Here is a 55558-nt window from a genome sequence, read left to right as displayed (position 1 = left end):
ATGCGCTCGGTGCTCAACGGCGTGCAGGTGGGCGACACGGACGCGGGCCCGGAGATGCACTTCTCCTTCTTCGACCTCATCCAGCACCTGTGCAAGACGCGCAGCTACACGGCGGGCACCATCCTGGGCAGCGGCACGGTGTCCAACGCGGACCGCGCGCGGGGCATCTCGTGTCTGGCCGAGCAGCGGATGATCGAGACGATCGAGGAGGGCAAGCCGAGGACGCCCTTCATGAAGCCCGGGGACACCATCGACATCGAGATGTCGGGTGAGGACGGGCAGAGCGTGTTCGGGCGAATCTCCCAGAAGGTGGTGAAGGTCCCATGAAGGGCCTTCGGCTGCACAACTACTGGCGCAGCTCCGCGTCGTGGCGGGTGCGCCTGACGTTGCACCTCAAGGGCCTGCCCTTCGAGTACGTGGCGGTGCACCTGCTGAAGGACGGTGGGCAGCAGAACTCGGACGCGTACCGGGCGGTCAATCCGATGCGCACGGTGCCCACGCTGGAGTGGACGGAGGCGGACGGCACGGAGCGCAGGTTGTCGCAGTCGCTCGCCATCGTGGAGTTGCTGCAGGAGCGCTTCCCCACGCCGTCGCTGTTCCCGGAGGACAGCTACCTGCGGGCGCGGACGAGGATGATGGCGGAGTACGTGAACTCCGGCATGCAGCCGTTGCAGAACCTGGCGGTGTTGCAGCGCATCAAGAGCGAGCTGAAGGGCGACGACAAGGCGTGGGGCGCGTATTGGAACGCCCGGGGCCTGGAGGCGCTGGAGACGATGGTGCAGCCCACGGCGGGACGCTTCTGCGTGGGGGACACCGTGTCGCTGGCGGACGTGTGCCTGGTGCCGCAGCTGTATGGCGCGCGTCGGTTCGCGTTGGACTTGTCTCCGTACCCGACGCTGCTGCGCATCGAGGCCGCGTGCGCGGAGCATCCCGCCTTCCAGGCGGCGCACCCGGACCGTCAGCCGGACGCGGCGCCGGCCTGAGGCGTGGTCGAGGAGCGCCCCGCCGTGGATGGGGCGCTCCGAGCATTCAGGGTGTCGGCGCGAAGGTCGTGTCGATGCGCAGCGCCCGAGAGAGCGTGAGCGTCACGGGCGTCTTCGCGGCGATTTCGAGCAGGCGCGCCTTCTGCTCCTCGGTGATGGCGGGGCCAACCGAGAGCACTCGCTCCACGCGCTCCACATCGTTCTCGCGCAACAGCTTGAGCTTCACGGTGAAGGGGCTCAGCTCCCAGCCCTTGCGCGCCGCGTACATCTTCAACGTGATGGCGGTGCACGCGCCCAGGGAGCCCACCAGCAACTGGTAGGGCGCGGGGCCCTGGTCCGCGCCGCCCAGCGCCGCGGGCTCGTCCGCCTGGAAGTGGTGCTTGCCGGTGCGAATCGACTGCGTGTAGCCGGCCTGGCTCTCGACGACGGCCGCCGCGAGCAGCGTGGAGTCATGGGTGGTCATGAGGGCCATGAATCCAGGGCGCGGCCCGGGTGACAAGCGTCCACCCGTCCCACATGCGTCGAGCCACACGGATGTTTCGAGCCACCCTCCCTCTTCCGGGGGTAGCGTCCTCGGTGGATGTCACCCCTGGAGCCCCAGAGCCCCTCCGTGCCGGACCGCGCCGCCGCGCTGCGCGAGCTGGCGTTGCTCTTCCTTCGCCTGGGCACCACGGCCTTCGGTGGCCCCGCCGCGCACATCGCCCTGATGGAGGACGAGGTCGTTCGCCGTCGGCGCTGGCTCACGCGCGAGGAGTTCGTGGACCTGCTCGGCGCGGCCAACCTCATCCCCGGCCCCAACTCCACCGAGCTGGCCATCCACATCGGCCACCGTCGCGCCGGCTGGCCCGGCCTGCTGGTCGCGGGCACGTGCTTCATCCTCCCCGCGTTCCTCATCGTTCTCGGCGTCGCGTGGGGCTACGCACGCTTCGGCGCGCTGCCGGACGTGGGCGCGCTGCTCTACGGCGTCAAGGCGGTCATCATCGCCGTGGTCGCTCAGGCCCTGTGGGGACTCATGCGCACCGTGGTGAAGGGCCCACTCGCGGCCGTCGTGGGAATCGCCGCCGCCACCGCGGCCTTCCTCGGCGTCGATGAGCTGCTGCTGTTGCTGCTGTCGGGACTCGCCGTGTTCGGCTGGCGCGCGGCGACACGTCGCGGAGGAGCCTCGGGGCCTTCGACGGGAATGCTCGTCACGCCGTGGAGCACGCTGCTCCCGCTGGGCGCCGCGTCGGCGGCGGTGCCCTTCACGCAGCAGGGCCTGTTCCTCTTCTTCCTGAAGGTGGGCTCGGTGCTCTACGGCAGCGGGTACGTGCTGCTGGCGTTCCTTCGCTCGGACCTGGTGCAGCGGCTGGGCTGGCTGACCGAGGCGCAGTTGCTCGACGCGGTGGCGGTGGGACAGGTGACGCCCGGCCCCGTGTTCACCACGGCCACGTTCATCGGCTACGTGCTCGGCGGGCCCGTGGGCGCCACCGTGGCCACGGTGGGCATCTTCCTGCCCGCCTTCGTCTTCGTCGCGCTCAGCGGCCCCCTGGTGCCCCGGCTGCGCGAGTCCTGGGTGGCGGGGGCCTTCCTGGACGGCGTCAACGTGGCCTCACTCGCGCTGATGGCCGTGGTGACGTGGCAGCTCGGCCGCGCGGCCCTGGTCGATGTGTGGACCGTGGGGCTCGCCGTCGTGTCGGCCGTGATGCTCATCCGCTTCCGCGTCAACTCCGCCTGGCTGGTGCTCGGTGGAGGCGCGGTGGGGTGGCTGGTTCAAACCACTAGCGGGGCGTGAGCTTCGCCTCGCAGCGGGAGACCTCGACACCGGAAAGGTCCGAGCGCCGGTCGATGCACGTCAGCCGCAGGTGCTCGCCCTCACGCGTCGCCTCGCAGTGACGGTTGCCGTCCACCGCCGTCCCACCCGCGTCGGGCCGCACCACGCCGCCATCCGCGTCCACGTGGAGGGTGTGCGCCCGGTCATGCAACGACCAGTCACCCCGCTTCAAATCCACCTTGGCGCTGGCGCCGCCGTACTCGGGGAAGCCCAGGGGCTCGTTTCCCACGGCCGTCAGGTCGCACGAATCCTCGGGGACCCTCAACTGGAAGGAGCCGTTGCCGCCGCAGGTGTTCTCGGTCACGTCGAAGGTGACCTCCTGCGCGTCCTTCTCACAGTCGGGCGCGGAGTCCGCGATGAGCAGGACACCGGTGGCGGCGAGCACGGCGACGGAGGCGAGGTTCCTCAGCAACGGCATCATGATGGAACTCCTGGGGATGAGAGGGGCACGGCCCGCGCCTGGGACAGCAGCGAGGCGCGGCCGTACAGCACGGCGAGGACGACGAAGGGCAGGGTGAGCAGGTCCGAGACATCCGCCACCGCGCGGAAGCCACTGAGCCCCAACGGCGCGCCGATGGGACGCAGCCACTTACAGAACAAGTCCGCGAACGGCTGGGACACCTTGAGCGCGGTGAACAGCCCCGTCGTCACCAGCGCGCCCACGCCCAGCCTCACGCGCAGACTCCAGCGCGTGACGAGCACCAGCAGCGCGGACACATAGAGCGGCAGGAAGAAGCAGATGGCCACGTCCGACAACTTCCCGGTGAGCGTGTTGTGGAAGGTCGGCTTGAGGACGCGGTCGTTCACCGCCATCAGCACCACGGCGGCCAGCGGCATGGGCGCGAGGAACTCCGACATCGACGGCAGGGGCTTCGTCCCCCACGCGCGCCAGCTCACCGCAGCGCCTCCGAGCCCATCAGCGCCTTGAGGAGGATGGCGTCGGTCAGCATCTCCACCGGCGCGCGGTCATCCGTGAGCGGCTGCGCCGAGGCCACCGGCTGCAGCTCCCCCACCACGCGCGTCGCCAGGGGCCGCAGCGACAGCGGCAGCGAGGATGTCCGCGAGCTCAACCGCTCCCCCATGCCCTCCGGGCCCGCGAACAACAGCGTGTTGCTGTGGTTGCGCGCATCCGCCGCGAGCACCTGCGGGAACACCGTCGCCAGCGTCCCACCCACCGCGCGCACCACCGCGCGCTCATCGCGGAAGCGGCCCACGTTGAAGCAGGCCACGCCGCCCGGCTCCAGGTGCGCGGCCACTTCTTGAGCGAACTCGCGCGTCGTCAGGTGGAAGGGCACGTACGGGAAGCGGAACGCGTCCACGATGATGGCGTCGTAGCGCCGCGTGTCCCGGCGCAGGAACGTGCGCGCGTCCGCGATGTGCACCTCCACCTCCGTCCCCAGGCCGAAGTGCTGGCGCGCCAGCTTCACCACCATCGCGTCCAGCTCCACGCCCACCACGTAGGCCCCCGGGTACGTCTCCCGCAGCCCGCGCGCGCTCGTGCCCGCGCCCAGCCCCAACACCAGCACGCGCGGCGTCCGAGGCTCCGCGCGCGCCATCGCCGGCGTCAGCAGGTAGTGCGCGAACACCTCGTCTCTCACCGGCTGGCCCGGCACCCACGTGCTCTGCACCGCGAAGCCCTCGTCGAAGACCAGGCTGCGCGTGCCGCTCGGTGACTCCAGCACCTGGAGGAAGGCGTGTGGCGACTCGGCCACCTCGAGCGCCTGCGGATGTCGGGGCAGCGCGTGTGTCCCCAGCACCAGCGCCGCCGCGGGCACCCCCACCGCCAGCGCGCGCCACCGCCACCCCAGCCCCCACGTCGCCGTCAGCCCGAGCATCCCCGCGAAGCACGCCATGGCCCGCGCCGTGCCCAACCACGGCAGCACCACGAAGGCCGCGAGCAACGTCCCGACGATGCTGCCCAGCGTGGACGCCGACGACAGCCTCCCCGCGTGCGCCCCCGCCGATGTCACGCCCCCCAGCCCCACGCGCACCAGGAACGGCCCCACCGCGCCCAGCGCGAGCAGCGGCGGAATCGCCACCAGCACCACCAGCGCCACCCGCCCCATGGCCTCCATCGGCCTGCCCGTCATCACCGCCGTCGTGGCCCCCGGCAGCAGCACCCTCGCGAGGAAGGGCAGCGCCGTGAGCAGCAGCGCCGCCACGCCGAGCGCCACCCGGAGTGGCTCCAGCCTCGCGGCCCGGTCCGCCACCCTGCCGCCCAGGTGCGCCCCCAGCGCCAGCCCGCCCAGCACCAGGGAGATGAGCGCCGCCCACACCGGGGTGCTGCTCCCGAAGTAGGGCGCCACCAGTCGCGAGGCCGCCATCTCCGACGCCATCACCGTGGCGCCAGAGAGGAAGGACAACCAGGTCAGCGAGGAGGGCTTCATGGGCGGGGGCGCCAACAGCAAGCCCCGTTCCATATTCAACAGCCCGTAAGTCCGGGCCCCACGGGCAGACACACCGCGAGGCCCGCGACACCCCCGTCAGCGAGCCGTGGCCCGACTGACAGGATTGTCGTGCTCACCCCTTGAAGGGCAGGGCGGCCACCTTCACCGTCGCGGGGCCCTGAGCCAGGGTCAGCTCGGTGCCGGGCTCCAGCGAGTCGCGGTGCACGTACCCCAGGGCCACCCGCTGCCCACCCTGCGCGGGCGAGCGCACCACGCTGGTGAGCCAGCCCACCTTCTTCTCACCGCGGCGCAGCTCCGTGCCCGGCGCCGCCTCCACGTCGCCCAGCAAGAGCCCCGTCAGCTTGCGGTTCATGTGCCCGCGGAAGGTGGCCCGGGCGATGACCTCCTGCCCGATGTAGCACCCCTTGTTGTAGGAGATGGCGGACGGGCCCAGGTCCGCCTCCAGGGGGATGGTGGTGTCCACCATGTCCTGCCCGTAACGGGGCACCCCGGCCTCCACCCTCAAGAGCTCCAGCGTCTCGAAGCCCAGGGGCTTGAGGCCCAGGTCGGCGCCCGCCTGGCTCAAGGCCCGCCACACCGCCTCCAGGCCCGCGCGTGGCACCCACACGTCCACCCCGTGCGGCTCCAGCCGGGTGTTGCCCACCAGCAGGACGTCCTGCCCGGCCAGCGTCCCCGGGCGGGTGGCGTGGTGGGGCAGGGGGGCGAAGTCGGTGCCCAGTACGGCCGTGAGGAGCGCGCCCGTCCGGGGCCCGAGCAGCCGCAAGAGCCCGTGGTCGGCCGTGGCCTCATGCAGCTCGGCGTCCTCGGAGATGAGGTATTTCTCCAGGAACTCCCGGACCTTGGCGCCGGTGCCGGGCTCCACGTCCACGAGCAGGTCCGCCTCCCGCTTGAGGATGCGGGCGTCCGCCACCATGGCCCCCTTCACGTTCACCAGGGCGGCGTAGGCTGCGGTCCCGACGGGGAGGTTGTTCACCTCCTGTGTCACCATTCCATGTAGGAAGGTGACCCGGTCCTCCCCGGTGATTCGGAGGACCTCACGATAGGAGGCATCGTGCAGGGCCACGGCCTCACGGGCGGCCTGGTAGGCGTCCTCGGCGTTCCCGTAGTCGGCCACGACCTCCCGGCCGCCGACCTCGATGAAGCGGCCCCGCGCTTCTTCGTGAAGAAAATGCAGCGACAGCGGTTCCATGTCCGTCGCTATATAGAGGCGAAGGAGCGAATGCCACGATGGATGTGAAGCACCTGTCGTCCTTCCAGGACTTCTCCCCGGAGAAGCTCCGGAAGCACAACGTCTTTCAATCCGAGCGCTTCTTCCTGGATGTCTACTGCCTGGCGCCCGGGCAGGCCCAGAAGCCGCACCACCATGTGACCTCCGACAAGGTCTACGTCGTCCTCGAGGGCACCTGCCGCTTCCGCGTGGGTGCCGAGGAGGAGGTCCACACCGTGGGCGCGGCCGTGTTCGCCCCCGCGGGCGCCGAGCATGGGGTCACCAACGAAGGCCCCGCTCCCGCCCGACTGCTCGTCCTGATGACCCCGCCCCCGGAGCATGCATGAGTTCGAAGTCCTCCTCCCCCAAGGCCCCCGCCACCCCCGCGCCCTCCAAGGCCGCCGTGGCGCTGCTGGTGCTGGGCGTGGCCGCGAGTGCCCTGTCCATCTTCCAGTGGAGCCAGCTGCTCACGCTGCGCGCCGGCGGCGCCACCGTGTGCGGCGTGTCCGACACGGTGAACTGCGAGACGGTGTGGAACTCGCCTTTCGCCACCCGGTTGCATGAGCTGTTCGGCATCCCCGTCGCCGGCCTGGGGCTGGTGTGGGGGCTGACGGTGGTGGCGCTGTCGGCGGTGTTCCTGGCGCGCGAGCGCTCGGGCAAGTCGGTGGCCCCGGCGTCGCAGGGGCTGAAGCTGACGGCGCTGGCGGGCGTGGCGTCGGTGTTCGTGTTCGCCTTCGCCAGCTACCAGACGGGCGTGGTGTGCCCCACGTGCCTGGGCACGTACGCGCTGGTGGCGCTCATCGCGGGCGTGGCCTTCAAGGGCCTGCCGAGCGTGGCGGGCGAGTGGGGCCCGGCGCTGGGCTGGACGGTGGGCGCCACGGTGCTGGTGTTCGTGGCGGTGGCCCTGCCGGGTCGCTCGCTGTCGACGCCCGCGCCCAAGGCGGGGGCGCTGTTGCCTCCCGCGCCCACGGAGGCGTCGGTGAACGCCACGACGGGGGCGGCGAGCGCGAACAGCTCGCCCGCGTCGCTGGAGGCGTACCTGAAGGGGCTGCCGATGGACCAGCAGCAGTTCATCTCCAACGCGCTGGCGATGTACCGCCGGGACACGCCGAAGCCCGCCGCGGCGCCGGCGCGGCGCCTGTATGGCCCGGCCACCGCGCCGGTGAAGATCGTCGAGTGGACCGACAGCAAGTGCCCCCACTGCAAGTCGTTGGTGGAGGAGCTGGCGGTGCTCAAGAAGCGCGTGCCGGAGGGCAAGCTGTCCCTGGAGGCGCGGCAGTTCCCGCTGGACGGCGCGTGCAACCCGGCGATGCAGCGGCGCGGGCCGGACGCCCCCACGGTTCGGTGCGTGGCGGCGAAGGCGCAGATCTGCCTGGAGGGCGCGTCGGACTTCTGGGAGCTGCGCGAGAAGCTCTTCGCGGCGCAGGCGATGCTGGACACGGAGCGGGTGATGGAGATCGCCTCGTCCGGTTCGATGTCCCGCTCTCAGCTGGAGTCGTGCCTGGCGAGCGCGGACACGGCGGCGAAGCTGCAGGAGGACACGTCGTACGCGCTGCGCTACCACTTCACCGGCACGCCGCTGGTGGTGGTGAACGGCCGTCAGGCGATGCCGTCGGCGCCGTTCCTGTACGCGCTGGTGATGGCGGAGGGCAACCCGAGCGCGCCCGCGTTCGACGTGCTGCCGCCGCCGCGCGCCATGCCGATGGACGACCACGCGGGCCACAACCACTGAGTCCCGGACGCCATGGGCAAGCGTGACAAGAAGGACGCGCCCGCCGCGCCCCCGGCTCCGTTCCACAACCCCTTCGCCGCGCTGGCGGCGAAGCGGGAGGAGCTGCCGGTGGGGACGGTGGCGCCCGTGGCCGCGCCCCCGAGCAAGTCCGAGCCGAAGGGCCCGGCGCGCGCGGTGGTGCGCATGGAGCGCAAGGGCCGCGGTGGGAAGGAGGTCACCGTGGTGGAGCACCTGGAGCTGCCCGCGCCCCAGCGCGAGGTGTGGCTCAAGGCGCTGAAGAACTCGCTGGGCTGCGGCGGCGTGGTGGAGGACGACACGCTGGTGCTCCAGGGCGACCAGCGCGAGCGGCTCCCCGCGCTGCTTGAGGCGCGCGGCGTGCGCAAGGTGACGGTGGGCTGACGAGGCGGGCCCTTCGCTTCGCGGCTCGGTGGACGTCGTCCCCTGGCCACGAAAAAGCCCGGGCGCCTTCGACAGGCGGCCCGGGCTCGGGGTGCCACGGCTTCGTGACGACTACAGCGCGGCGATGATGGCGTCGGTGAACTCGCGCGTGGTGGCGCCGCCGCCCAAATCACCCGTGCGGACCTTGGCCTCGGTGTAGACCTTGTGGATGGCGTTCTCCATCCGGCGGGCCTCGTCGCGCATGTCCAGGTAGTCCAGCATCATCACGGCGGACATCATCAGCGCCGTGGGGTTCGCGATGCCCTTGCCCGCGATGTCCGGGGCCGTGCCGTGCACCGCCTCGAAGACCGCCGTGCGCTCGCCGATGTTCGCGCCGGGCACCACGCCCAGGCCGCCCACCAGACCCGCGCACAGGTCGCTCACGATGTCGCCGTACAGGTTCTCCAGCACCATCACGTCGAAGCGCGTCGGGTCCTTCACCAACTGCATGCAGAGGTTGTCGATGATGACTTCCTCGTAGTGGATCTCCGGGAACTCACGGCCCACCTTGCGGCAGCAGTCCAGGAACAGGCCGTCCGACAGCTTCATGATGTTGGCCTTGTGGACGGCCGTCACCTTCTTGCGGCCGTGCTTGCGCGCGTACTCGAACGCGAACTTCGCGATGCGCGTGGAGGCCTTCTCGGTGATGATCTTCAGCGCCTCGACGACGCCCGGGACGATGATGTGCTCCAGGCCCGAGTAGAGGCTCTCCGTGTTCTCGCGCACCACCACCAGGTCCACGTTCTCGTAGCGCGTCTTCACGTTCGGCACGCTCTTGACGGGCCGCAGCGACGAGTACAGGTCCAGGCGCTTGCGCAGGCCGACGTTCGCGGAGGGAAGTCCGCCGCCCACCACCGTGCCCGTGGGGCCCTTGAGCGCCACGCCGCTGCGCAGCACCGCCTCCACCGACTCGTGGGGCAGGTTGGTGCCGTACTTCGCCACCACCTCCGTGCCCGCGTCCTTGTACTCGAACTCGAGGGGAACCTTGAGCGCCTCGAGGACGCGAATGGTGGCCGCCATCACCTCGGGGCCGATGCCGTCGCCATTGAGGACCGTAACAGTGCGCGTGTTCGCCATGGGTGCGGATTCACAGCACAAATCCCCCGCTCCCGGAAGAACGAAAACTTCCAGCCGGACAGGTCGGCACATGGGGGCCATGAGCATGCCGAACCCTTCGGGGCCACCCGGCCTGCGAGCGAGGGCCGGGGCCTCAGTGCTCGGACGCCGCGTCCGGGCGACGGGGGGCCCTGCGGGTCGGCCGGTGCCTGCGGCGGATGGCGTAGGGCCGGTAGAAGGACTCCCACAGCGCGGCGCGTCGTCCTCGGGGCCGGGTGCGCAGCTCGCCCAGGGGCGCCCGGATGAAGAACGAGGAGATGAACAGGTAGGCGGCGCCGATGGTGATGAGCGCCAGCACCGCCATGACCAGGAACCCGGGTATCCACGCCACGTGGGCCCGGGCGACGAACTCGCCGAAGTCCTCGGGCGGCTTCGGGTGGCTGTAGACCTTGAAGAACCAGGTCATGAGCAGGACCAGCAGGATGGGCCCGTAGGTGCGGTTGAGCCGCGTGGAGATGGCCGACATCAGCGACAGCTGGATTTGCGGCCGGGACATCTCCACCGCCAGCTCGCGCAGGGCGTCCGGGTCCACCGGCTCGCGGCGCAACATGGGGGCCCACCAGCCGTCCTCCAACAGGCGCACCCGCCGGTTCCACAGGTCGTAGTAGCGGTAGCGGCGCGCCTCGACGAGCAGGAAGGACACCACCATCCAGATGCCGACGAGGAAGGTAACGTGGGAGCTCTGCGGCGTGGCGAAGCCGAGCGAGATGACGGCGGCCGTCGTCGTCAGCGCCCAGTTGGTGGTGGTGTCCAGGCGCGTGCGCCAGGTGTCGGAGCGGCTCAGCTCGCCCCGGAAGAGCTGCGCCATGGCCTGCTGCGACAGCCATGGCGACTCCAGGAGGTCGTTCTTGATGGGCTCGTTGAGGGGCATCCGTTCCTGGAAGGTGGGCTGACGCGCCAGCGGGTGCAACGGCTCGCCCGGACGCCAGGGGGCGATCCGCGCGCCTTCCGCGAACGGCCCGTCGAGGGGCAGCCGACCGGGCGTGTCTGGACGGCGTCGGGGACGGGCAGGCGGGCGGGCGCCTGGGTGGCCATGGCGGGCGGCCATGCACACCTTGGCTTTTCAACGTGGCCCGTCTCGACCCCATCGAAGCCTTGTCGGAGCTGCTCCAGGGAGAGCAGGAGCGTGTGACGCGCCTGTGGGCGAAGCGTCTGCGCGCGGAGGTGTACGAGGTGGAGATTCCGGGCCGCGACTTGCGCGCTCCCCTGCGGCGACTGGTGGGGGAGATGGCGCGGCTGCTCAAGGACCGGGGCGAGGACGCGGTGCGGCTGTGGCCGGAGGTGGCGCGCTCGCACGGCGCGGACCGGTACACGCAGAACTTCGAGTCCGAGGACCTCACCCGCGAGTTCAAGTCGCTGGAGGAGGTGCTGCTGCACGTCTACGCGCGCCACCACGGTGGGCTGATTGAGCCCGAGGTGGCGGGCCTCATCGCGGAGCTGGTGTGGGAGGGGGACGCGGCGGCGCAGGCGTCGTACGCGCGGATTCTAAAGACGGAGGAGGTGCGCTTCCGGGAAGCGGCGGTGATGGAGTCGGTGCTCAACCACGTGGACGTGGGCATCCTCCTGGCGGAGGTGGACGGCACGGTGTCCTTCGCCACGCCGCCGGTGAGCCGGCTGATGGGCGTGCCGATGCGCGCGGTGGTGGGCGGGCGCGCGGTGAACACGCTCGCGCCGGTGCTGACGCAGGTGAACGCGCGGCACGCCTCGGGTGAGCCCTTCAAGGTCGCGGACATGCCCTTCGTGCGCGCGCTGAAGGAGCAGGGCCCGGTGCGCGGGGTGATGATGGTGGTGGAGCGCCCCGGCGGTGGCGAGGTGACGCTGGAGATGAGCGCCACGCCCGTGTGGGAGGAGGAGGGCGAACTCGCGGGCGCCATCCAGACCTTCACGGACCGCACGGAGTCGGCGAACAAGACCAAGGCGCTGGAGAGCGCGTACGGGGAGCTTCGCCGGCTGCAGGGGCGGCTGTTGCAGCGCACGCGTCAGCAGGCGCTGGGGCAGCTGGCGGGTGGCGCGGCGCACGCGCTCAACAACTTCCTCAACGTGCTGCGGCTGCGAATCACGCTGTTGCAGCGCGAGTACAAGCCCGAGCACCTGGACGCGCTCGACAAGACGGTGCAGCAGATTGGCGAGCTGGTGGCGCGGCTGCAGGAGTTCAATGTCCAGCGCACCGAGGAGCGTCCCGTCGACGTGAAGGTGGACCAGACGGTGCGCGAGTCGCTGGAGCTGGCGCGCGGCGAGCTGGAGCAGCGCGAGCACCCGGTGTACGTGGAGCTGGACCTTCACGACCCGGGGGCGGTGCGCGCGGACGCGGCCTTCTTCCGCGAGCTGGTGGTGAACCTGCTGCTCGCGGCGCGGGACAGGATGGAGGAGGGCGGGCACCTGAAGGTGACGACGCGCGAGGAGGGCCCCGCGTGGCTCTCGCTGCGCATCCAGGACCAGGGCCCGTCGTATGCGTCGGAGGAGCTGTCGCACCTGTTCGACCCGCTGCGCAGGGACCCGGGGGCGCCGCAGCTGTCCTTGTACCTGGCCGTGGCGCGGGCGCAGGTGCAGCGCTGGGGCGGCGAGCTGACGGCGGAGAACGTGTCTTCGGGGAGCGGCGCGACGTTCGTGGTGCGGCTGCCCCGGGTGCGCGTGCAGTCGCCGAACGAGCCCACGCCGCCTCCGGAGAGCGTGACGCGGCCCCCGGTGTCGGCGCCCCGGCGCTTCCAGCAGACGCGCCGCGTGCTGGTGGTGGACGATGATTTGGACAACGCGCGGATGATGGCCGAGGTGCTGGGGGAGGAGGGCTACGAGGTTCAGGTGGCCCACGACCCCACCGTGGCGTTGGGCATGTGGGACCGGCGCCGCTACGACGCGGCCCTGCTGGACGCGGTGATGCCGGAGATGAGCGGCTGGGAGCTGGCGCGCGAGCTGCGCGAGAAGTCGCCCCAGGCGCTGCTCGCCATCGTCACGGGCATGGATGTGCGCGGACAGAACCGGGCGAATCTGGCCCTGGTGGACGCGGTGTTCCGCAAGCCCATCGACGTGGGCGCGCTGGATGACTTCCTCGCGCAGACGGACGGTGGGGAGGATGAGGAGGACACGTCGCCGGACGAGGAGGCTCCCGCCAGTCCGGGGCCGGATTCACAGCACTAGCGTGCTGCTGTGACTGTTCCGCGGTGGAGCACCGACAGGGGCCGCCGTCAGCCCTCCACCGCGGCCTTCACCTCGCGCCGTCATGCGCCAAGCCAGGACGGGCATGGTGCCCGCAGGACCCTCTACCCACCATCCAACATCAGGGCATGTGAGTGTTTCCTGTTGGGTTGTTTGTCCATTCCGTCGGTGGGTATTCCCTGACGCCGTGGGGTGCTTGTCTGGCGTTGGGTTTGCGGGCGCGGTGCGGGGTGGTTCTTGAATCGGGCCCGGGCGTCTAGAGTCGCGGGCGTGAGCTTCTTGCTGGAAGTGGAGCGCATCCGCCGCAAGGTGGAGGCGGGTGAGGTCCTGAGTGACGCGGAGCTGGAGGTGCTGCGCGCGCGGGTGAGGGATGAGGACGGGCCGACGCCGCGCCTGGCGGTGGCGCATGCCCTCATCAACGCGGGCGCGGAGCGTGAGGCCCTGCCGCTCCTGGAGGCCCTGCGGCGGGACTTTCCCCAGCACGTCCCGGTGCAGTTGGGGCTCGCCCGGGCGCTCCTGGGGTTGGAGCGGCACGGAGACGCGGAGGCGCTGCTGCGACAGGTGCGCGCGCGGGAGCCGGACGACCCGGAGGTCCTCAAGGTGCTGGCCGTGCTGGCCCTGCGCAGGGGCGAGATGGACAAGGTCCAGGCCTACGTGAAGGACGCGCTGGCGAGGGATCCGTTCGACGCGGAGGCGCGGCTGTTGAAGGAGGAACTGGAGGCCGCGGACCTACCTCCGCCGCCGGTGCCCCAGGAGCAGGTGCTCCGGCCGGAGTTCACCGCCGCGCTGGCGGGGGCGCTCACCCGGGCGCGCGTGGCGTTCCGTCGACAGGGCAAGGACCTGCTGGTGAAGCTGGCCTCGGGCGGAGTGGGGCGCGTGGACCTGGGCTCGCTGTACGCGGCCTATCAGGAGGCGCCGGGCACGCAGGGGCTGGCGGCCTATGTCGAGGCGCTGGCGGCGCGGCTGGGCGGACTGGACTCGGGGCTCGGGGCGTCGGATGCGGCGTCGCTGGAGGCGAGGCTTCGGCCCGTGCTTCGTCCGGCGGACTTCGCGGCGAAGGCGGTGGGGGCGCTGCACCGTGAGGGGCCCGCGGGGCTCTCGGTCTTCTATGTGCTGGAGGACGCGGACTTCGTGCGCTACCTGCCGGAGTCGGCGCTGAAGGACTCGGGCCTGACGGTGGAGGCGGTGGACGCGGCGGCGTGGAGGAACCTGGAGCCCGCGCCCGTGAAGCCCGTCATCATCGACCGGGGCGAGGTGCGGCTGGCGGAGGGCTTCTCGGGCCTGTGGGCGGTGGCTGGCGGGGATGGGCTCGACGGCGCACGGATGCTCACGGCGGGGCAGCGACGGTTGCTCATGGAGCAGGTGGGCGAAGGCGCGCTGTACGTGTCCCTGGTGCGGCGCGAGATGACGCTCGTCGCCAGGGCCTCGGATGCTTCGGCCCGAGGTGTGCTCGCGGAGCTCTTGCCGACCTCCGAGGGAATCGCGGGGCTGTTCCTGCTGTCGGAAACGGGGCTCACCCTGGCTCCCGATGCCGAACGAGCCTGAGATGTGGTTCAGCCCGCCGAGCCAGAGGCCGGCAACCGCTCCACGAACAACACCTCGCGGTAGCCCACGGTGACGAGCAGCGCGCGCAGGGCCCGCTCGGCGGAGTCACGTGCCCGCTGCTGCAGCCGCGTGTCCGCGCGCACCTCCCGCTCGAATGCGAGCCGCGCCTTCTCCAGCAACTGCGCCGTCTGCTCGCTGTCCAGGTTGGAGTCGATGACCTCCGTCTCCCCGGGCCGCAGCGCCACGCGCACGTCGATGGGCGGCATCACCACGTACACCTTCGTCCCCGCCACGTGCAGGTTCGACGGACCGAAGCGCTGGAAGTCGAACCCCAGGTACGCATCCGCGAACACGATGGCGCGGCCGTGCGGATTCTGGATGGCGTGCCGCGCCCAGTTCATCACGTCCTTCCACAGCGCATCCGTCACCTGCGGCTCGGGCGTGAAGGACACCTTCTTGTAGAGCGCGACCTCCAGCGTCTCCAGCCGCGCCACCTCGCGCATCTGGCTCACCACGGACGCGGTGTCCGGCGGAGCGGGGATGCGGGGCCTGAGCAGCCAGCCGGCCCCCAGGGCTCCGGCCGCGATGCCCAGCAGGACGGCGAGGATTCGCGTGAGGTGCGTCATCATGGCCCCCGAGTTTATCCCCTTCCGCGCCGCCCGCGTCTGGGGCACCGTGCGCCCAGGTGGAGTCGGCACGCTGCTGGAAGGAGCACGTGTGGAGTTGTCGGTCCAGGAAGTGGAGGCGCTGGGCGCGCGGGGGTATTTCACGCGCCCGGCTTTCCTCGGGGATGAAGCAGCCCTCGCGGCGCGGGCAGAAGCGCTGGCGAGGGCGGAATCCGGAGTACTTCATGCCGCGGGCATCCGGAGAGGCGCGGACCGGACGCTCGACACCCGCGTGAGGGGAGACCTCATCGGCTGGGTGACGCCTGAGCCCGACTCGGCGCTCGGCGCCCTCTGGCGACAGTTCGAGCAGCTCGGCCAGGCGCTCTCGGCGGGCGCGTACCTGGGCCTGGGACGCTTCGACCTCCAGCTCGCCTGCTATCCCGGCGGCGGAGCGCACTACTCACGCCACTTCGACGCCTTCCCCGGCAAGTCCAACCGCAGGGCCACGGCCATCTGGTACGCCAACCCGGACTGGCGCGCCGAGCACGGAGGCCTGCTCCGCCTGCACCCCGAGGGAGAATCCCCCGTGGACGTGCCGCCGAGGCTCGACACCCTGGTCGTCTTCCTGAGCGAGCGCATCGAGCACGAGGTGCTACCCACCCACGCCCACCGCCTGGCGCTCACCGCCTGGTTCTACGGTCGCGACGCGGGCTGACTCACAACGGCGGCGCGAGCAGCACGACGGAGTAGCCCACCGCCGTGCGTGTGCCCGGGTTCTCGTACGAGTGCTTCTGGTCTCCCCGGAAGACGACCACGTCCCCGGGCTTGAGCAGGAAGCGCTCGCCGCTGGCCACCAGCACCAGCTCGCCCGACTCACAGGCCAGGTACTCCCGGGTGCCCGGCGTGTGGGGCACGCCCGTGATTCGCACGCCCGAGGGCAGCTCCACCCGGTCGAACTCCATGCCCGGCAGCGGGTCCGGCAGCAGCTTGCGAAGCTGCCCCGCGCCCCGCACCCGCGTCGTCAGGCTGTCGCGCGGATAGTGCCGCGCGCTGGCCCGAGGCTTGGCCACCAACTCCTCCAGGGACACCTGGAGCGCGGAGGCCACGCGGTGCAGCACGGACAGGGTGGGGTTGGACGTCCCTGATTCCAGATTCGCCCACGTGGCCCGGGGCACTCCGGCGAGCTTCGACAGCTGGGCCTGCGTGGCGCCTCGCGTCTCGCGCAGCGTCCGGATGTTGCGGGCGAGCCGGCTCGGCAGGTCCTCTTCTTCCAGGGGCATGGGATGGCAATCTGCCAAAGGATTGGCGTGGACGCCATTTCATCAACGTCCCTTGGCTATCCCTCCCGGCAAGGAGGACATCCGAATGGACTTGAAGGGAAAGGCAGTCCTGGTGACGGGCGCGAGCCAGGGGCTGGGCAAGGCCCTGATGGGCCACTTCGCGCGTCGGGGCGCGCGGGTGGTGGGCGTGGCCCGGCACGCGCAACCGATGGAGGCCGTGGCCGAGGCCCTGCGCGCAGAGGGACTTGAGGCGCACGGGCTCGCCTACGACGTGGGCGACAAGGAGTCCATCTACCGGCTGGTGGGCGTGGCGGCGTCGCTGGTGGGGCCCGTGGACGTGCTGGTGCACAACGCGAGCACGCTGGGGCCCACGCCGCTGCCGCTGCTGCTCGACACCGCGTGCGAGGACCTGCAGCGCGTGCTCGAGGTCAACCTGGTGGGACCCTTCCGGCTCTCCAAGGCGGTGGTGGGCAACATGGTGGTGCGCGGGGGCGGGCTGGTGGTGACCATCACCTCCGACGCGGCGGTGGCGTCCTATCCGCGCTGGGGCGCCTACAGCGTCTCCAAGAGCGCGCTGGAGCACCTGGGCCGCATCTGGGCCGCGGAGCTGGAGGGCACAGGGGTGCACTTCCTCAGCGTGGACCCGGGCGAGATGGACACGCGCATGCACGCCGACGCGATACCGGACGCGGACCGCTCCACGCTCGCCCGGCCCGAGGACGTGGCCGCCCGAATCGTCACGCTCGTGGAGCGCCCGCTTCCCCCCAGCGGCTCCCGACTGGAAGCCGCGCGCCTGGAGGCCGCATGAAGCCCGCGCGCTGGCCTGGAGACCACCCGGAGGAAGGGCGGCTGTTGCACGTGGAGCCCCGAGCTCGCCGCTTCCAGGACGCCCACCTGAGGGAGCTGCCCTCGCTCCTGCGCGAGAAGGACCTGCTGGTGGTGAACGACGCGGCCACGTTCCCCGCCTCGCTGCAGGGGCGCACGGCGGCCGCGGAGCGCATCGAGCTGCGCCTGCTGTCGCACGAACCGGACGGCACGTGGCTCGCCGTGCTCTTCGGCGCGGGGGATTGGCGCAAGCGCACCGAGGACCGCCCCTCGCCGCCCGTGCTCGAAGCCGGGGCGCGCTTCACCGTCGTGGGCCTTTCCGCGCGGGTGGTGGAGGTGCTGCCGCCCTCGCCGCGCCTGTTGCGCGTGGCCTTCGAGGACGACGGCGCCGACCTCTGGTCCGCGCTCTACCAGGGCGGCCGCCCCGTGCAGTACGCGCACACCCTGGCGCCCCTGTCCCTGTGGCACGTGCAGACGGGCTACGGCGCCAGGCCCTGGGCCGTGGAGGCGCCCTCGGCGGGACTGCCCCTCACCTGGAACCTGCTGCTCGCCCTGCGCCGTCGCGGCGTGCGGCTCGCGTCACTCACCCACGCGGCGGGCCTGTCCTCCACCGGGGACGCGGTGCTGGACGCGGCGCTGCCCCGGCCCGAGCGCTCGGACATCCCCGCCGTCACGGTGGCCCAGGTGGAGGCCACGCGCGCGGAGGGAGGCCGTGTCGTCGCGGTGGGCACCACGGTGGTGCGCGCGCTGGAGGGCAGGGCGGCGATGAATGGCGGAAGGCTCGTGGCGGGGGAGTCGGTGACGGACCTCCTCCTCGGGCCGGGCTTCGTGCCGCGCGTGGTGGACGGCCTGCTCACGGGCATGCACGAGCCGGGCACCAGCCACCACGCGCTGCTCCAGGCCTTCGCTCCACTGTCCCTGCTCGGAGACGTGGCCGCGCACGCGGAGGCGAAGGGCTACCTGGGGCACGAGTTCGGGGACTCGTGCCTCATCCTGGACACGTGAGGGCCCACGGCTCACTGGAGCTGCGAGGGCTCCAGCTCCACCTTCACCCAGCCGGGCTTGCGCAGGTCGAAGTTGCGGTAGGCGTCCAGCGCGCTGGCCATGGGCTCCACGTGCGAGAGGATGGCCGTGGGGTCCACCTCGCCGGTGCGCACCAGCTCCAGCAGCCGGGGGATGTACTTGCGGTGGTTGCAGTTGCCCATGCGCAGGGTGAGGTTCTTGTTCATCGCCGCGCCGATGGGGAACGTGCGCACCTGCTGCGGGTAGACGCCGATGATGGACAGGGTGCCCGCCTTGGCCAGGCCCTCCACTGCCCACTGGAGCACCTGCGCGGGCGCGTCGCCGGGCACCCAGTTGTCGCCGTCCGGGTTCGTCTTGGGCGCGGCCTCCTTCACCTCGCGCTTGTGCTCCGCCTTCTGCGCGTGGGCCTCCTTCGCCGCGGGGCCCGCGTGCGCGTGCACCGCGTCCACGCCCACCGCGTCGATGGCCCGGTCCACGCCGATGCCGTTCGTCAGGCGCAAGAGCGTCGCCACCGGCTCCTCTTCATCGAAGTTGATGACCTCCGCGCCCTGCGCCCGCGCCAGGTCCAGCCGGTCCTCGTGGCAGTCGATGGCGAAGACGCGGCCGGCGCCGAGGAGCTTCGCGCTGACGATGGCGAACAACCCCACCGGGCCGCAGCCGAACACCGCCACGGTGTCGCCCGGCTTGATTTCCGCCAGCTCCGCGCCGAAGTAGCCCGTCGGGAAGATGTCGGAGACGAGGATGGCCTGCTCGTCGGTGACGCCGTCCGGAATCCGCACCAGCCCCGCGTTGGCGAAGGGCACGCGCACCTTCTCCGCCTGCATGCCGTGGAAGGGGCCCGTCGGCGCGGGGCCTCCGAAGAAGGCCGTGCCCGCGGCGGCGCCGTTGGGGTTCGCGTCGTTGCACTGCGAATGGTAGCCCGCGCGGCAGTACACGCAGTTGCCGCAGGCGATGGTGGACGGGATGACCACGCGGTCGCCCACGTTGAAGTTGCGCACGTCGTCGCCGAGCGCCTCGATGTAGCCCACGCCCTCGTGGCCCAGGATGGTGCCCGGCTTCATCCCCGGCATCGTCCCGCGAATCATGTGCAGGTCCGTGCCACAGATGGCGCTCGCCGACAGCTTGACGATGGCGTCCGTGGGCTTCTCCAGCCGGGGCTCCTCCACGTCGTCGAGCCGGATGTCCCCAATCCCATGGAATACGATGGCCTTCATCGGACTGCTCCTTCCCCCGCCGGGGGCCCGTGTCTGGAAAGACGAAAGGGCCCGCCCGCGGACGGACCCACACGCCTTGCAGCGTGGGCATCCGTCCGGGTGGGAGCAAAGCGCGCACAGCCTCCTCTTCCGGCCAGCAGCCGGGGGGCCGTGCGTCAGCGTCCCGCGGTGTGGTGCACGTGGAAGGTGAGCTTGCGGCCGAAGACGCGGCGGAAGGGCACCACCTCGCGCTCCGCGTTCCACAGCTCCAGGTCCACCGGCTGACGCGCGTGCAGGTGCAGCGCCACGCCGTCACGGCCGTTGGTGGCGCGGAAGTCCTTGATGGGCTGGTGGTGGCTGTGGTCCAGCGAGTTGGCCACGCGCAGCAGGGTGGCGAGCTTGCGCACGGTGCGGGCCTCGGTGGGCGTCAGCCCCGCCATGCCCGAGTGCGCCAGCTCCGGAGGGCTCCTGCGGTGGTAGCGCGCCACACGGGCCACCAGCTCCCGCTCGCGGTCCGACAGGCCCGGGATGTCCGCGTGCCGGATGAGGTAGTACGTGTGCTTGTGGTGCCGCTCGTAGTTCACCGCGTGGCCGATGTCGTGCAGCAGCGCGGCCGTCTCCAGATACGGGCGCACCGACAGCGGCAGCTGGTGCAGGGCGGCCAGGTCGTCGAAGAGCCTCAGCGCCAGCCGCGTCACCTGCTTCGCGTGCTTCTCGTCGAAGAAGAAGCGCTGGCCCATGGCGATGGCCGCGTCGGACAGGCTGTGGTCATCCGGCGGGTGGTGCGCCTCCTGGCGGTAGAGCAGGTCCACCAGGATGCCGTCGCGCAGGCCTCGGTTGACGACGCTGACCGACTCGATGCCCAGGTACTTCGCCACGCCCTCGAGGATGACGGCGCCGGAGACGATGATGTCCGCGCGCTTGGGGTCGAAGCGCTTCCTGCGCCGCTCCACCGGCATCTGCGCCAGCGCCTCCACCGTCTGCGTGAGCTGGCGCACGGTGGCGTTGCCGCTGTTCTCCGCCGAGGCGAAGGACACCACCGCGTTGATGGTGCCCGACGAGCCGAGCGCCACTCGGGGCAGGTGCGGCAGCTTGGGCGGCAGCGTCTTGCCCAGCACCTCCGACACGAAGCCGCGCATCAGGCGCAGCTGCTTCGTCGTCACCGTGCGCGACGCGTCGAACACCTCCGTGAGCCGCACCGAGCCCAGCCCCAGGCTCCACAGGTTGTCGGGCCGCTCGCCCACGGCGGTGGCCACCTCCGTGCTGCCCCCGCCGATGTCGATGAGCAGCGAGCGGGTGCCCGGCGGCTTGCGGTGCAGCACGCCCAGGCAGATGAGGCGCGCCTCCTCCTTGCCGCTGACGACCTCCAGGTTGAGCCCCGACTCCTCGCGCACGCGGCGGACGATGTCCGGGGCGTTGCGCGCCTCGCGCAGGGCGCTGGTGGCCACCGCGCGCACCTGCGCCTTGTGACGGCGGCACAGCGCTGAGTACCGGCGCAGCGTGGAGAGCAGCCGCTGGGCGGTGGCCTCCGGCATGGTGCCCGTGGCGAAGACGCCCTCACCGGGACGGATGGGATCTCGCTCCTGGTGCAGCGTCTCGAGCGCCCCGTCGGCATCCGGCCGGGCGAGCTCCAAGCGGACGGCGTTCGTCCCCACGTCGATGGCGGCGAGTACGGGCTGGAGGGGGTGGCGTCTTGGCATGGTCGGGCGTCAGCGCAGTGTAGAGCCCCCGGACGCCCCGCGCAGCACGTCATCGACGGGAGCGACCACTCGGCGGAGCGCTCCCCACTGCCCGTGTGACGTCCACGTGACGCCAGGGGGCTTCAGCGCTTGCGACGCCGGCCGATGAAGCTGGCGAAGCGCTCCGCGAAGCGCGCCACCGCCAGGCCCACGACGTCCAGCAGCCACCGCTGCAGCCCCGAGCGGCCGCATTGCTCGAGCAGCACGTGCCGGGACATCGCCACGTGCTTCTCCAGCCACAGCGCCGCCTGCGCCGCCACGCCGGGCTCCTCGGCCTCCACCAGCGTCTCCAGATTCACGAGCGAGAGCGGGTCCAGGTTGAAGCTGCCCACGAGCAGCGTCTGCCCATCCACCACCGCCGCCTTGGCGTGCAGCGTGGACGCGGTCCACTCGTGGATGCTCACGCCCGCGCGCAGGAAGGTGCCGTACAGCCGCATGGTGGCGGCCCTGGCGAAGATGACGTCGCTGCGGCCCGCGAGCAGCAGCGACACCCGCACGCCCCGGCGCGCCGCGCGCGTCAGCGCCCGCACGAAGGCCGCGTCGGGCAGGAAGTACGCGTGGGCGAGCAGCACCTCGTGCTTCGCGCCGTCGATGGCGGACAGGTAGCGCTTCCTCAGCCGGTGGCCTCCCGCGAAGCCGGACAGGAACAGGCGCACCGCCCCGGACGACAGCGCCGCCGCGCCCGCCGTGAGCTTCTCGCCGAGCTGCCGGCAGATGTCGCCTCGCAGCTCCACGGCCAGGTCCGCCCACCCGGGCACGTCCCCCTTCGCCGCGTACGCATCCCCGATGTTGATGCCACCCAGGAACGCCACCGTGTCGTCGACGAGGAGAATCTTGCGGTGGTTGCGCCACGAGCGCCCCAGGCACAGCGACGTGAGCGGGTTGTACACCCGCACCTTCGCGCCCGCGGCCCGCAGCGTCTGGGTGAGGTACGCGCTGTTGCCGATGCTGCCCCAGCCGTCCACCACCACCTTCACCGACACGCCCCGCTTCGCCGCGGCGACGAGCGCGTCCACGAAGATCGCGCCCACGCCCTCGCGCTCGAAGGTGTAGACCTCCAGGTGGATGCGGTGCCGGGCGAAGGAGATGGCCTCCAGCATCCGGGGGTACGCCTCCGTCCCGCCGTCCAGCAGCGTGCACCGCTCATCCTCCCGCTCCGGAGCGAGCGCTCCGGGGACGAGGGCGGGCACGGGCGACGGGAGGACGGCGGCTTCGGGACGCATCACCCGGCCACCCTACAACTCTCCCGGGCGGAGGGGGACGGGCCCCGGGTGGAAGCGGGGGACTTCACCCGTCGTGCTTGCGTGCTCCCTTGCCCTTGCCCTTGTGACGGCACTCGTCGCCGTCCCAGTACTGGCTCGGGTGGCATTGCTTGCTGTTGTGTTTGGACTTCTTCGACTTGGACGGACGGTGGTCGTGGTGCACGTCCCGGTGGACGATACAGCCGCCGAACATGCAGAGGGCGAGGAGGGGGGCGAGCAGACGAAGTGTCATGGTGTCGAGGGGGAAAGCGGGGGCCTGTGGACCTGGACCCGGCGGGTGTCGAAGCGGCCACGTGAGACATCGACGGTGCGCGTCCACTTCTGTACCCTTCGCACGTGCCTGCCGCGGAAAGAAGCGTGCGTCATCGCAAGATTGGCGCGTATCGAGTGCTCGGAGAGCTGGGCCGAGGTGGGATGGCCGTCGTGTATCGCGGCCTCCACGAGATGATTCAGCGCGAGGTGGCCATCAAGGAATTGCTGCCCGAGGGCAAGCGAGACCGCGAGACCTTGTCCCGCTTCCGTCGGGAGTCGCTCGCGCTGGCCGCCTTCCGCCACCAGAACATCGTCACGCTCTACGACCTGGTGGAGAAGAACGACAGCCTGTTCATGGTGATGGAGCTGGTGGACGGGCCCACCCTGCACACGCTCATCAAGGAAGGGCCGCTGCCCCCGGACGTCACGGGCGTCATCGCCGCGCGCATCGCCAGCGCGCTGGACCACGCGCACTTCCGGCACATCATCCACCGCGACCTGAAGCCCGCCAACGTCATGCTCACCAAGTCCGGCGACGTGAAGCTGATGGACTTCGGCATCGCCAAGGACGTGGGCCTGGAGGCCCTCACCCAGGCGGGCATGGCCGTGGGCACCCCGTCGTACATGTCCCCGGAGCAGGTGACGGGCGCGCCGTTGGATGGCCGCACCGACATCTTCTCGCTGGGCGTGCTGCTCTACGAGGCCCTCTCCGGCGCCCGGCCCTTCCACGGCAAGACGGCGGGCGAGGTCTTCGCGCGCATCCGCGACGGCAAGTACACGCCGCTGGGCAAGGTGGCCCCCAACGTGCCCACGCCCCTGGTGCGCATCATCCAGCGCGCCATGGAGGTGAAGCCCGAGGACCGCTTCCCGGACGCCGCCGCCATGCGCCGCGAGCTGGACGTGTTCCTCGCCCAGGAGGTCCAGGTGTCGCACGCGGGGCTGCTCGTCGCCTTCCTGCGCCACCGCCAGAAGCTCACCGAGACGGAGGCGCAGCAGCTCTTGCGGCCCCAGGAGCTGGACGCGGCGGCGGAGGTCTTCGACACCTCGCGCACGCGCTCCGGCGGCAAGCTCAAGTGGGCGCTGGCCGCGCTGGCGCTGGCGTCCGCCGCGGGCACCGGGCTCTACTTCACCCAGGCGCAGTGGGCGCCGCTCGTCCAGCAGCTCACGCGCTGACGAGGACAGGAGGCAGTCATGGGACGCATCGTCACCTTCGTGCTGGGCTTTGGAGTCCTCGTCGCCGCCGCGTGGTACGTCCTGCAGCGGCCGGCCAGGACGGACCCCGAGGCCGCCGCCGCGCGGCGCCTGGAGAACGTGCACAAGGCCGCTGATCGCGTGGAGACGGACCTCAACAAGAAGGCCGACGCCATCTTCGACAAGGTGGAGTAGGCCCCACGCGTCCGGAGGGACGGCGCCTCGGGGCGACCGTCCACCCCGCCGGGTGCTTACGCCTTCTTCTTCTCGTGCGTGACGGTGACGATGGTGCCGATGCCACCGCGCACGAACCAGTCACCGACCACCGTCAGCTTGCGCGGCTGGATGGCCTTGATGATGTCCTCGGCGATGGTGTTGGTGACCTTCTCGTGGAAGGCGCCCTCGTTGCGGTACGCCCACATGTAGAGCTTCAGGCTCTTGAGCTCGATGCAGCTCTGGTCGGGGACGTACGTGATCTTGAACCGGGCGAAGTCCGGCTGCCCCGTGAGCGGGCAGAGGCAGGTGAACTCCGGGACGTCGAACGCGATTTCGTAGTCGCGCTCGGGCGCCGGGTTGGGGAAGGTCTGAAGGTCCTTGGTCGGCTGCGAAGGCATGGCGCTGTCGTCTAGCACACCATCGCTACGTGTCATCCACGACGTGGAGTGGGGCCTTTCGGGAGGCCCGCCGGGGGTTCTGTCGAGCCCTCAACGCGGCACCCGTCCACCAGCGGGGAAAGCGGGGGGGCCCTCGGTTGCGCCTTCGCCGCGGGGTTCATAATCCCGGGAAGGCCCCCGCCACCTTCCCGAGCACATGACGCTTCCCCCTGACGTCGAAGAAGCCTTCTCGTGTCTCCCCCAGGCCCTGGTGCGCGTCGGTCCCGACCTGTGCGTCCAGTGGTGTGAGGCGAGCTTCGCCCGCAAGACGGGCCTGGCGCTGAGTCCCGGCCACAGCCTCCTGTCCGCGCTGGAGCAGGGCCGGAGCCTGGAGGCCATCGAGCTGGCCGTGCGCGAGGGCCGCGCCCACACCGGCCACGTCATCACCCGCGAGCTGCACCAGGTGCGCGTGCAGGTGAAGCCGGGCCGCGAGGAGGAGGTGCCCGGCGCCTGGCTGGTGGTGGAGCCCTCCGGCGTGGATGACGACGGGGCCTTCTCGCTGGCGGTGCGCGAGATTGCCCGCGCCGTGGGCGAGTCGCTGGAGGTGGACAGCGTCTGCGCGGCCGCGGTGGTGGCGCTGGTGAGGTGTGCCCAGGTGCGCCGCGCGGAGGTGTACCTCTGCGAGGAGGACGGCACGGAGCTGCGCCGCTCGGCGGTGTCGGACCTGGCGGGGACGGAGTCGCCGGAGGACTCGTTCGACCCGTCGGAGGACCCGTTCCACCAGGCGCTGACCCTGCGCCAGGCGCAGCTGGGCATCCAGCGCGGGTATGGGGACTCCTTGGGCTCCATCTTCGCGGCGGTGCCGCTGTGCGCGCCGCGTCGGACGGTGGGGCTCCTGCTGCTCTACAAGGAGCAGGGCACGTCCTTCTCCGCGAGGGAGCTGGAGCTGTGGACGGCGGCGGCCAACCAGCTCGCGGTGGCGGTGGAGAACGCGCGGCTCCTGAGGGAGGCGAAGGCGGCGCTCCAGGTGCGCGAGGAGTTCATGTCCATCGCGAGCCACGAGCTGAAGACGCCGCTCACGCCGCTGAAGCTGGGCCTGTACACGATGGAGCGAAGGCTCACGCTGGGGCAGCCGTTGGAGCTGTCCACGGTGCTGAAGTCCAAGCGCCAGGTCGAGCGGCTGGTGGGCCTGGTGGACGACCTGCTGGACGCGTCGAGGCTGGACGCGGGTCGGCTGGCCCTGGATTTGGCCCCGCTGGAGCTGGGGCAGCTGGTGGCGGAGGTGGTGGACCACTTCCGCGCGGCCTTCGAGCGCCCGTTCGCCGTGGAGGTGCCTCGCGAGCGGGTGTGGGTGCGAGGCGACAGGGACAGGCTGGAGCAGGTGTTGGTGAACCTGCTGGAGAACGCGCACAAGTACAGCCCGCCCGGGGAGCCGATTGTGGTGCGGGTGGAGAAGCTGGCGAGCGAGTCGCGCATCCACGTGCAGGACCACGGCATCGGGATTCCGGGCGCGGACCAGTCGCAGGTGTTCCAGCGCTTCTACCGGGCGCGCAACGTGTCGCACCGCAACTTCGGGGGCCTGGGGCTGGGGCTGTTCATCAGCCACTCCATCGCGAGGCTGCACGGGGGCGCGCTGACGCTGGCGAGCGCCGAGGGGCATGGGAGCACCTTCACCGTGAGCCTGCCGCGCATGCCGGCGCACGAGGTGAAGATGTTGCCCCGGCGGGTGCTGCTCCTGGACGAGGACTCGGCGCAGGAGGCGATGGCCGAGCGCGTGCTGTGCGCGGAGGGCTTCGAGGTGCTCACGGCGAGGGACGGGGCGGAGGCGCTCCGGCGGGCCACGCACCTGCCGGTGGACCTCATCGTGCTGTCCACCTCCGCGACGCATGGCCAGGCGGGGGTGTTCCTGGAGACGTTCGCCACGCTGCCGCGCGCGCGTCCGGTGCCGATTCTGCTGGCCGGGGATGCCCGGCCGTGGTGGGCGCAGGAGGAGACGTCCCTGTGCACGCGTCCGTACGTCGCCGATGAGCTGGTGGCGCGCGTGCGCAACGTGCTGACGCAGGAGCGGCGCAGGACGGCGACCGCGCCCCACGTCGTCGAGGAAGTGGCCCAGGTGGGCCTGCTGACCCGGGCCTGAGCCCGCTGAGGGGCCGCGTGGCCTCGCGGCACCCGCGCGCCGGAGCTCTATCTCGCGGCCCCAGCGCTCGAGTGGCGAGGGGGCCGCCCCCGCAAGGCCTCAGTTCGCGGGAGCGAGCACGCCGAAGTCCACCGGCGTGAGCCCCAGCCGCGACAGGGCCTCCTTCGCCTTGGGGTCCACGAACGTGGCCAGCTCCACCTCGCGCTGCGCGGCGTAGCTGCTCTTCACCTTCTCGGGGCGGTAGCCCGGGTGGCACATCAGCTCGATGACGCCCTCGGAGGGCAGCGCCACCAGCTCCGCCTCCAGCCGCTCCAGCGTCCAGTACGGGTCATCGCTCGTGTCCCCGACGAAGTGCGTGTTCGTGGGCACGCCCAGCTTCTTCAGCGCGTGGCGCATGATGGAGTCGAGCGCGCGCACCGGCACCTTCGCGTCCCTGGCGGCCTTGGCCACGCCCTCCAGCACATTGGCGTGCAGGTGCAGGTGCCGGTGCACGTCGATGTGCTTCGGCGCGCGTCCGGTGAGCTGGGTGAAGCGCTCCAACTGGGCGCGGGTCTCCGCCTCCACCACCTCCGCGGACAGCCCGGCGGCGCGGCCCTCGGTGAACTGCCCCTGGGCGCCCAGCGACTCGCGGGGGAACTCGCTCCACACGGGCTGGCCCCGGGCCAGGTCCAGGTGCAGCCCCAGTGACAGGCCCCCCGACTCCTGGGCCGCGGCCTCGGAGTAGGGCGTGTTCACCATGAGGGAGGCCGAGGAGACGACCCCCTCTCGCATGGCCTTGAGGATGCCTCGGGTGATGGCGGGGTCGTGCCCCAGGTCGTCGGCGTTGATGACGAGCGTGCGTGTGCTCACGAAGAAGTCTCCTGTGCGTCAGGGGCGCGGCCGGCCCTGGAAGAAGCGCCAGGCCTCGAGCGAGGCGTCCAGGTCGCGTGTGGGGTTGCCCGAGCTGACGGGGCTGCCGGGCCACGTGTGGTTTCCACCCTGCACGGTGCACAGCGACGCGGTGGCGCTCTCCGGAGCACATCCGGTGAACGCCACGCAGGTGCTGTTGCCCCGCTGATACGTCTGCTGCTCCGGCCCACCGCAGCCGTTGCGCTCCGCCTGGCCGCGCACCGAGTCCCGCGCGGAGGGGTAGGGGCGACCGAAGGGGATGTTGCTGCCCCCCTCGTAGAGGATGACGGTGTCCTCCGTGCCGTGGATGTGCAGCACCGGCACGGGCCGGGACGGCGCGCACCCGCTCGAGGGCGCCATGCCGGACACGGGGGCGACGGCGGCGAAGCGTCCCGCGCGCTCACAGGCCAGCCGGTACGAGAAGAAGCCCCCGTTGGAGAAACCCGTGGCGAACGTGCGCCGGGGGTCCACGCACACGTGCGTGTCCAGGTCCGCCATCATCGCGTCCACGAAGCCCACGTCGTCCACCTGGGATAGCTGGGACGAGCCGCAGCACGCGCCCCCGTTCCAACCCCGGGTGTTGTCCTGCGGCGGAGGCGGCGGGCCGCCGTTGAGCTCCTGGGCGCTGAGCCCGCGCGGGTACACGACGAGGAAGCCCTCGGTGTCGGCCAGCGTGGACAGCCCCGTCTGCCGCTCCAGCTGCTCCGGGTGGGAGCCATAGCCGTGGAAGGCGACCACGGTGGGCGTGGGGCGGGTGGCGTCGTAACCCGGGGGCACGTGCACCCGATAGGCGCGCTCCCGTCCGTCGTGGGTCACTGTCCAGTCGTGGGTACCGGGGCCCGCGGACAGTCCCTGGCAGGCTGCGCGGTCCGGCACCTGGGGCTCCGGCATGGGCGTGCCCGCGTCCGGTGGCGCCTGGGGCTCCGGCAAGGTGTCGGGGGACGAGGAACAGCCGGGAGCCGTCAGGAAGAGCAGTGCCAGGAAGGGGCCGCGGTGCATGGAGGGGAAGCTAATTCCCCGCCTGGCACTCCGCCGCGAGCCGCGTCGCGCGGTCGGGGAATCGTTCCTCCAGCGTACGCTTCACCTCGGCCACCGCCACCGCGTTGCCACCGTGAGCGTGGAGCTGACAACGTGCGGCCAGGGCCCGAGGGTCCTCCGGCGCCAGCTTGTCCGCCTCCCGATAGGCGCGCTCGGCCCCCGCGCTGTCGCCCTGTCGGAAGAGGACGGCCCCCAGGTAGTAGTGCGCCACGGCCAGCCGGCCGTCCTTGCGCAGCGCGCGCCTGAGCAGCGCCGCGGCCTCGTCCACGCGCTCCTGCCGGAAGCGCACGAAGCCCAGCTCCGCCAGGCTGACCGCGTCGTCCCGCTCGCGGGTCCAGGCCGACAGCACCGAGGCCGCCTCGTCCAGCCGTCCGCTCTGCGACAGCATCCGCCCGAAGCGGGGCGCCACCTTCGGCGAGCCCGGCTTCAGCACGTACGCCTTCGCCAGCGCCGCCACCGCGCCCGGCAGGTCGCCCTGTCGCTCGCGCAGGTCCGCCAGCATCAGCGCGGGGCGCAAATCCTTGGGCGCCAGCGCGAGCGCCTCATCCAACGCGCGCTCGGCCCGCTTGCCGCGGTTGAGCTCCGTCGCCGCGCGGGCCGCGAGCAGGTGCGCCTCCAGCTCCTTGGGGAAGCGCGTGGTGAAGGACTCCGCCAGCTCGGCCACCTCGGGGAAGGCCCCCGCGTCGACGAGCAGCGCGCCCGCCTGGGCCAGCTCCTCTGCCGTGGCGCGCACGTCGGTGCCCAGCCCGGAGAGCAGCGCCTTCTTCTCGGCCGCCGTGTCCGCGGCCGTCGCCTTCGCCAGCCGCTCCTGGGGCGCCGCCTCCGCGCGCTTCAGGTACCAGACACCTCCGCCCCCGAGCGCCGCCAGCCCGAGCGCCCCGGCCAGGATGGCCGCCACGCGCGAGCCCCCACGGCGCGAGGGTCCGCCCTCGCCGATGCCGGAAGGCGTGCCGCGCGTGGGCGGCGTCGAGTCCGTCGGAGAGGGGACGCGCGCGGGCTTCACGACCTGCGGAGCGACGGGCTCGACGGTCGCCGTGCGCGCGGGCTCGGGGAAGGTCTCGTCGTGGACCGTGGCGCCCACGTCCGGCAGCACGGGCCAGCCGGTGGGCACCGTCATGGCGGCGTGGGGGGCCACGTGGGGCTCGTAGCGGCGCGGGCCCGGAGGCGTGCCTCCGTGGGACGGGTCCGCCATGCGCGCGCGTCGGAGGGCCTGGCGCTTGGGGTCCTTCTCCGGCGGGAAGAGGGTGTCGACGTAGGCGGCGACCTCCTCCGCGGAGGCGACCTCGGCGGGGCCGCCGATGGCCTCGATGGCGTCGATGAAGGACTCGAGGCTGTCGAAGCGCGCGGCCGGGTCCCTCTGGAGCGCGGTGAGGCACACCAGCTCCAGCGCGCCGGGGACGGACGGGTCGAAGCCGGTGGGCGGGCGGACGCGGCCCTCGGCGATGCGGCCCAGGACCTCCTCGGCCGTCATGCCGGTGAAGGGCCTGCGGCCACACAGTTGCTCGTACAACATGACGCCCGCGGCGAAGAGGTCCGCGCGGTGGTCCACGGGCTTGCCGGAAATCATCTCCGGCGACATGTAGAAGAACTTGCCCTTGAGCACGCCGGGCTCGGTGCCCGCGCCGAGCGCGTCCGCCTTGGCGATGCCGAAGTCGATGACCTTCACCGCGCCGTTGACGCCGACGTGGATGTTGTCCGGCGTGAAGTCGCGGTGGACGATGCGCAGGGGCCGGCCCGCCTCGTCCACGGCCCGGTGCGCGGCGTCCAGGCCGCGGCAGGCCTCCACGAGCACGCGCAGGGTGATGCCCAGGGGGACGCGCTGGCCGCGCTCGGCGGCCTCCTGGCGCAGCTCCGCGAACGAGCGTCCCTCGAGCAGCTCCATCGCGATGAAGGGCTCGGTGCCCTCCATGCCCAATTCGAGGATGGCGACGACGTTGGGGTGGCGCACCTGCGCGGTGATGCGCGCCTCGTTGAGGAACATCTGCACCACGCGCCGGTCCGAGGCGAGGTGGGGCATCAGCCGCTTCACCGCGACGGCGGGCCCGCGATGGCCATCATCCTCGAAGCGCCGCCCCAGGTAGACCTCCGCCATGCCGCCCGTCGCGATGCGCGCGGACAGACGGTAGCGACCGACCCAATAGGTGTTCGGACCCGACTCCAAGATGGCGCCAGTCTATGTGGAGAGCCTGTCTTCGTGCCCCCTCAGAAGTTCGAGGGGGCATGCCCGCTCGGTCTCGTCCGGGCCCGCTCGCCCGGCGCTCCTGTCCTGGAGGCTGACGCGGTCCGCGTGGGAGCACGGGGTTTCCACGTGGCGAGGGCCTCGCGGGACACGTCCTCTCCACGACGTTCGTGCGCGTCGGCACGGTGTCCATCGGTGACCTGGGCTCGGGCCTCGTGAGCGCCTGGGCGGCGATCTGCCGACACGTGCCAGTCCAGGGCCCCGCCTCGTCGCATGGGAGCGCTCGTTCTTCCGGGCGAGGCTGGCCCGCAGGGCCTGGGCGGAGCTCGCTGTCGGAGGAGGCGCTCCGCGGGGGCCCACCTCGTCGGAGAGGCATGCCCCACCGAGAGGCACTCATCACTTGGGGCTCGCCACCGGAGCGCCGATGGGTGGGTGAGGCTCGAACGAGGTGGGCGATGCGACGCTCGACAGGGGCCCCGTCTCGTCAGGACGAAGCTCGACCAAGCCTGGAGGGCGCGATGCCCGGCGGCGCGAACCATGTGCCCTGGTGTGTTCGTGCGACGCGCCTTCATCTCCGCTCCCACCTCGAGGTGTGCGCCGGGGTGTGACGGACCCCGAGATCAATGAGGGCCACCACGTCCGACGTCGCGGGTGGTGCGGTGTGCCTTACGCGGGGTGTGGGCGCCCCATCTGCTCGCTCGCGCGATGAGGGAGTGAGAGTGCTAACGTCCGGGCCCGCTGCCGCGCTTCGTTCTTCGTTCGGAGGGATGTTGGGAACCGTCCTCAAGGGTGGTTACGTCGTCGAGTTGGAGCCCGCGGTGGTGGAGCGCGTGGACCTGCGCATCGAGGGCGAGCGCATCGTCGCGCGAGGGCCGGACCTGGCGTCCCAGCCGGACGACGAGGTGGTGGCCCTCTCCGGCAAGCTCGTCTTCCCGGGCCTGGTGAGCGCGCACCACCGGCTGCACGCCGTGCTCGGACGGGGCATGCCGCGCAAGGCGATGGAGACGTACCAGGACAGCCTGGAGAAGGTGCTCTGGCCCTACGAGGACGCGCTGGACCTGGACGCCGTCCAGGTCGCCGCCTGCGCGGGCGGCCTGGAGGCGCTCCAGTGCGGCACCACCACGGTGGTCAACCTCCACTCCTCCCCGAGCGCGGTCTCCGGCTCGCTGGTGCGCCTGGCGCGCGGACTCCACGAGGTCGGCGTGCGCGGCGTGCTGGCCTACGCCGTGTCGGACCGCAACGGCGCGGTGGGCCGCGAGGAGGGCCTGGAGGAGACGGTGGGCTTCGCGCAGAAGGCGCAGGGTCGCTTCCGCGGACAGGTGGGCGCGGGCCCCTGCTTCACGCTGGGCCCCGACGCGCTCCAGGGACTGACCGAGGCTGTGAAGACCGCCAACACCGGCCTGCACCTCCCCCTGGCCGAGGACCCGCTCGACGAGCGACTCTCCAACGAGCGACACGGTGACTCGCCGGTGCCCCGGCTCCTGGCCGCGGGGCTGTTGTCGCCGCGCAGCCAGCTGGCGCACGTGGGGCACCTGGCGTGGGCGGACCTGGCGCAGGTGATTGCGACGGGCGCGTGGATGGTGCACACGCCGCGCGCCAACCAGGGCCTGGAGGTGGGCTACGCGCCGGCGCTGAAGTTCGGCGCGCGCGCCACGCTGGGCGCGGATGGCGTGTCCGCGGACCTCTTCGCGGAGGCCCAGGCGGCGTACCTGCGCTCGCGCGAGGCGGGGCAGGTCATCGACGTGCTGCGCTACCTGGCCAACGGCCACCGGCTGGCGTCCGCGCACTTCGGCGTGCCCATGGGCTCCATGCGCGAGGGCGCGCTCGCGGACCTGCTGGTGCTCGACTACCTGCCCGCCACGCCGCTGACGGCGGAGAACCTGGCGTGGCACGTGGTGTTCGGCCTGGGCAGCCGCCACGTGGAGGCGGTGATGGTGGACGGGGTGTGGCGCATGTGGGCGCGCCGGCCCTTGTCGGTGAACCCCTCGGTGGTGGCGGAGCAGGCGCGCGAGGCCGCGGCGGCGGTGTGGGCCCGGATGGGTGAGACGACGTAGGCCCTCGGGGTCGCTTGCCCGGGAGTGACGGGTCCGCTCTTATCCGAGGCATGCTCGCTCCCATACTGCTCGCAGGCCTGCTCAGCGCCGCCATCCCCGCCGTGGGGGACACCGCCCCGGACTTCACGGTGAAGGACACCGACGGCAAGGTCTACATCCTGTCGGAGATGGTGAAGCAGGGCCCCGTCATCGTCGCCTTCTTCCCCAAGGCCTTCACGGGCGGGTGCACCAAACAGCTCAAGGCCTTCACCGCCCGGCACGCCGAAATCGAGAAGCTGCAGGGGCGCGTGCTCGCCTTCAGCACGGACGACGCGGAGACGCTCAAGCGCTTCAAGGCGGAGCTCGCGGCGCCGTTCCCCTTCATCCCCGACCCGGAGGGCAAGGTCGTCGAGTCCTACGACGTGAAGATGCCCCTGGTGACGGTGTCCAAGCGCTACACCTTCGTCGTGGGCGAGGGGCGCAAGGTGCTCAAGGTGGACGCGGGGGGCGACGCCATCGACCCGTCGGGCGCCATCACCTCCTGCTCCCAGGCCCAGCCCGCCGCGAAGGAGCCCGCTCCCGCCACGCCGGCGCCCGAGGCGAAGCCCAAGCCGTAGCGCCCGCGCTTCAGCGTCCGGAGCGCGGCGGCAGCTCGCGGTTGTCGAACATCTGCGCGGGCGAGTCGTCCACGAAGGTGTCCTCGAACCGCCCCTGCGTGTACTCGCGGATGACCTTGCGCCAGAAGGACGTGGCCGCGTGGTTGGCGGGCAGCTGGGACACCTCCCACAGCCCGCGGAAGCGCTCGAACACGGCGACGGCGGCGCGCCGGCCCAGGCCGTAGCCCCGCTCGCCGCGCAGGATGAAGAACTCGCTCATCCGGAAGTCGCGCCCCGGCGTCATGTACGGGAAGGGCGCCTGGGCCACGAAGGCGAAGCCCACCGTGCGGCCCTCCCAGCGCAGGAGCAGCGGGTGGACCTCCGACGACGGCGCCAGCCACGTCGGCAGGTAGTTGGGTGCCCAGTGGCCCTGCTCGTCCAGGCGGTAGCCGACCCCGAACTCGCTCAAGTCGTGCAGATAGAGCGGGTACAGGTTGCGCAGCAGCGGATGCTCGGCTGGGGTCGCGCGGCGTAGCTCCAAGGACGCCTCCGGAAGGGGCGCAGCATGTCCCATCCCCCGCGTGGCGACCACCCTCGCCATGCGGGCTCTTTCGTGGGGTGACACTGACCCCCGGCTCGGGGTCAGCGTCAGTGCGTGACTTCGGACGCGCCGACGGGCGCGTCACCGCGCGCGTGGTGCCGGGCGTGCTGGGCGAAGAGGAAGCGACGCACCGCCGCGCGGGTGAGCAGCCCCCGGGTGGCGATGCCCGTGGGCGCCGCGACGGGCAGCGCGTCCACGTCCTCCTGGTCCATCAGCCGCAGCGCTTGCGCCAGGTCCGTCTCCGGCGTGAGCACCGGCAGCTTGCGCGACAAGTCACTGGCCACCAGCAGCGGGTAGACGGACTCGTCGCGCCACACCTCGCGCAGCTGCTCCACCTGGACGATGCCGTACACCTCCCCCGCCGTGTCCAACACCGGCAGCGCGCCCGTCTCGGACGTGAGCAGCAGGTCCGCCAGCGGACGCACCGGCAGCCCCGCGGGCACGGGGGCCACGTGCTCCATCAGCGTCTGCACGTGGGTGCTCTCCAAGAGGTCCGCGTCGCTCAGGACCTTCGCCGCCTTGCGCTCGATGAGGTAGTGGCACAGCGCGGAGGCGATGGTGCACGTCACCATCAGCGGGAGGATGATGTCGTGGTTCCCGCTCAGCTCGTACAGCATCATCATCCCGGTGAGCGGGCCGCGGTTGAGCGCCGCCACCGCGCCGCCCATGCCCACCAGCGCGTACGCCCCGCTGGGGCCGGTGCTGGCCGGGAAGAAGTAGTGCACCAGCGTGCCGAAGGCCCCGCCCGCCATGGCGCCGATGACGGCCGCCGGGAAGAAGGTGCCGCCCGAGCCGCCCGAGCCGATGGTGACCGCGGTGGCCACGAGCTTGAGCAGGCACGCCGTCACGAGGAAGAAGAAGGGCAGCTTCCCCACCGCCGCCAGGTTGATGTAGTCGTGCCCGCTGCCCCACACCGTGGGGCTGATGAACGCGAGCACGCCCGCGCACAGCCCGCCCAGGCCCGCGCGGAACGGCAGCGACTTCCTGCCCAGCCACGGCGACAGGGTGCCCGGCATCCGTCCATGGAAGAAGTGCTCCACCCCGTGCAGGAGCCGCACGAAGGCGAAGGCCAACAGGCCACAGCCGATGCCCAGCGCCGCGTACGCCAGCACCTCCGAGCCGCTCACCAGCTCGTACGGCACCTGCCGCAGCATGGGCGCCTCGCCCAGCACGCCCTGGCTCACCAGGGTGCCCGCCACGCTGGCCAGGATGATGGGCGAGAAGACGCGCAGCTCGAACTCGCGGAGGATGATCTCCATCGCGAACACCGCGCCGGCGATGGGCGCGTTGAAGGACGCGGAGATGCCCGCGCCCGCGCCGCAGGCCAGCAGGATGGACAGCTCCCGCCGGCTGAAGCCCAGGACGCGCCCCACGCTGGAGGCGAACGCCGCGCCGCCGTACACGATGGGCCCCTCGCGTCCGGCCGAGCCACCCGAGCCGATGGTGATGGCGGACGCCACCAGCTTCAAGAGGCCCCGGTCCGCCGGCACCACGTTGGCGCCGCTCTTCACCGCGCGCACCACCTCCGGCACGCCGTGGCCATGTGTCTCCGGCCTGTCGCGCAGCAGCCGTCCCACCGCCATGCCGCCCAGCGTGGGCGCCAGCAGCATCAGCCACCAGGGCAGGTGCGGAATCGCGTCCGCCAGCGAGTGCGAGTGGCCGAAGACGCTGTTGAGCGCGGCCAGCGCCACCAGCGGGTAGTAGAGCGACAGCGCGCCCAACGTCAGCAGGGCGAGCAGCCGCAGCCGTCGCTTCACCTCGTCGCGAGGGCCCCCCGGCTCGATGACCCGCGCGAGCAGCAGCCCGCCCAGCGCCAGCGGCGCTCCGACGATGGCGTACTCCGGATGCCACCGCGCGGAGGCGAACGCCTCCCACAGCGTCAAGAGCTGGCTGCGGCGCAGCGTGTGCGCCAGCTCGGCCGTGCCGAACGTCAGGCCCGTCACCAGGCCGATGAGGTTGGCGAAGATTCCAGCGGCCAGTCCGCTGTAGAGGCCCACCACCGCGCCCGCCACCGGCAGCACCGAGGGGCCGGGCAGGCGCAGGCGGTTGGAGGCCTGCAAGGTCGCGTGAATCAGACGGCTCAGGTGTGCTCGCGCCCGCGCCCACAACGCGCGCTGGGAGGACGTCCCGGGCGGAGGTTCATCGGTATTCATTGGTCCTCCCACTAACCCATCGCGAACGCGGATGCTTCAACGTTCGTGAAGGGCCTGTCGGAACCTGGGCACGGCTCCGAGCCAGGGAGGAACAGGCGGCCTAGGGCGCGTGGCTGCGGGTTGGCAGCAGGGCGCGCAGCAGCAGGGTGATGCCCCCGAGCGCCAGCCAGGGGACCACGTGCCCGGCGAGCAGGTGAGGCGTCGTCCCGTCGGCGCAGTGCAGGTGGAGCACCAGCAGGCTGACCCCTCCGGCCGACAGTCCGGCGGCGAGCGCGCGCACCGGGTGGTACGCGGAGCGACACAGCAGCACCAGCGTGAAGGCGAGCGGCACGGCGGTCACCGCCAGCTCGGTACCCGCGCAGCCGAGGATGCCCGCCATGAGCGGAGCCGTCCGCACCCCGGAGCCCGACAGCACCACGGTGGCGCCCACCGAGAGCATCACCGCGATGACGCCGCCCCAGGGCACCGTCCTGCGATGAGGCGCCAGGGCGACATAGGCCCCGGAGGACAGGAGCGCGGTGAGCAGCAGCCCCACGCCCACGATGACGGGCACGTCGGCCCGGTTCGCCACCCAGGCCCCGTGGGCCAGCACGGCCAACGCCGTCATCGCGATGGCGCCGTGCACCCCCAGGAGCAGCAGCAGCTCGTGCCACCAGGGCCGGGCCCGGGGCCGCCGGGCCAGCGCCTCGTACGCGAAGCTGTGGGCCGCATCCAGGGACGCGCCCTCGCTCGCGAGCCGCTCGGTGGACGGCGCCAGCACCTCTCGCGCGAGGGGGTGGGAAAGCTTGCCAGGCGCCCCCATCAGGTCGAAGCCCCCCGTCATCGCCCGGCAGTCCGCGCAGGTCGCCACGTGGGACTCCAGCTCCGGGGGCAGCATCTCGCCCAGGCGGTCCATCACCCGAGAACACTCCGGCGTCATTCCATCGTCTCCGTGCGCAGGGCCGTGAGCAGCTCGCGCAGCCGCGCATAGCCCCGGTGGGCCCGCACCTTCACCGCGCTCTCGGTGAGGCCCAGGGTGTCGGCGATTTCCGCGAAGCCCATCCCCTCGAAGCGGTGCAGCAGGATGGGGATGCGCTGTCCTTCGGGGAGCTGGTCCAGCGCCTGCCGCACGGCCCGCTCCAGGCCCACGTCGCGCGGGCCGGTGCGCTCGTCGGCGACCACGGGCAGCTCGCCCTCGGGCGTCAGCTCCTCGGGCCGGCGTCCCCGGCGCTGGAAGTCCCGCGCGGCGTTGGTGGCGATGGCGTACAGCCACGGCTTGAAGCGCGAGCCCGGCTGGAAGCGCCCTCGCGAGCGCACCAGGGACATGAAGGTGTGCTGCACCAGGTCCTCGGCCGTGGCCTCGCTGCCCGTCAGGCGGGTGAGGTAGCCGCGCACCGGCCCCGCGTGGCGCTGGAAGAGCGCGTCGAACGCCGGGGGATGTCCCTCGCAGAACCGCGCCATCAGCACCTCGTCGGGATCGGCGGCGACACAGGCGCGCACCGGGTCCTCTCCGGTACGCGCGGGCGCTGAGGCGGGTTTCATCGGCGGAGGCGGAGGCGGAGCCACGGACCGGCGCACTCTATCCCGTCACGGTGGACCCGGAAGCAAGGCGCGCCGCCCGGCTGCCGCTCACGGCTTGAGCAGCGGCTCGGGTGTGGGTGCGGAGGAGGGCAGGTGGTCCGCGGCGGCGGCCAGCGCCTCGCGCACCTTGCCCTCGGCGGCCGTCTTCGCGGCGAGGAGCTGGGCCTCCGCCGCGGACCTCGCGGCGACCAGCTGCGCCTCCGCGGCGGACTTCGCGGCGACCAGCTGCGCGCGAGCCCCACCCGCGCCGAAGAAGCTCGTCGGCGCGGCCAGCTCGGCGCGCTCCTCGGCCGTGTACTTGAGGTACGAGTACTTCGTCGCCTCCGACGGCAGCCGCAGGCCCTCCACCACCTTGAACCAGGAGAGCACCTTCAGCGAGTAGTAGCTGAGGTCCACCTCCCACCAGAACCAGCCCTGGTTGGCCGTGTTCTGGTGGTAGTGGTGGTTGTTGTGCCAGCCCTCGCCCAGGGTGACGAGCGCGAGCAGCCAGTTGTTCCGGCTGGTGTCCGTCGTCTTGTACCGGCGCTTGCCGAAGATGTGGCTCAGGGAGTTGATGGTGAACGTCCCGTGCCACAAGAGGGTGGTGCTCACGAAGTAGCCCCACACCAGCATGGAGAACCCGCCGATGAAGTAGAGCGCCACGGCCAGCGCAATCGACGGCACCAGGTGGAAGCGGTTGAGCCACACCAGCTCCGGGAAGCGCGCGAAGTCCTTGATGCCCTCCATGCGCGTCTTGCCGTACTTGTCGCAGAGAATCCAACCCACGTGGCTGAACCAGAAGCCCTTCTGCACGGGCGAGTGGATGTCCTCCCCCTGGTCCGAGTACCGGTGGTGGTGGCGGTGGTTGGCCGCCCACCAGAGGACACCCTTCTGCGTGGACGTGCTGCCCACCAGCGCCAGGATGAACTGGAAGACACGCCCTGTCTTGAAGGCCCGGTGGGAGAAGTAGCGGTGGTAGCCCGCCGTGATTCCCCACATGCGGACGATGTACAGCCCCACACACACCGCGATGTCCACCGGCTTCGCCCCCACGACGAAGGCGAACAGGCACATGAAGTGGACGGCGAAGAACGGGATGGACGACAGCCAGTTCAGTCGCTCGTCGTCCGCTGGAGCCGCGGCAGGAGAGGATGTCTGCAAGGGAGCCTCGTGAGCGGAAGGAAGGCGGCGGACCCGAAGGTGCGCAGCCTCATCCCGCATCAACACCCCCTCCTGTCATGCCTCTGTCAGGAGGCGACGGATTGCTTCAGCTCCGTCAACCACTCCTCGAAAGCGGGCTGGCCGTGCAGCGCCGTCAGGTCCGAATCGGACGCCGCATACGCCGCGTCCCGGAAGCCCAGCTCGCTGGCGCGCCGCAGCATGCGCATCGCGTCCGTGACGTTGCGCGCCCGGGCATGGGCACACGCGGCGTCGTACGCGATGCTCGCGCTCGGCGCGTGCTCCAGCGCCGCCTCGCCCACCGCCGCGGCCTCCGAGTACGCGCCCCGGATGAACAGCACGCGCTCGGCGCAGGAGTACGCCGCCGCGGGCTCCACGCCCGGCAGCTTGAGGGCCTCCGGCGCGCGGCCCAGGCGGATCAACGTCCCGGCGTACTCGTGCATCACCGTGCGGTCCGACGACGTCTGCCAGGCCTGCTTCCACCAATCCAGGGCGCGGGCGTCATCCCCCACCAGGGAGAAGGACGCCGCCACCGCGTGCGGCTCCACTTGCAGCCCCTGCACCTGGGAGAAGTGGTCCAGCGCCTGCCGCCCCTGGCCCTCCTTCAGCGCCACCCAGCCGAGCAGGTGGTGGGCATGGCTCGCCAGCTCCGGCGTCAGCGCGTCGCCACCCTCCAGCACCTGCGCCCCCAGCCGCCGCGCGTCGTCCATCCGCCCCGCGTCCAGGGCGAACTTGCCCTCGCGCAACTTCTGCGCGAGCGGGTTCTCCAGCGCGCCGCTGCTCAGCGTGCCCGAGGAGCCGGAGCCCAGCGCCTCGGTCAGCATCCGGAACGCCTGGTAGCCGTACATGGCGAAGAAGATGCCGGCGAAGAGCCAGCCGGTGCTCAGGCTGTAGCCCACCACCGCCACGCACACGAGCAGGGCCAGCCCCTGGGACACCACCATGCCCCGGCGCGGCCCGAAGATGCGCGTGGACAGGGTGTTCACCAGCCGCCCGCCGTCCAGCGGCAGCACGGGCAGCATGTTGAAGATGGCCCAGATGAAGTTGGCCCCCGCGAAGGTGCGCAGGAAGAAGTCCAGCGCGGGTGAGCCCCCGCTCAGGAACAGGTACCCCACCAGGCACACCACGCCGAGCATCAGCCCGAACAGCGGGCCCGCCACGGTGATGACCACGTCCCGCTTCCAAGGAAGGGGGCCGGGGGTGTCGGTGGGCAGGGTGTGGCCGCCCAACCAGACGAGCGCGATGCTCGGCCGATAGCCGAAGAGGCGGCTGGCCAGGGCGTGCCCCAGCTCGTGGACCAGCACGGACACGAAGACGATGAGCATCCAGGAGAGGACGAACACCCCCATCGCGCTGGCCTGCCCCAGCGCGGGAGCCCCCGCGACCTGGGCGAAGGGCCAGCCGTTCTGGGCCGCTCGCATCGACGTGTACGCGATGATGGCGGAGACCAGCAGGTGGCTGGGATGGACCTCGACGGGAATGCTCCCGAGACGAAAGCGGAACATGGAGACGGACCTTAACCGTTGAAGGGCGGTTGCGCAGTCCGGAGCGCACATCCCGCGACCGGTTCTTTCGATTCCGCTAGGTTCCCCAGGCTCCATGCTGCGACTCGGCCCCTTCACGCTCGCGAATCCCTACGTCCTCGCCCCCATGGCCGGGGTCTCCGAGATGCCCTACCGGGTGCTCGCCTTCCGCATGGGCGCCGCCCTGTGCCCCACCGAGCTCGTCAGCTCCCAGGGGCTGATGCGGGCCAACCAGCGCACCTTGATGTACCTGCGCTTCGACGCCCAGGTGGAGAAGCCCTACTCGCTCCAGCTCTATGGAGGAGACCCGGAGGCCATGGGGCTCGCCGCCAGCGTCGGCAGGTCCCACGGCGCCCAGCTGCTCGACATCAACATGGGCTGCCCCGTGAAGAAGGTGACCAGGAACGGCGCGGGCAGCGCGCTGCTCTCCGACCCGCCCCGCGCCGCCGCCATCGTCCGCGCCATGCGCGAGGCCTCGGGCCTGCCCGTCACCTGCAAGATTCGCTCGGGCTGGGACGCCCGCTCCCGCAACTACCTCCAGATGGCGGAGGCCCTCCAGGAGGCGGGCTGCGCGGGGCTGGCCATCCACCCTCGCACCCGCGAGCAGGGCTACTCGGGCAGCGCCGACTGGAGCGTCATCGCCGACGTGAAGCGCCACTTCCCCGAGCTGCCCCTGTTCGGCAACGGCGACGTGAAGAGCTGCGAGGACGCGCGCCGGATGCTGGAGACCACCGGGTGCGACTTCGTGATGATTGGCCGCGCGGCCCTGGGCAACCCTTGGATTTTTCGCGAGCTGAATGGAGGCGAGCCGCCCACCCCCGAGGAGCGCTGCGCGCTGGTGCTGGAGCACTTCCACGCGCACCTGGCCTTCGTGGGGGACCCGCTCGGCGCGGTGCGCTCGTTCCGCCGGCACCTGGGCTGGTACGCCCATGGCCTGGTGGGCGCGGCGGTCTTCCGGGCCCGGGTGAACACCCTGGACGCACCGGAGGCCGTCGCCGACGCGGTGCGCGCCTTCTTCGCCACCGCGGACCGCGCCTCGAACTCGGGCGCGGCCTCCGAGGAGGAGCAGGACGTCGACTACCGGGCCGCGCTCGGCTGAGCGGCCCGGAACTTCTTACAGCGGGGCCACGAGCTTCCGCCCGGTGGCCACCCGCCGGAAGTAGTCGCACGCGGGCGTGGGCCTGCGCTCCAGCGTGTCGAAGTCGACGTGGTAGAGGCCGAAGCGCGGGCCCCAGCCCTCCAGCCACTCGAAGTTGTCGAGCAGGCTCCAATAGAGGTAGCCCTGCACGTCCACGCCCTCGGCCCGCGCGGCGAGCACCTGTCCCAGGTGGGTGTGCAGGTATTGGGGCCTGCGCGTCCCGCTCCGGTCGTCGATGCCGTTCTCCGTAATCCACACCGGCTTGCCGTAGCGCTTCACGTCGCGCAGCGTCTGGAGGAAGCCCTCGGGCCAGTCCTCCCAGCCGATGTCCGTCAGGCCCCGCCCCTGGGTGTCGCGGTACTTGAACTCGATGAACGGCGGCCGGGGCACGAAGCGCAGGTGCGCGCGGCTGTAGTAGTTCACCCCCACGAACTCCGCCGAGTCGCGCGCCTCCGGGATGTCCACGCGGGTGGTGGCCACCCCCGGCATGTTCACCCGCAGCTTCCCGGTGGACAGCGCCTCATGGAAGGCGTGGTTGTACGCCTGGCCCCCCAGCCGCACCAGCGCGCGGTCCAGCGGGTTCCACCAGCGGTCCGGCGCGAAGGCCAGCATGTTCTGGGAGATGCCCGTCTCCACCCGGCCCAGCCTCTCGCCCACTTCCCGCCGGGCCACCACGTGCGCGCGCACCAGGTTCTCCAGCGCCTTCATGGTGAGCGCCCCGTCGGCGATTCCCGGGGGGATGGCGCCCTGCAGGTAGCCGCCCAACAGGAGCACCATGGGCTCGTTGAAGGTGATGACCCGCGCGTCCAGCCCCTCGAGAAGCGCCGCGCACCGGCGGGAATAACGGCGGAAGACCTCCACGCTCTCGGGCTGGTGCCACGGCGTCTCGCGGTGGAACCAGGTGGGGTGGGTGAAGTGGTGCAGCGTCACCACCGGCGTGAGGCCGTGGGCCTTCATCTTGAGGAGCCGCTCCCGGTACCCCTCGAGCGCCGCCTCGTCGAAGCGCCCGCGCTCGGGCTCGATTCGCGCCCACTCCAGGGAGATGCGGAACGCGGTGGCCCCCACCGCCGTCGCCAGCCGGTAGTCCTCCTCGTAGCGGCTCCAGTGGTCCACCGCCCGCCCGCAGCGCGCGTGGGGCTCCTTCAATCTTCCAGCGCGCTCCCACTCGGCCCAGTCGTTCTCGATGCCGCCCTCCACCTGGTACGCCGACGTCGCGACGCCGAAGGTGAAGTCCGCGGGGAAGGTGCGCTCGGGGGTCCTCATCGTGGCCGCGCACCGTAGACGCCGACCTCCCTCGCGAAAAGCGCCGCATGCCGCTCGGGCCTTTGCGCGGCAGCCGACAGTGCGTCCGCGCGAGCGCGGAAGCGAAGGCCTCCGTCGCGTCCGGAGCCGGAAAATCGGCCTCGCGCGCGATTCGGCGACGCGCCTCCGAAGTGTCCGCGAACCTCCGTTCGAGGCCCTCGGCACCGCTCGATGCCGAAAAATCGGCCTCGCCGCGCGATGCAATACATCACCATGCGTTGACACACTGGTGTGTCGCCCGTACCATTCACTTCAAGCACTCACTTTCATCAGGAAGAGTGCAGGGCCCCGGTTGACTGGGGCCAAATCACATGGAGGGTTCTGATGGCCGCCAAGAAGAAGACCGCGAAGAAGACCAGCGCGAAGGCTAAGAAGACGACCACCCGCAAGACGGCTGGCAAGACCGCGACCAAGAAGGCCGCGGCCAAGAAGGGCGGCGCCCGTAAGACGGCGGCTCGCGCCAAGAAGGCCCCCGCCCGTAAGAAGGCGGCCCGGGCGAAGAAGACCAGCGCGACGGCGGCCCCGGTTACGCCGGAGTCCTGAGCAGCAGGTCGTCATTCGCGGACGTCGGTTGACGTCCGGTGAACGGCTCGGCGAAACCCGCCGGGCCGTTTTTCTTTTGTCCGGACAGGAGGTTGCCCGTGTCGCTGCGTCCCGTGGAGCTCTCACAGGTGGTGGCGGAGGTGGGCAGTCAGCTGACGGGAGCGGTGGCCCAGAAGGCCTGGTGCCCCCTGCCGAGGCTGGCCTACCTGGAGCTGCGGGTCCCCGGACGCTCCATCCTCCTGTGCCTGTGCGCGGAGGGAGACCTGGCCCGCGTCTCCGCCGCCACCTCCCGCTTCCCCACGCCGGGCGAGCCCGCCCCCTTCCAGCGCTGGCTCCGCCACGAGCTGACCGGCGCGAAGCTCACCGGCGCCCGCTTCATGGAGGCCGAACGCGTGGTGCGGCTCGACTTCGAGCGCGAGGAGGTGCGCCGTCACCTCGTGATGGAGCTGGGCTCTCCGGGGGGACTCCTCCTCTCGAGCGAGCAGAACCGGGTGCTGATGCTCTCGGGCGAGGGCTTCGGACCCCGCCGCAATCTGTACCCAGGCGCTGCGTGGACACCGCCGGAGCCCATGCCCGCCGAGGCGCTGGAGAAGGCGCTCAAGGTCGCCTCCCGCCTGGTGCCAACAGCGGGAGAGGTGCTCCCTTATTCCCACGCGGCCGAGCGGCTGCTCGGGGCCCGCGACCAGCAGAGCCGCGCCGAGTCCATCCGCCGTCGCCTCGCGCAGCCGTACCGCGCCCGCCTCAAGCGCTCCTCGCGCACCCTGGAGAAGGTGAGGGCGGAGGCCGCGCGGGGGCCGGAGGCGGAGAAGCACCGCCGGCTGGGGGAGCTGCTCGCGCAGAACCTCTTCCGCCTCAAGCGCGGCGCCACCGAGGTGACGCTCACCGAGTACACGGAGGAGGGCGCCCAGGAGGTCCGGGTGCCGCTGGACCCGAAGCGCACGCCCAAGGAGGAGGCGGACTGGCACTTCCACCAGTACCGCCGGCTCTTGCGCGGCGTGGAGCAGGCGCGCCACCGCGAGGCGGAGCTGGCGCGCGAGGTCGCCCACGCCCAGGCCTCGCTGGAGCAGGTGGAGCGCATGGACGAGGCGATGTTGTTGGCCCAGGTGGAGGTGCTGCACGTCTCCTCGGGGAGCGACGCGACGCCGGAGGGGCGGCCCTTCAAGGAGTACGTGGGCCACGCGGGCGCGCGCATCTGGGTGGGCCGGGGCTCGGAGGACAACGACACGCTCACCTTCAAGCTCGCGCGGCCCTGGCACCTGTGGCTGCACGCGCGCGGCGTGCCGGGCAGCCACGTGGTGCTGCCCCTGGAGAAGGGACAGGAGCCCGCGCAGGAGGCGCTCCTCGACGCGGCGCACCTGGCGCTGCACCACTCGGGGGCAAAGGGCGAGCCCCGGGGCGAGGTGAGCTACGTGCCGGTGAAGTTCGTGCGCAAGGTGAAGGGCGGCGCGCACGGGCAGGTGACGTACACGCGCGAGAAGACCTTCGTGGTGCGCATGGAGCCCGAGCGGCTGGAGCGACTGCTCAAGTCCCGTCACACCGAGGTGCCCGCTCCGTGACGGATGCCGCCCCCGGAGTGTGAATCACCCGGGGACTCGGGGCGGACGCGGTTGACGGGCTGACGGAGGGCAGGCGGGCAGGGGCCTGCGGCCTTGAGTCCGGAGCCTTGGCGGGTACGATGCGCGCCGAGTGACCTCCGAGTTTTTCCGTCAGATGTCCCTGTTCCCACGCGGCCTCTCCGCGGCCAGTCGGGCCACGGCGGCGGCCGCGGAGCCGCGTGCCCCGGACGTCGTCGCGGAGCTCGAGGCGCAGCTGGCGCCCCCGGCGCCCCGTCCTCCTCCGCCCCGCAACCGGGTGCCCGAGGAAGCGCCGCGCATGCTCAACGTCTCCTCCACGCGCGAGGACATGTGGAACCGCGCGGAGTCGCTCGCGTGGCGGCTGAGCGCGGAGCTGGGGATGCCGGTGAAGCTGGCGGTGACGGACAACCGCTCAACCATGGTGTCCTTCCGTCGGGGAGGCAACGCGCTGCAGCTGCGCCTGCACCACATGTTCCTGGACGCGCCGGAGACGGTGGTGCGCGCGGTGGCGGACTACGCGGGCCGGGGCCACCGCACCGCGGGCGTGCTGCTGGACGAGTACATCCGGGGACAGCAGCCGCGCATCCGTCAGGTGCGGCGCGAATCCGACGCGGACCTGAACCCGCTGGGTCGCTGTTTCGACCTGCAGGCGCTTTACAACGGGGTCAACGCGACATTTTTCGACAACGTCATCCAGGCGCGCATCGGCTGGGGGCGCATGCCGCCCCGGCGGCGTCGGAAGTCCATCCGCCTGGGCGTGTACGACCATCAGACGCGGGAGATTCGCATCCACCCCGCGCTGGACAGGCCCGAGGTGCCGGCCTTCTTCGTGGAATTCATCGTCTACCACGAGATGCTCCATCAGCTCTTCCCGAGCACGGGGCGGGGCGGGCGCCGCGTCCACCATCCGCGCGCCTTCCGGGAGCGCGAGCGCACGTACCCGCACTACACGGCGGCGCTGCGCTGGGAGCGGGAGAACCTGGGCGTGTTGTTGCGCGGTTGATGGCTCTTCTGCTCGCTGGCTCATTTACCGGTTTACCGAGCGAAGCGACCCGTGGTGCGTGCTTGACGCCTCCATGAGGTCCACCCATCCTCCCGAGCCATATGCGACGAGCGAAGATTGTCTGCACCCTCGGGCCCGCGAGTCAGAGCCAGGAGATGTTGGAGGCGCTGCTGGAGAACGGCATGGACGTGGCGAGGTTGAACTTCTCCCACGGCAGCCACGAGCAGCACGCGGAGAACATCGCCAAGCTTCGCGCGGCCTCGCTGAAGGTGCGCAAGGCGGTGGGCATCCTGGGTGATTTGCAGGGCCCGAAGATTCGCACGGGCCGCTTCACCCAGGGCAGCACGGAGCTGAAGGAGGGGGGCACCTTCCACATCACCACGGACGAGACGGTGCCGGGCACGGACGACATCGTGTCGACGACGTACCCGTTCCTGGCGGCGGACGTGAATCCGGGGGACCGCATCCTGTTGGATGACGGCCTGCTGGAGCTGAAGGTGCTCCACACGGACAAGCAGAAGCTCATCAAGACGGAGGTCATCCACGGCGGCACGCTGAAGAACAACAAGGGCATCAACCTGCCCGGCGTGGCGGTGCGCGCGGAGGCGCTGACGCCGAAGGACCGTGAGGACCTGGTCTTCGGCATCAAGGCGGGCGTGGACTACATCGCGCTGTCGTTCGTGCGGCAGCCCTCCGACCTGGACACGGCCCGTCAGGCGATGGCCGAGGTGGGCCGCACGGTGCCCATCATCGCCAAGCTGGAGAAGCCGGAGGCGATTGCCCGGCTGGACGCCATCCTGGACAAGACGGACGGGGTGATGGTGGCGCGCGGCGACCTGGGCGTGGAGATTCCGCCCGAGGAGGTGCCGGCGGTGCAGAAGGACATCATCCGGCGTTCGAACCTGCGCGGCCTGCCGGTCATCGTGGCGACGCAGATGTTGAACTCGATGATCGACAACCCGCGTCCCACGCGCGCCGAGGCGAGCGACGTGGCGAACGCGGTGTTCGACGGCGCGGACGCGGTGATGCTGTCGGGCGAGACGGCGAGCGGCAAGTTCCCCATCGAGTCCGTGCAGATGATGGAGCGCATCATCCTGGCGGCGGAGTCCTCGTCGCGGGTGCAGGGGCTGTCGCCGCGCATCGACGCGCCGCTGGGCGTGCCCTCGCACTTCCCGGACGTCATCGCGCGCGTGGCGTGCGAGGCGGCGAAGGCGAGCAACGCGTCGCTGATTGCGGCCTTCACCCTGTCGGGTGTGACGGCGCGGCTCCTGTCGCACTACCGGCCGACGGTGCCGATTGTGGCGTTCAGCCCGAACCAGGAGGTCCGTCGGCGACTGGCGCTCCTGTGGGGCGTGGTGCCGCGGGTGCTCGAGCCCATCCAGGACACGGAGGCGATGGTGCGCCGCGTGGAGGAGGAGCTGCTCGCGCGAGGACTGGGCCGCAAGGGTGACCGCATCGTCATCGTCTACGGCGCGCCCGTGGGCCAGCCGGGGAAGATCAACAGCCTGCGGCTGCACACCATCGGCTGAAGCCTGACGCCGTGAGGACCTGGGGCTCGCTGCTTCGCGCGGCGGGCCCCGTTTGGTTTCTGGGGTCAGTGAAGTGCCGTGCTTCGAGGGCCGAGTACTGGACGAGGGCGGAGCCGGAGCGAACCGTCGCCCGCCAGGCCTGGACTCGGCGAGGGCGGAGTTCCTACGCCGTGCTTCGACGGCCGAGCCCTCGGCGAGGGCGGAGCTGGTGAATGAGCTGTGCCAGAGAAGCCGGTCCGCTACTTCGGCGCGTGCTTCAGGGCGCGGCGGGGAATCTCGGCCTCGACGAAGATCTTGAACAGCTCGGGGTCGAGCTGCCCGTTCTGCGTCTCCTTCTTGAGGATGTCGAGCGCGAGGGTGTGCGGCACGGCCTTCTTGTAGGGACGGTCGCTGGCGGTGAGTGCGTCGTAGATGTCGGAGATGGACATCATGCGCGACTGGACGGGGATGGTGCGCTCGGGGATGGCGCGGGGGTAGCCGGTGCCGTCGAGCTTCTCGTGGTGCGCGTACGCGATTTCGGGCACGCGGCGCAGGGCGCGCGTCCACGGAATCTGTGTGAGGAAGCGGTAGGTGTGCTCGACGTGGCTCTCGATTTCGCGGCGCTCGTCGGCGGAGAGGGTGCCGCGGGGGATGGAGAGCGACTGGATTTCGCGCGGCAGGAGCAGCGGCTGCGTCTGGCCCGCGTCGTCCTGGAAGTTCAGGTGGCCCAGCTCCGTGAGCCGCTCGAAGCCGCCCTGCGCCAGCACCGTGGGCCGGTTGCAGGTGAGGACGAACTCGAACACCTCGTGCAGGTGCTTGAGCTCCGTGTCGAGCCGCTCGGTCTCCTCGGCTTCAATCTCCGCGAGCGCCGAGTCCCCGCGCTTCTTCACCGCCTCGAACCGCCGCCGGTAGCTCTGCAGCTGCAGGTCCTTGCGAGCGAGCTGGAAGCGGGCGCGCAGCACCTCGAGCTCATGCGGATAGAGCTTCTCCGCCTTGACGAGGACGTTCTCCCGCACGCCGACCTTGCCGAAGTCGTGCAGGAGCGACGCGTAGCGCAGCTCCTGAATCTCGGTGGCGGAGAAGCGCACCTGGGTATACGGGCCGGTGGACTGGTGCTCCAGCGCCTGGGCCAGGGACACGGTGAGGTCGGCGACGCGGCCCGAGTGACCCGCCGTGGTCGGGTCCCGCTGCTCGATGGCGACGACGGAGGCGGAGACGAACCCCTCGAACAGGCGGTTGATCTCCTCGTGGAGCAGGGCGTTCTCGATGGCGCCCGCGGCCTGCGCGCCCAGGGCGAGCAGCAGCTCCTCGTCCTCGGCGTTGAAGGCCAGGTCACCGAGCTTGTTGAGGGCCTGGATGACGCCGGTGACGTCGCCATTCGCGTCGCGCATGGGGACGCAGAGGATGGTCTTCGTCTGGTAGCCGCTGGAGACGTCGAACGAGCGGTTGAAGCGGGTGTCCGCGTAGGCGTCGGGGATGTTGATGATGGTGCCGGTGTGGGCGACCTGGCCGGCGATGCCGCTGCCCACGGGGAGCCGGATTTCGTTCTTCGAGCCCTGGGCCACCTTGCTCCACAGCTCGTTGCGCTCGCGGTCCAGGATGAAGAGCGAGCACCTATCCGCCTCCACCACCTTGGTGGCCTCGTAGAGGATGAGCGGCAGCAGCAGGTCCAGGTCCCGTTCGGCGCTCATGGCCTTGGCCACGTCGAGGATGGACGTGAGCTTCGCCAGGCGGCGGGTGAGGTCGGGCTGCGGCGGAGTCGGCTGCTGCGCGAGGGCGGAAGAGGGCACCGGGTGGCTCCGGGCGAGGTGTGTCCTGCGGTTGTGCAGGATTCCAAGGTTGTAACACGCCCGGGCAGGTGGTCGCCCTGGGGCCCGACCTGCTTGGTTTTCTGCTTTAGAGCGGACGTCGGGGAATTCCTTCGCTGTCGGGGTGAAAGGGAGCGGGGTATGTAGCGCCCCCATGAGCCGCCGCCCTGTCCGAATCTCGCCCTCGCTGTTGTCTTCAGACTTCGGTCGCCTGGCCGAGGAGGTCCGCGACATCGAAGCCGCGGGCGCCGATTGGATTCACGTCGACGTGATGGATGGGCGCTTCGTGCCGAACCTCACGATTGGGCCGGTGGTGGTGGAGGCCATCAAGCGGGCGGCGACGAAGCCGTTGGACGTGCACCTGATGATTGTCGAGCCGGAGAAGTACGTGGAGGCCTTCGCGAAGGCGGGGGCGGACGTGCTGACGGTGCACGTGGAGGCGAGCCCGCACCTGCACCGCACGCTGCAGCAGATTCGTCATGCGGGGGCGAAGCCGGCGGTGGTGTTGAACCCGAGCACGCCGTTGTCGGCCATCGAGGAGGTGCTGGGGGACGTGGAGATGGTGTTGTTGATGAGCGTGAACCCCGGGTTCGGGGGGCAGGGGTTCATCGAGTCCACGGTGGACAAGGTGCGCCGGCTGCGCGCGATGTTGGACGCGCGGGGGCTGGACACGGACATCGAGGTGGACGGGGGCATCAACGCCGAGACGGCGAAGAAGGTGGTGGAGGCGGGGGCGACGGTGCTGGTGGCGGGCAGCTACGTCTTCGGGGCGAAGGACCGGGCGGCGGCCATCCGTTCGCTCCGGGGGTGACGGCGGGGTTTCAGGCCCGGGTGCGAGCCACGGTGGTGGCGAGTCGAGCGACGCGGGTCATGAAGGTGGGGTCGAAGGGCTTCACCTCGTAGTCGTCGGCGCCGAGCTCGAAGCAGACGTGGCGGGTGAACTGGTCCTCGACGCCGCTGAGGATGATGACCTTGCACTCGCGGGTGGCGGGGTCCTGCTTGAGCTGGGCGAGCAAATCCCGCCCGTCCTGGTGCTGGTTGATGTCCAGGATGATGACGGCGGGCCGGTGGAGGCGGGCCAGCTCGAGGACGCGCTCCGACGTCGTGTCCGAGATGCACGTCAGGCCGGACCGCTTCGCCTCCCGGGCGAGGGCCGACACGATGAGCGGTTCATCATCGGAGATGAGGACGACGGGGGGCATGTTCGTATGGAGCTGCACGGCCAGCTGCCTTCTCGGCCCAGAGGGGACTGGTGAATATATCCGGAACTATCGGAATGTCAGGACAATTGTTAGAGGAGGCAAGGGGCGAGGGGAGGAGCGAGGGTCTTTTCGGACCGCAGGAGGGTGTGGAGGTGGGGAGGGGGAAAGAAAAGGTGATCCGAGGACGTTGACTCAGCCGTGAGGCTCGGGTACTACCGCCGCACTTTCGCCGGTCCCGAGGAGTACCCGCCGGCGGACGGACATATCGGGGAGTGGCTCAGCCTGGTAGAGCACTTGGTTCGGGACCAAGGGGTCGCAGGTTCAAATCCTGTCTCCCCGACCATGATTTGACGGGCTGGAGATCCTTCGGGGTCTCCAGCCCGTTGCCGTTTAGGGGCCCGACGGTTGCTCGACCCGAGGCTGCTGTGGGCGGGTTTGTGTCAAGGACCGGGGTCATGGACTGCGGGAGGGTCGGCCAAGCGGATCGGGTTGCTGAGCTCGTCAGGGAGCCGCTGCTCAAGTTCGCGGCGTTGACGAGGTCGGGGTCGGCCAAGCGGATCCACGCCGTGGCTAGCGCGCTTCCGCAGCGGCGGCCTTTCGGCGCCGGACGGGAGGCGGATTGCGGTAGCTGTCGCCTTCGATGACCAGGACATGCGAGTGGTGCAGCAGCCTATCCATGGCGGCGCTGGCCATCAGCGGGTCCCCGAAGAGCGGAGGCCACTCTTCGATTGCGCGATTGGAGGTGATGACAGTGCTCTTGCGCTCGTTCCTCTGTCGGACGACTTCGTAGAGGTCCACCGGCTCGTCCTGTGTCAGCCCGCGCAGGCCGAGGTCATCGATGATGAGCAGGTCCGGCGAGGTGAAGCGCAAGAGGCGCTTGTCGTAGGAGCCGTCGCCCCGGGCGGAGCGCAACTGCATGAGCAGTTCGTGGGTGCCGACGTATAGGGTGCTGAAGCCAGCACGGCACGCGCGGTGGCCGAGAGCCTGCGCCAGGTGGGACTTGCCCACGCCGGTGGGGCCGACGATGAGCACGTTGTCGTGGCGCTCGAGGAAGCCGCAGGTGCCCAGCTCCAGCACTTTGGCCTTGGGCACGCTGGGGTTGAAGTGGAAGTCGAAGTCCTCCAGCGACCTGGCGTGCTCGAAGGAGGCGCGACGCACGCGCTGGGAGAGTTGCTTGGAGTCGCGGCGCTCCACCTCGTCTCCCAGCAGCCGGTAGAGGAATTCGGAGTGGGAGAGGTTGTCGTCCACCGCCTGCTGACGTCGAGAAACCCAAACTGCATCATCAGGGATGGAAGACCAAGTCCCAGGAACTTATCGCACGCTTTTCGAAGCAAGCGTAGGCGGAGTTTCCAGTTGGCATTTCCCTTGAGAAGAGCTCGCTGATGGCAACACCTTCCGGTCGCATGCGCACTTTGTGCTGCGGGAAGGAAAGATGCTGCCTCCCCGCTACTGCGAGTAGTTCCTTGTGAAGGCGATGTCGAGAGCCCCGCTATGCACTGCCCTTGATCTATTTACGTATCCGGAGTCTTTCTGCTCAGGGAACGCATCAGATGTTCATTGCGCAGGTCGAAGCGACAGTGATAGCGGTTGCTCAGTAGCCTTTTTTGAAGGTCTTCGAGTTCATATTCGCTCAGATGGGCACGCTCGGCCGCCTCAAGTAGCACATCCTCAATGCTCTGCCATTCAACGAGCGGGGTTGTGTTGGCAGACATCCAGTTGCGACATTTCCAGTCATCACACAGTACGCCACCACCTTCTCGTCCTGCGATGATTGCACAGGCCAATTCGCCGAGGCCTGCCTTTCTTGGGGCGTTCAGTTGTGCAATTCGATCAAGATCGCCAAGAGTCAAGTTCCTTAATGTGATTTGACCAGAAGTGACGACCGCTCTTGCTATCTCCTGGGTTTCAGGGTGGGCTCTTTCACCCAGCAACTCAACCTTGAACACATACTCAGGGAAAGCTATGGGATTTCTCAGAGTTACGACCAGTCGTGTTTGCTCGATAATAAGGGAATGGATAAAGGTCGAGCTATCTAGCATCCAAAGGCCGACCTTGCCTTGAGCGAGCGTCATAGAGCGATTCCCGTTTCCACAGCAAAGGATGCCGCCTGCCGAGGAGTCATGTCTAGCATTTCTGTAAACCGTCCCATGGTAATCAAATTGCTAGACACGGCACGGCGAAGGAGCTCCAGGTAATAGGAACTCGTGCCATATTCTGTGGCAACTTGACGGCGCTCATACTGTTGCTGAGTTAGACCAAGAGGAACTTCCGGGTCGCGCTTCTCGCTCCGCGGGATTCGCTTGGGCATAACTTTCTTGAAGGACTCCAATGTTTTCTGAGAGATCCAGCCCTTGTCCTTCAATCGGATCGCAACCGTCACGGTGTTAATACGGTAGTCTCTTCCAATTCTGAGGGTAAGTTCGGCCACATCATCCGTCGTCTGGGGCTTGGGATAACGGTCTAGAGCGCTCAGGGGGAGAAGAAACTCTGAGGCAAAATTATTCGCTCTCAGCTCTATCCAATGGCTTTCTCGTTCAGACTGGGGTGTTTGTGTGCTGTCGCTCCGGCCTAATTCCCTATTGTTGTAGTACGAAACGATACAGCTTTCTCGATCAAGAACGCCTCGTTCAAAGAGGACATGGCAATACTCGTGCGCGGCTGAGAAAAATTGCCGAAACAAATCGTCATCGTAATTGATGAGGGCGCAAACCCCAGCCCGTGGATGGAGAAGCGTAACGCCTGAGAGATTTCCGTCTTCTAGGCGCTGACGCATCAGGCCGATTCCCTGCCGACGCATCAAATCGAAGATGTTCGAAATGGGCTCGTTTCCTAAGCCTAAGCGCTTTCTTTCGGCTTGTGCGGCCTGCTTTCCTTGATCCTTGTGTAGGATGTTTTTTTCGAATCGGTACACAGGAGGCGGAGACGGCTTGGGACACCCGAGCAGTATCTCTAGATCATGCTCTGCGGCTGCAAACGACATGAAGCGCCGAAGAGCTAAGAAATCTTTGGGATTAGGGGCTGCGAGCGCCCTAAATAGCTTCTTGATCCCCGTCTCAACGTCATCGAGACTTCGCGAGATAAAATAGCGAAAGTCTGTCTTGAGTGCCTGGGCGAGAATCAGAATGTAGTCTCCAGGCACAGGAGACAAGATGCCAGACTCAAGCTGTTCAATCACTATGGGTTGGACACCGAGAATCGCGGCCAACTGAGCCGGAGAAAAGCCAACCTCAATCCGTACTTCCTTGATTCTCCGTCCGATCTCTTCTGGGGGTAATGGCATTGCTCCTCATGCGTGAGCATTCTCAGCGGAAGATTTGCCTCAAGATATGCCAACAGGGTTCGAGTGTGCCACTGACATGTAGGAGCAAGGGGAACCCTGCTAGGGGAAGTAGACTGGCGTAAGAGTCTACGGAGGAAATTGTAGGAGAGAGTATGTCGGTGCCGACATGCTCTGTCTCCCACTTTGTCCTACGTCGGTGGTCGCATTCGCACTGCCACCATGTGGGGCTCGGTGGACTTGGCGCGCATTGTCGGCCAGTCGCTGCGTAACCGTCCGGCGAGCGACGTGGCGGGAGGCATTGCCGAGGTAGCAGTCGTGGTGGATGTTGCGAGGCGAGCTGGTTGATGGACGAGCGAGCCGCCTGGTTGATGGGCATCACCGAGCGCGAGCGTCAGCGCGCGCGCCCGGTGATGGGAGTGGCCTAAAGAGCGGCGGAGTCGGTGTCGAGCACGCGTGCGAGGACGTCGCGCTCGACGAGCTTCTTCTTGCGACGCGCGGCCTCGCGAAGTGCCGTGGTCGCGAGCCGGTCGATGTCGCGGTGGGCGCCGGAGGCGGCCTCGTGGAGCATGGCCATGGCGTCGGAGGCGAAGAGTTCTCGCTCGCAGCCCGCGTTCTTCAGGCGCAGGCGGAGATACTCCGCGGTGTCCTCGGGTCCAAGCGCGTCGATGGCGAGCCGGCGTGCGAGTCGGGAGGCGAGGCTACGGTTGCGGCGCATCGCGAGGCGCGAGTCGAGTTCGGGCAGGCCGACGAGGATGAGGGAGAGGAGTGCCTTGGAGTCCCACTGGTAGTTGAGGAGGATGTGGAGGTGGTCGAGCACGTCCTGGTGGAGCAGGTGCGCCTCGTCGAGGAGGAAGACGGGGTGGACGCGCTCGCGACCGAGTTCCTCCACGTGGCTGGACACGGCGTAGAAGACAGCGGCGGCGGTGGCGGACGGGGTGAGCCCGAGGGCCAGACACAGCTGGCGGTAGAAGTCGCGGCGGCCCAGCGTGGCGTTGTGACAATAGGTGAGGCGGAAGCCCGCCTGGGGAAGCCGGTGACGAAGCGCGCGCAGGACGCACGTCTTGCCGACGCCGGGCTCGCCCACCAGCATGACGCTCTGCCGCTCGCGCACGGCTTCGCAGAGCTCCTCGACGAGGCCCGTCTTGGAGGTGGGCAGCCAGAGGTCCGCGTCGGCAATCTCCTTGGAGAAGGGCGCCTCGGAGAAGCCGAAGTGGGTGACGTAGGCGGGCGTCATGACTCACCTGCATCGCGATGCCGGGGAGGACGGCCGACGGCGCGGTCGAGCAGCGCCAGGGGCGGGTCAAACGCGGGGTGTGGCCGGGACGTCTCGTCGTGGATGGGAGGGCGACGCAGCGGCCGCTTGCGGCGCGAGTTCTTCACGGCGTCGACTGGGTGGAGAGCGTAGCGCTTGCCCTCGAATTCGGCCCAGGGCGTCTCCCCCAGGTCGACAAGGCAGCGGCACAGGTGCACGAGGCGCCCGGCGAGGTGGCCTGCGTCGAGCTCGTAGTCGACACCGTCGACGACGACGGTGGTATCGCGCCGCACGCGTCGGCGGGTACGGGTGGTGAGGGCCTCGCGCAGCTTCGCCTCGTCGAAGCCATCAGGCGCCCGGGGCGCGGCCTCGAAGACGGTTTTCGGTGTCGCGCCCAGGAGGGCCGCATGCGAGGTGACGTGGTAGTGCGCGTCGAGGAAGGCGCAGAGGCGGACATTGACGTCGTGGAGGGAGGCGACGGGCCCGAGGAAGTCGAGGCAGCCCTCGCGCAGCGTGCGCCAGAAGCGCTCCATCTTCCCGCGTGCGGGGGCGTCGTAGGGCCTGGCGTGCAAGAGGGAGGTGCCGATGCGAGCGCACGCGGTGGCGAGTGTCTCGCCCCGGTACGTGGCGCCATTGTCCAGGTAGAGGGCGTCCGGAGGGCCATGCTTGCGCAGGGCGCGCACCATGAGGCCCAGCATGTCCACCTCGCGCTCGGTGTGGTGGGCCT

General features: G+C 70.3%; 52 protein-coding genes, 1 tRNA gene and 1 pseudogene (1 of these 54 cut by a window edge). 23 read left to right on the top strand and 31 right to left on the bottom strand.

Features of this window, described 5'->3' with window-relative positions; translation table 11 throughout:
* Together K8625_RS09765 and maiA are read left to right on the top strand one after the other, a co-directional pair.
* A protein-coding gene (locus tag K8625_RS09765; protein WP_074953112.1) for a fumarylacetoacetate hydrolase family protein crosses the window boundary here: on the top strand, positions 1-327 show its 3' portion. The gene continues 654 nt to the left of window position 1, outside the view; the window shows 327 of its 981 coding nt (coding positions 655-981); its start codon lies off the left edge, out of view; the stop codon is at positions 325-327.
* Entirely contained in the window at positions 324-983 is a 660-nt protein-coding gene (maiA, locus tag K8625_RS09760; protein ID WP_223782530.1) for a maleylacetoacetate isomerase, read from the top strand. The genes K8625_RS09765 and maiA overlap by 4 nt, the downstream gene beginning before the upstream one ends.
* 46 nt (positions 984-1029) lie before the next feature.
* Here maiA and K8625_RS09755 read toward each other — a convergent pair whose 3' ends face one another.
* Positions 1030-1446 (bottom strand): OsmC family protein, encoded by a 417-nt coding sequence (locus K8625_RS09755; protein WP_223782529.1) that lies wholly within the window; start codon positions 1444-1446, stop codon positions 1030-1032.
* Between the two features lie 117 nt (positions 1447-1563).
* On the opposite strand from K8625_RS09755, the gene chrA reads away from it, so the two are divergent.
* The gene (chrA, locus tag K8625_RS09750; protein WP_223782528.1) at positions 1564-2754 is read left to right on the top strand and encodes a chromate efflux transporter; all 1191 of its coding nucleotides are present in this window, start codon (positions 1564-1566) and stop codon (positions 2752-2754) included.
* On the opposite strand, the gene K8625_RS09745 is transcribed toward chrA, so the two are convergent.
* The 4 genes from K8625_RS09745 to K8625_RS09730 form a co-directional block, all read right to left on the bottom strand.
* Positions 2741-3214 (bottom strand): hypothetical protein, encoded by a 474-nt coding sequence (locus tag K8625_RS09745; protein ID WP_223782527.1) that lies wholly within the window; start codon positions 3212-3214, stop codon positions 2741-2743. The genes chrA and K8625_RS09745 overlap by 14 nt on opposite strands.
* Positions 3211-3690 (bottom strand): hypothetical protein, encoded by a 480-nt coding sequence (locus K8625_RS09740; RefSeq protein WP_223782526.1) that lies wholly within the window; start codon positions 3688-3690, stop codon positions 3211-3213. The genes K8625_RS09745 and K8625_RS09740 overlap by 4 nt, the downstream gene beginning before the upstream one ends.
* Positions 3687-5180, bottom strand: a complete 1494-nt coding sequence (locus K8625_RS09735; protein ID WP_223782525.1) for a fused MFS/spermidine synthase — start codon at positions 5178-5180, stop codon at positions 3687-3689. Before K8625_RS09735 ends, K8625_RS09740 begins: the two co-directional genes overlap by 4 nt.
* 133 nt (positions 5181-5313) lie before the next feature.
* Complete coding sequence (locus tag K8625_RS09730) at positions 5314-6390, bottom strand: folate-binding protein YgfZ (RefSeq protein ID WP_223782524.1); 1077 nt, start codon at positions 6388-6390, stop codon at positions 5314-5316.
* 38 nt (positions 6391-6428) lie between these two features.
* Between K8625_RS09730 and K8625_RS09725 the strand changes: the two genes are divergently transcribed.
* The 3 genes from K8625_RS09725 to K8625_RS09715 are packed head-to-tail and all read left to right on the top strand — an operon-like array spanning position 6429 to position 8539.
* Entirely contained in the window at positions 6429-6755 is a 327-nt protein-coding gene (locus K8625_RS09725) for a cupin domain-containing protein (protein ID WP_223747165.1), read from the top strand.
* Entirely contained in the window at positions 6752-8140 is a 1389-nt protein-coding gene (locus K8625_RS09720) for a thioredoxin domain-containing protein (RefSeq protein ID WP_223782523.1), read from the top strand. The genes K8625_RS09725 and K8625_RS09720 overlap by 4 nt, the downstream gene beginning before the upstream one ends.
* A gap of 12 nt (positions 8141-8152) precedes the next feature.
* Positions 8153-8539 (top strand): translation initiation factor, encoded by a 387-nt coding sequence (locus K8625_RS09715; RefSeq protein WP_141332825.1) that lies wholly within the window; start codon positions 8153-8155, stop codon positions 8537-8539.
* A 111-nt stretch (positions 8540-8650) separates the two neighbouring features.
* On the opposite strand, the gene K8625_RS09710 is transcribed toward K8625_RS09715, so the two are convergent.
* Together K8625_RS09710 and K8625_RS09705 are read right to left on the bottom strand one after the other, a co-directional pair.
* Complete coding sequence (locus K8625_RS09710; RefSeq protein WP_223747167.1) at positions 8651-9655, bottom strand: isocitrate dehydrogenase (NAD(+)); 1005 nt, start codon at positions 9653-9655, stop codon at positions 8651-8653.
* 133 nt (positions 9656-9788) lie between these two features.
* Entirely contained in the window at positions 9789-10565 is a 777-nt protein-coding gene (locus tag K8625_RS09705) for a DUF2270 domain-containing protein (RefSeq protein ID WP_223747168.1), read from the bottom strand.
* A 197-nt stretch (positions 10566-10762) separates the two neighbouring features.
* Here K8625_RS09705 and K8625_RS09700 point away from each other — a divergent pair, with 197 nt between their 5' ends.
* Both K8625_RS09700 and K8625_RS09695 read left to right on the top strand, forming a co-directional pair.
* Positions 10763-12829, top strand: a complete 2067-nt coding sequence (locus K8625_RS09700; RefSeq protein WP_223747169.1) for a response regulator — start codon at positions 10763-10765, stop codon at positions 12827-12829.
* A gap of 288 nt (positions 12830-13117) precedes the next feature.
* The gene (locus tag K8625_RS09695; RefSeq protein WP_223782522.1) at positions 13118-14392 is read left to right on the top strand and encodes a tetratricopeptide repeat protein; all 1275 of its coding nucleotides are present in this window, start codon (positions 13118-13120) and stop codon (positions 14390-14392) included.
* Positions 14393-14400: 8 nt separating this feature from the next.
* On the opposite strand, the gene K8625_RS09690 is transcribed toward K8625_RS09695, so the two are convergent.
* Positions 14401-15018: a DUF4230 domain-containing protein gene (locus K8625_RS09690; RefSeq protein WP_223782899.1), complete on the bottom strand. Its 618-nt coding sequence runs from the start codon at positions 15016-15018 to the stop codon at positions 14401-14403.
* A gap of 1 nt (position 15019) precedes the next feature.
* Between K8625_RS09690 and K8625_RS09685 the strand changes: the two genes are divergently transcribed.
* A complete protein-coding gene (locus K8625_RS09685) occupies positions 15020-15712 on the top strand; it encodes a 2OG-Fe(II) oxygenase (RefSeq protein WP_223782521.1) in 693 nt (230 codons plus the stop codon).
* A 1-nt stretch (position 15713) separates the two neighbouring features.
* Here the strand turns inward: K8625_RS09685 and K8625_RS09680 are convergent, their stop codons facing one another.
* On the bottom strand, positions 15714-16271 hold the full coding sequence (locus K8625_RS09680) for a helix-turn-helix domain-containing protein (RefSeq protein WP_046718499.1): 558 nt from the start codon (positions 16269-16271) through the stop codon (positions 15714-15716).
* A 91-nt stretch (positions 16272-16362) separates the two neighbouring features.
* Here K8625_RS09680 and K8625_RS09675 point away from each other — a divergent pair, with 91 nt between their 5' ends.
* Both K8625_RS09675 and K8625_RS09670 read left to right on the top strand, forming a co-directional pair.
* Positions 16363-17085, top strand: coding sequence for an SDR family oxidoreductase (locus tag K8625_RS09675; protein ID WP_223782520.1), 723 nt, complete (start codon positions 16363-16365; stop codon positions 17083-17085).
* Entirely contained in the window at positions 17082-18107 is a 1026-nt protein-coding gene (locus K8625_RS09670) for an S-adenosylmethionine:tRNA ribosyltransferase-isomerase (RefSeq protein ID WP_223782519.1), read from the top strand. Before K8625_RS09675 ends, K8625_RS09670 begins: the two co-directional genes overlap by 4 nt.
* 11 nt (positions 18108-18118) lie before the next feature.
* Here K8625_RS09670 and K8625_RS09665 read toward each other — a convergent pair whose 3' ends face one another.
* The 4 genes from K8625_RS09665 to K8625_RS09650 all read right to left on the bottom strand — a co-directional run bounded on the left by K8625_RS09665 (position 18119) and on the right by K8625_RS09650 (position 22551).
* Positions 18119-19339 carry a zinc-dependent alcohol dehydrogenase gene (locus tag K8625_RS09665; RefSeq protein WP_223782518.1) on the bottom strand — a complete coding sequence of 407 codons (1221 nt, stop codon included), beginning with the start codon at positions 19337-19339 and terminating at the stop codon, positions 18119-18121.
* Positions 19340-19494: 155 nt separating this feature from the next.
* The gene (locus K8625_RS09660) at positions 19495-21018 is read right to left on the bottom strand and encodes a Ppx/GppA phosphatase family protein (protein ID WP_223782517.1); all 1524 of its coding nucleotides are present in this window, start codon (positions 21016-21018) and stop codon (positions 19495-19497) included.
* Between the two features lie 122 nt (positions 21019-21140).
* The gene (locus tag K8625_RS09655) at positions 21141-22280 is read right to left on the bottom strand and encodes a phosphatidylserine/phosphatidylglycerophosphate/cardiolipin synthase family protein (RefSeq protein WP_223782516.1); all 1140 of its coding nucleotides are present in this window, start codon (positions 22278-22280) and stop codon (positions 21141-21143) included.
* A gap of 64 nt (positions 22281-22344) precedes the next feature.
* The gene (locus K8625_RS09650) at positions 22345-22551 is read right to left on the bottom strand and encodes a hypothetical protein (protein ID WP_223747179.1); all 207 of its coding nucleotides are present in this window, start codon (positions 22549-22551) and stop codon (positions 22345-22347) included.
* Positions 22552-22733: 182 nt separating this feature from the next.
* Between K8625_RS09650 and K8625_RS09645 the strand changes: the two genes are divergently transcribed.
* Complete coding sequence (locus tag K8625_RS09645; RefSeq protein WP_370641910.1) at positions 22734-23744, top strand: serine/threonine-protein kinase; 1011 nt, start codon at positions 22734-22736, stop codon at positions 23742-23744.
* An 18-nt stretch (positions 23745-23762) separates the two neighbouring features.
* Positions 23763-23957: a hypothetical protein gene (locus tag K8625_RS09640; RefSeq protein ID WP_141325293.1), complete on the top strand. Its 195-nt coding sequence runs from the start codon at positions 23763-23765 to the stop codon at positions 23955-23957.
* A gap of 56 nt (positions 23958-24013) precedes the next feature.
* On the opposite strand, the gene queF is transcribed toward K8625_RS09640, so the two are convergent.
* A complete protein-coding gene (gene queF / locus K8625_RS09635) occupies positions 24014-24376 on the bottom strand; it encodes a preQ(1) synthase (protein WP_141325292.1) in 363 nt (120 codons plus the stop codon).
* Between the two features lie 196 nt (positions 24377-24572).
* Here queF and K8625_RS09630 point away from each other — a divergent pair, with 196 nt between their 5' ends.
* On the top strand, positions 24573-26492 hold the full coding sequence (locus K8625_RS09630) for a hybrid sensor histidine kinase/response regulator (protein WP_223747181.1): 1920 nt from the start codon (positions 24573-24575) through the stop codon (positions 26490-26492).
* 99 nt (positions 26493-26591) lie between these two features.
* Here K8625_RS09630 and K8625_RS09625 read toward each other — a convergent pair whose 3' ends face one another.
* From K8625_RS09625 to K8625_RS09615, 3 genes are read right to left on the bottom strand one after another with little or no spacing between them, the layout of a single operon-like run.
* A complete protein-coding gene (locus K8625_RS09625) occupies positions 26592-27341 on the bottom strand; it encodes a carbohydrate deacetylase (protein ID WP_223747182.1) in 750 nt (249 codons plus the stop codon).
* Between the two features lie 18 nt (positions 27342-27359).
* The gene (locus K8625_RS09620) at positions 27360-28379 is read right to left on the bottom strand and encodes a PHB depolymerase family esterase (RefSeq protein WP_223747183.1); all 1020 of its coding nucleotides are present in this window, start codon (positions 28377-28379) and stop codon (positions 27360-27362) included.
* Positions 28380-28389: 10 nt separating this feature from the next.
* Positions 28390-30510: a protein kinase gene (locus K8625_RS09615; RefSeq protein WP_370640339.1), complete on the bottom strand. Its 2121-nt coding sequence runs from the start codon at positions 30508-30510 to the stop codon at positions 28390-28392.
* Between the two features lie 857 nt (positions 30511-31367).
* Here K8625_RS09615 and K8625_RS09610 point away from each other — a divergent pair.
* Together K8625_RS09610 and K8625_RS09605 are read left to right on the top strand one after the other, a co-directional pair.
* The gene (locus K8625_RS09610; protein WP_223782898.1) at positions 31368-32651 is read left to right on the top strand and encodes an amidohydrolase family protein; all 1284 of its coding nucleotides are present in this window, start codon (positions 31368-31370) and stop codon (positions 32649-32651) included.
* A gap of 50 nt (positions 32652-32701) precedes the next feature.
* Positions 32702-33247, top strand: a complete 546-nt coding sequence (locus K8625_RS09605) for a peroxiredoxin (RefSeq protein WP_223782514.1) — start codon at positions 32702-32704, stop codon at positions 33245-33247.
* A gap of 10 nt (positions 33248-33257) precedes the next feature.
* Here K8625_RS09605 and K8625_RS09600 read toward each other — a convergent pair whose 3' ends face one another.
* The 6 genes from K8625_RS09600 to K8625_RS09575 all read right to left on the bottom strand — a co-directional run bounded on the left by K8625_RS09600 (position 33258) and on the right by K8625_RS09575 (position 40203).
* A complete protein-coding gene (locus tag K8625_RS09600; protein ID WP_046716146.1) occupies positions 33258-33767 on the bottom strand; it encodes a GNAT family N-acetyltransferase in 510 nt (169 codons plus the stop codon).
* A gap of 107 nt (positions 33768-33874) precedes the next feature.
* A complete protein-coding gene (locus K8625_RS09595) occupies positions 33875-35980 on the bottom strand; it encodes a chloride channel protein (RefSeq protein WP_223782513.1) in 2106 nt (701 codons plus the stop codon).
* Positions 35981-36080: 100 nt separating this feature from the next.
* Entirely contained in the window at positions 36081-36899 is an 819-nt protein-coding gene (locus K8625_RS09590; RefSeq protein ID WP_223747187.1) for a DUF1109 domain-containing protein, read from the bottom strand.
* Positions 36896-37420 (bottom strand): RNA polymerase sigma factor, encoded by a 525-nt coding sequence (locus K8625_RS09585; RefSeq protein ID WP_223747188.1) that lies wholly within the window; start codon positions 37418-37420, stop codon positions 36896-36898. Before K8625_RS09585 ends, K8625_RS09590 begins: the two co-directional genes overlap by 4 nt.
* Positions 37421-37588: 168 nt before the next feature.
* Positions 37589-38680, bottom strand: coding sequence for an acyl-CoA desaturase (locus K8625_RS09580; protein WP_223782512.1), 1092 nt, complete (start codon positions 38678-38680; stop codon positions 37589-37591).
* An 86-nt stretch (positions 38681-38766) separates the two neighbouring features.
* Positions 38767-40203 (bottom strand): site-2 protease family protein, encoded by a 1437-nt coding sequence (locus tag K8625_RS09575; protein WP_223782511.1) that lies wholly within the window; start codon positions 40201-40203, stop codon positions 38767-38769.
* A 94-nt stretch (positions 40204-40297) separates the two neighbouring features.
* On the opposite strand from K8625_RS09575, the gene dusB reads away from it, so the two are divergent.
* A complete protein-coding gene (dusB, locus tag K8625_RS09570) occupies positions 40298-41320 on the top strand; it encodes a tRNA dihydrouridine synthase DusB (protein WP_223782510.1) in 1023 nt (340 codons plus the stop codon).
* Positions 41321-41335: 15 nt separating this feature from the next.
* Here dusB and K8625_RS09565 read toward each other — a convergent pair whose 3' ends face one another.
* On the bottom strand, positions 41336-42622 hold the full coding sequence (locus tag K8625_RS09565; protein WP_223782509.1) for a glycoside hydrolase family 1 protein: 1287 nt from the start codon (positions 42620-42622) through the stop codon (positions 41336-41338).
* 363 nt (positions 42623-42985) lie between these two features.
* On the opposite strand from K8625_RS09565, the gene K8625_RS09560 reads away from it, so the two are divergent.
* The 4 genes from K8625_RS09560 (at position 42986) to pyk (ending at position 47310) form a co-directional block, all read left to right on the top strand.
* Positions 42986-43204: a hypothetical protein gene (locus tag K8625_RS09560; RefSeq protein ID WP_046716140.1), complete on the top strand. Its 219-nt coding sequence runs from the start codon at positions 42986-42988 to the stop codon at positions 43202-43204.
* A gap of 98 nt (positions 43205-43302) precedes the next feature.
* Positions 43303-44760, top strand: a complete 1458-nt coding sequence (locus tag K8625_RS09555) for an NFACT family protein (RefSeq protein ID WP_223782508.1) — start codon at positions 43303-43305, stop codon at positions 44758-44760.
* A gap of 154 nt (positions 44761-44914) precedes the next feature.
* Positions 44915-45781, top strand: a complete 867-nt coding sequence (locus K8625_RS09550; protein ID WP_223747251.1) for a hypothetical protein — start codon at positions 44915-44917, stop codon at positions 45779-45781.
* A 101-nt stretch (positions 45782-45882) separates the two neighbouring features.
* The gene (pyk, locus tag K8625_RS09545) at positions 45883-47310 is read left to right on the top strand and encodes a pyruvate kinase (protein ID WP_223747194.1); all 1428 of its coding nucleotides are present in this window, start codon (positions 45883-45885) and stop codon (positions 47308-47310) included.
* Between the two features lie 239 nt (positions 47311-47549).
* On the opposite strand, the gene K8625_RS09540 is transcribed toward pyk, so the two are convergent.
* The gene (locus K8625_RS09540; protein WP_223782507.1) at positions 47550-49079 is read right to left on the bottom strand and encodes an HD family phosphohydrolase; all 1530 of its coding nucleotides are present in this window, start codon (positions 49077-49079) and stop codon (positions 47550-47552) included.
* 172 nt (positions 49080-49251) lie between these two features.
* On the opposite strand from K8625_RS09540, the gene rpe reads away from it, so the two are divergent.
* Entirely contained in the window at positions 49252-49908 is a 657-nt protein-coding gene (gene rpe / locus K8625_RS09535; protein WP_141325276.1) for a ribulose-phosphate 3-epimerase, read from the top strand.
* 10 nt (positions 49909-49918) lie between these two features.
* On the opposite strand, the gene K8625_RS09530 is transcribed toward rpe, so the two are convergent.
* Complete coding sequence (locus tag K8625_RS09530; protein WP_046718495.1) at positions 49919-50299, bottom strand: two-component system response regulator; 381 nt, start codon at positions 50297-50299, stop codon at positions 49919-49921.
* Between the two features lie 266 nt (positions 50300-50565).
* Between K8625_RS09530 and K8625_RS09525 the strand changes: the two genes are divergently transcribed.
* A tRNA-Pro gene (locus K8625_RS09525) sits at positions 50566-50642 on the top strand.
* Between the two features lie 227 nt (positions 50643-50869).
* On the opposite strand, the gene istB is transcribed toward K8625_RS09525, so the two are convergent.
* The 5 genes and pseudogenes from istB to K8625_RS09500 all read right to left on the bottom strand — a co-directional run.
* Positions 50870-51589 carry an IS21-like element helper ATPase IstB gene (istB, locus tag K8625_RS09520; RefSeq protein WP_223782897.1) on the bottom strand — a complete coding sequence of 240 codons (720 nt, stop codon included), beginning with the start codon at positions 51587-51589 and terminating at the stop codon, positions 50870-50872.
* A 221-nt stretch (positions 51590-51810) separates the two neighbouring features.
* Entirely contained in the window at positions 51811-52371 is a 561-nt protein-coding gene (locus K8625_RS09515) for a hypothetical protein (RefSeq protein ID WP_223782506.1), read from the bottom strand.
* Complete coding sequence (locus tag K8625_RS09510) at positions 52368-53579, bottom strand: ImmA/IrrE family metallo-endopeptidase (RefSeq protein WP_223782505.1); 1212 nt, start codon at positions 53577-53579, stop codon at positions 52368-52370. Before K8625_RS09510 ends, K8625_RS09515 begins: the two co-directional genes overlap by 4 nt.
* Positions 53580-54000: 421 nt before the next feature.
* Positions 54001-54813: an ExeA family protein gene (locus K8625_RS09505; RefSeq protein ID WP_223752235.1), complete on the bottom strand. Its 813-nt coding sequence runs from the start codon at positions 54811-54813 to the stop codon at positions 54001-54003.
* Positions 54810-55558, bottom strand: a pseudogene (locus K8625_RS09500) (hypothetical protein); the annotation flags it as partial. The pseudogene K8625_RS09500 and the gene K8625_RS09505, both read right to left, overlap by 4 nt.

The organism is Myxococcus sp. AS-1-15, assembly GCF_020037055.1.
GTDB lineage: Bacteria > Myxococcota > Myxococcia > Myxococcales > Myxococcaceae > Myxococcus > Myxococcus fulvus.
The sequence above is the reverse complement of the archived record's forward strand: the minus strand, read 5'-3'. Positions and strand labels throughout refer to the sequence as shown.

Bases quoted from the DNA above. Each gene is read 5' to 3' on its own strand.
- maiA (WP_223782530.1), top strand. From the start codon at position 324: ATGAAGGGCCTTCGGCTGCACAACTACTGGCGCAGCTCCGCGTCGTGG.
- K8625_RS09755 (WP_223782529.1), bottom strand. From the start codon at position 1,446: ATGACCACCCATGACTCCACGCTGCTCGCGGCGGCCGTCGTCGAGAGC.
- chrA (WP_223782528.1), top strand. From the start codon at position 1,564: ATGTCACCCCTGGAGCCCCAGAGCCCCTCCGTGCCGGACCGCGCCGCC.
- K8625_RS09745 (WP_223782527.1), bottom strand. From the start codon at position 3,214: ATGATGCCGTTGCTGAGGAACCTCGCCTCCGTCGCCGTGCTCGCCGCC.
- K8625_RS09735 (WP_223782525.1), bottom strand. From the start codon at position 5,180: ATGAAGCCCTCCTCGCTGACCTGGTTGTCCTTCCTCTCTGGCGCCACG.
- K8625_RS09730 (WP_223782524.1), bottom strand. From the start codon at position 6,390: ATGGAACCGCTGTCGCTGCATTTTCTTCACGAAGAAGCGCGGGGCCGC.
- K8625_RS09725 (WP_223747165.1), top strand. From the start codon at position 6,429: ATGGATGTGAAGCACCTGTCGTCCTTCCAGGACTTCTCCCCGGAGAAG.
- K8625_RS09720 (WP_223782523.1), top strand. From the start codon at position 6,752: ATGAGTTCGAAGTCCTCCTCCCCCAAGGCCCCCGCCACCCCCGCGCCC.
- K8625_RS09715 (WP_141332825.1), top strand. From the start codon at position 8,153: ATGGGCAAGCGTGACAAGAAGGACGCGCCCGCCGCGCCCCCGGCTCCG.
- K8625_RS09710 (WP_223747167.1), bottom strand. From the start codon at position 9,655: ATGGCGAACACGCGCACTGTTACGGTCCTCAATGGCGACGGCATCGGC.
- K8625_RS09705 (WP_223747168.1), bottom strand. From the start codon at position 10,565: ATGCCCCTCAACGAGCCCATCAAGAACGACCTCCTGGAGTCGCCATGG.
- K8625_RS09690 (WP_223782899.1), bottom strand. From the start codon at position 15,018: ATGACGCACCTCACGCGAATCCTCGCCGTCCTGCTGGGCATCGCGGCC.
- K8625_RS09685 (WP_223782521.1), top strand. From the start codon at position 15,020: ATGGCCCCCGAGTTTATCCCCTTCCGCGCCGCCCGCGTCTGGGGCACC.
- K8625_RS09675 (WP_223782520.1), top strand. From the start codon at position 16,363: ATGGACTTGAAGGGAAAGGCAGTCCTGGTGACGGGCGCGAGCCAGGGG.
- K8625_RS09670 (WP_223782519.1), top strand. From the start codon at position 17,082: ATGAAGCCCGCGCGCTGGCCTGGAGACCACCCGGAGGAAGGGCGGCTG.
- K8625_RS09665 (WP_223782518.1), bottom strand. From the start codon at position 19,339: ATGAAGGCCATCGTATTCCATGGGATTGGGGACATCCGGCTCGACGAC.
- K8625_RS09660 (WP_223782517.1), bottom strand. From the start codon at position 21,018: ATGCCAAGACGCCACCCCCTCCAGCCCGTACTCGCCGCCATCGACGTG.
- K8625_RS09655 (WP_223782516.1), bottom strand. From the start codon at position 22,280: ATGCGTCCCGAAGCCGCCGTCCTCCCGTCGCCCGTGCCCGCCCTCGTC.
- K8625_RS09650 (WP_223747179.1), bottom strand. From the start codon at position 22,551: ATGACACTTCGTCTGCTCGCCCCCCTCCTCGCCCTCTGCATGTTCGGC.
- K8625_RS09645 (WP_370641910.1), top strand. From the start codon at position 22,734: ATGGCCGTCGTGTATCGCGGCCTCCACGAGATGATTCAGCGCGAGGTG.
- K8625_RS09640 (WP_141325293.1), top strand. From the start codon at position 23,763: ATGGGACGCATCGTCACCTTCGTGCTGGGCTTTGGAGTCCTCGTCGCC.
- queF (WP_141325292.1), bottom strand. From the start codon at position 24,376: ATGCCTTCGCAGCCGACCAAGGACCTTCAGACCTTCCCCAACCCGGCG.
- K8625_RS09630 (WP_223747181.1), top strand. From the start codon at position 24,573: ATGACGCTTCCCCCTGACGTCGAAGAAGCCTTCTCGTGTCTCCCCCAG.
- K8625_RS09620 (WP_223747183.1), bottom strand. From the start codon at position 28,379: ATGCACCGCGGCCCCTTCCTGGCACTGCTCTTCCTGACGGCTCCCGGC.
- K8625_RS09615 (WP_370640339.1), bottom strand. From the start codon at position 30,510: ATGGCGGAGGTCTACCTGGGGCGGCGCTTCGAGGATGATGGCCATCGC.
- K8625_RS09605 (WP_223782514.1), top strand. From the start codon at position 32,702: ATGCTCGCTCCCATACTGCTCGCAGGCCTGCTCAGCGCCGCCATCCCC.
- K8625_RS09595 (WP_223782513.1), bottom strand. From the start codon at position 35,980: ATGAATACCGATGAACCTCCGCCCGGGACGTCCTCCCAGCGCGCGTTG.
- K8625_RS09590 (WP_223747187.1), bottom strand. From the start codon at position 36,899: ATGACGCCGGAGTGTTCTCGGGTGATGGACCGCCTGGGCGAGATGCTG.
- K8625_RS09585 (WP_223747188.1), bottom strand. From the start codon at position 37,420: ATGGCGCGGTTCTGCGAGGGACATCCCCCGGCGTTCGACGCGCTCTTC.
- K8625_RS09575 (WP_223782511.1), bottom strand. From the start codon at position 40,203: ATGTTCCGCTTTCGTCTCGGGAGCATTCCCGTCGAGGTCCATCCCAGC.
- dusB (WP_223782510.1), top strand. From the start codon at position 40,298: ATGCTGCGACTCGGCCCCTTCACGCTCGCGAATCCCTACGTCCTCGCC.
- K8625_RS09565 (WP_223782509.1), bottom strand. From the start codon at position 42,622: ATGAGGACCCCCGAGCGCACCTTCCCCGCGGACTTCACCTTCGGCGTC.
- K8625_RS09560 (WP_046716140.1), top strand. From the start codon at position 42,986: ATGGCCGCCAAGAAGAAGACCGCGAAGAAGACCAGCGCGAAGGCTAAG.
- K8625_RS09550 (WP_223747251.1), top strand. From the start codon at position 44,915: ATGTCCCTGTTCCCACGCGGCCTCTCCGCGGCCAGTCGGGCCACGGCG.
- pyk (WP_223747194.1), top strand. From the start codon at position 45,883: ATGCGACGAGCGAAGATTGTCTGCACCCTCGGGCCCGCGAGTCAGAGC.
- rpe (WP_141325276.1), top strand. From the start codon at position 49,252: ATGAGCCGCCGCCCTGTCCGAATCTCGCCCTCGCTGTTGTCTTCAGAC.
- K8625_RS09530 (WP_046718495.1), bottom strand. From the start codon at position 50,299: ATGCCCCCCGTCGTCCTCATCTCCGATGATGAACCGCTCATCGTGTCG.
- K8625_RS09515 (WP_223782506.1), bottom strand. From the start codon at position 52,371: ATGACGCTCGCTCAAGGCAAGGTCGGCCTTTGGATGCTAGATAGCTCG.
- K8625_RS09510 (WP_223782505.1), bottom strand. From the start codon at position 53,579: ATGCCATTACCCCCAGAAGAGATCGGACGGAGAATCAAGGAAGTACGG.
- K8625_RS09505 (WP_223752235.1), bottom strand. From the start codon at position 54,813: ATGACGCCCGCCTACGTCACCCACTTCGGCTTCTCCGAGGCGCCCTTC.